We start from the raw sequence: 57,671 nt of genomic DNA, 5'->3' as shown, positions 1-57,671 counted from the left end.
GATGCTCGCTTCGACCTTGTTGGCTATCCCGTTCGTCCCCGTGTTTTACGTACTGACGCAGCGGTTGAGCGAATGGTATGCAACCCGGCGGTCGGAATGATCCGGTAGCTAGGGCAGCGCAAGTAGGTGCCGCGAAAGACACGTTCGCCGGCAAAGAATCTTCGGCCTACGGGTTTCCCGATGCCTGCCGCCGTGCCGATATACCGCGATGAAACACGCTCCAAGCGCCAGTCCGTCGGCGCATCGCGGATATTACCTATAGCTCGCAGGCTCTCCTTGATGCATTATTGTTAGGCTTCGGATGCAGGATCATCTCAAGAGATCGAAGAGCCGACGAGGGATTGTCGACCTACAGCTTTCTAGGCGCCGGTTTTCCAACCTCCGCGGCCATGCCGTGGCGAAGAATGTTCCGACCCGAAGTCTCGATTACCCTAGAAACGGCAGTTGGGCGTGCCCGAGTGTGCTGCGGGTGGGTCGGATGGCAAGCCTATCCTGAGCCCCGTCGAAGGGGCGCGACGAGGCCGCAGGGTAGTCTCCCGCAGCGAGGAGCAATGCCGCCAGGCGGCCCGCCCGCCGTGCAATCGGGTGCGTAGCGGTTTCACCCAACAGGTGAGGTCCATGCCAGGCAAGATGTTCAGGATTCATCGGGCTTTTCTGGCGCATCGAAGCGGTCAACTGTCGTTTCTAGGATTATGGACCGCCGCACAGGTTATTTAGCCGCAAACGGAGCTGCGCGCTGATGGGACAGATCTTCCGACCGAGAGCCAACAGCTTTGCGCGAATCGCGCTCTTGGGGTTGGCTCTTCTCATCGTTCTGCCTTTCTGCATCGGTTTCGCGCTGGTCCGCTCGCCCTATCTGACCGGCGTCGACGACGTCCCGCATCAACCGGTACCCTTCAGCCATCAGCATCACGTCAGCGGTCTCGGCATCGACTGCCGCTACTGCCATACCTCGGTCGAACATGCGGCGTTCGCCGGCATCCCGCCGACCGAAACCTGCATGACCTGCCATTCTCAGATCTGGACCGACGCCGCCGTGTTGGAACCGGTCAGGAAGAGCTGGCGGACCGGTCAGCCGCTCCGTTGGACGCGGGTCTACGACCTGCCCGACTTCGTCTATTTCAACCATGGCATCCATGTCAGCCACGGCATCGGCTGCACCACCTGCCATGGCCCCGTGGGCCGGATGCCGCTCACCCGGCAAGCCACGCCCCTGTTCATGTCCTGGTGTCTCGACTGCCACCGCGCGCCCGAGAAGTACGTCCGGCCGCGGGAACACGTATTCGATCCCGACTGGACGCCGCCTCAAAATCAATTCGCTCAAGGCCGGCAATTGGTGCATGAATACCAGATCCGGGTCGGACAGCTGATCCATTGCTCCGTGTGCCACCGATGAAAAGAAAAACGCCATATCGAGTCGTAGGTCGGCAATCCTTTGCCGACCAAAGTGTCGGGAAAGGATTGCCGACCTACAGCAGCCTTGAGCGTTACACCGCATCGGAACATGCCTTGCCGCCGTTGAAGCCGGACGACGGCTGCCCTTTGTGGCGCAGCCTGGAGGAATTGGCCGATACCGAAGTCTTTCGGGAATTCGCGGACCGGGAGTTTCCCGAATGGACGGATCTTTGGCTGACACCGGTGAAACGCCGCCGATGGCTCCAACTGATGGCGGCTTCGCTGGTGTTCGGCGGACTCGGCGGCTGCGGCAGGCCTCCGCGAGAAGAAATCGTGCCTTACGTTAGGGCGCCGGAACACATGGTGCCGGGGAAGCCGCTTTTTTTCGCGACGGCACTGACGCACGGCGGATATGCCCAGGGCGTGGTCGTCGAAAGCCATACGGGCCGCCCGACCAAGGTCGAGGGCAATCCGCGGCACCCGGCGAGCCTCGGCGCCACCGATATCTTCTCGCAGGCCGCGGTACTGAGCCTTTACGACCCCGACCGCTCGCAAACCGTGACCAACGGCGGGCAGCTCAGCCATTGGCAGGCGTTCGTCGAGCACCTATCAGCGCAAAGAGACCAATGGGCGGCCCGGCGCGGCGCCGGTTTCCATGTTCTTACTGAGACCTTCACGTCGCCGACGCTCAACCAGCAGTTGCACGATTTCCTCCAAATGTACCCGAACGCGCGCTGGCACCAATACGATCCGATCGACCGCACCAACCACCTGGAAGGAGCGCGGCTGGCCTTCGGCCAAAAAGTGGACACGGTGCACCGTTTTGACCGGGCGGCGGTGATTCTGTCCCTGGATGCGGATTTCCTCACCGATACCCCGGCACGCACCCGCTATGGACACGACTTCATCGAAGGGCGGCGCGTCCGGCGCGGCAACGCCACCATGAACCGCCTTTATGTTCTGGAATCCACGCCGACACCGACCGGCGCCATGGCGGACCATCGCTTGCCGGTCCAAGCCGGGCGCATGGAAGCCGTCGCGCGGTCATTGGCCGCCGGACTGGGCCTTGCGGATGCTCCGGATAGTGAAGATGTGCCGATACCCGAACGGCAGCTGGACATCATGGTCCGCGATCTTTCGGATCACCGCGGCAAGAGCATCGTGATCGCCGGAGAGCACCTGTCGCCGGCGGTACACGCCGTGGTTCAGACGATCAATCAGGAGCTCGGAAACTTCGGCCGCACCGTGACCCATATCGACCCGGTCGTTTCGGCCCCTGACGATAGCCGGGGTAGGCTCCCAGCCTTGCTCGACGACATTCTCACCGGCACCGTGCAAACCCTCGTCATCCTCGGCGGCAATCCGGCATACGCGGCCCCGACCGACCTCGAGGTCGAACGAATCTTGCGCCGGGTGCCGCTGCGCATCCATTGGGGCTTGTACGCGGACGAAACCGCCGAGCTCTGCCATTGGCATATCCCCGCACTGCACGAACTGGAGAGCTGGAGCGACGCCAGGGCCTATGACGGCACCGTCTCTCTGGTGCAGCCGTTGATCGCGCCGCTCTACGGCGGCCGCTCTGTCCACGAATTGATGGCGCTGCTGATGGGACAAACCGGACGGTCGGACCATGACCTGGTGCGGGCTTACTGGCGAAGCCGTCACCGCGGCTCCGATTTCGAGTTGTTCTGGAAGAAAGCGCTGCAAGACGGCATTGTCCCCGATACCGCCGCGACGCCGAAAACCGTCTCGGCCCGCGCCGATGTCGCCAAGTCGCTGCCGCCGCCACGCAAGACTTCCGATTCATCGCTCGAAATCCGGTTCCAGCCGGACCCGAGCATCGGCGACGGCCGCTACGCGAATAACGGCTGGCTTCAGGAGCTGCCGAAACCGCTCACCAAGCTCACCTGGGAAAACGCCGTGCTGCTCAGCCCGAATACGGCTAAGCGCCTGGATCTCGCGACCGGCGACCTGGCGGCACTGAATTACCGGGAGCGCCGATTGACCGCCCCGGTCTGGATTATGCCCGGACACGCCGACGATTCCGCCACGCTTTATCTCGGTTATGGTCGCAAGCGGGCCGGACATGTCGGCAATCATACGGGTTTCGATGCCTATCGGCTGCGGGCTTCCGATGCGCCCTGGTTCGATTACGGCCTAGTCCTCCGCAAAGCCGCACGGCCGCACGGCTGGCTGAACCGGTTGCCTTCGACCGGAAACGTCGCGTTGGCCACGACGCAGCGTCACCATACGCTGGACGGCCGCGAGCTGGTGAAGGTACTCACGCCGAAGACGCTTGCGTCGGCCGGTGCGGAACCCGCCAAGCCCAATCCGTCGCTCTATCCCGAATACCGATACGAAGGCTACGCCTGGGCCATGGTGATCGACCTGAACGCCTGCATCGGCTGCAATGCCTGCGTCGTCGCCTGCCAGGCCGAAAACAACGTCCCCATCGTCGGCCAGGAGGAAGTGCGGCGCGGGCGGGAAATGCACTGGCTCAGGGTCGACCGGTATTACGCCGGGGAGCCCGAGAATCCCGAGACCTATTTCCAGCCGGTCCCCTGCATGCATTGCGAGAAAGCCCCGTGCGAACCGGTCTGCCCGGTACAGGCGTCGATTCACGATTCGGAAGGGCTCAACAATCAGGTCTACAACCGCTGCGTCGGCACCCGGTTCTGCCAGTCCAACTGTCCCTACAAGGTCCGCCGCTTCAATTTCTTCGCCTATACGGAAGCGGCCGCCACGAATGAAGGCGCACTCAGTGTCCGGGCGGTGCGGAATCCGGATGTGACCGTGCGGAGCCGCGGCGTGATGGAAAAATGCACTTACTGCGTGCAGCGCATCAGCACGGCGCGGATAGCGGCGGAACTGGAACACCGCCGCATTCGCGAGGGCGAGATGCAGACGGCCTGTCAGGCGGCCTGCCCGACCCGGGCCATCATCTTCGGCGACCTGAACGCGCCCGGCGGCGAGGTCGCCGCGCTCAGAACCGAGCCCCACCATTATGCCCTGTTGTCGGAACTGAACACCCAGCCGCGCACTACCTATCTCGCGAGACTGCACAACCCGAATCCGGAGTTCGACCATGAGCCGGGACATTGAGCAGCGAACGGACCCGGAGCGAGCGACCGTTCTGCGCTCGGATCAGGACTATGCCTCGATCAGCCGAGCGATCAGCGACAGCGTGCTGCGCCCCACGAGCCGAGGATGGTGGCTGGGGTTTTGCCTGAGCGGCTTGGGCGTCCTGATCTTCATCGCCGCCGCCGGCTATCTCTTCTACGCCGGGGTGGGGATCTGGGGCGTCAACACCACCGTCGTCTGGGGCTTCGCCATCATCAATTACGTCTGGTGGATCGGCATCGGCAACGCCGGCACCCTGATCTCCGCCATGCTTTACCTCGCCCGCCAGCCCTGGCGCACCTCGATCAACCGGTTCGCCGAGGCCATGACCATCTTCGCGGCCTCCATCGCCGGTTTGTTTCCCATTCTGCACCTTGGCCGGCCGTACCTGTTCTACTGGCTGGCGCCCTATCCCAGCACCATGGGCGTGTGGCCCCAGTTCCGCAGTCCGCTGGTCTGGGACATGTTCGCCATCGCCACCTATATCATCGTGTCGGTCCTATTCTGGTACACCGGGCTGATCCCGGACTTGGCCACCCTGCGCGACCGTGCCCGGAGCCGCGCGGCGCAATTGGTTTACGGCGCCTTCGCTCTGGGCTGGCGCGGGTCGGCGGCGCACTGGAGGCATTACGAGAGGGCCTACCTCATCCTGGCGGCGCTCGCCGTGCCGCTGGTGGTCTCGGTGCACAGCGTGGTCGGCTACGACTTTGCGACCGCGCTCATGCCCGGCTGGCGCTCGACCCTTTTCGCGCCCTACTTCGTGGTCGGCGCGATGTTTTCCGGATTCGCCATGGTCATCGTCATCACCATCGCCCTGCGCGCGGCTTTCAGGCTGCACGCCTTCGTTACTCCGCGCCATCTGGACGCCATGGCGAAAATCCTGCTCGCGGCATCGCTGATCATGGGGTACGCCTACGGCATGGAAGCGTTCATGGCCTGGTACGGCACCGATGCGGACGAATGGCGCCAAACCGTCACGACCGCCACCGGGCCGTATGGGCCCGCCTATTGGGGCATGCTGTTCTGCAACGTCGCCGTACCGCAGCTGTGCTGGTCGGCGCGCATCCGGCGCAGCATCCCGGCGCTGCTCGTCGTGGCTATTCTGGTGAATATCGGGATGTGGCTGGAACGCTATGTCATCGTGGTGAACATCCTGAGCCAAGGTTTCATGCCTTCCCAATTCCGACTGTATTTCCCGACCGTCTGGGACTGGGCCACGATGCTCGGCAGCTTCGCGCTGTTTCTCTGGTTCTTTTTCCTGTTCGTCCGGTTCGTGCCCATGGTGCCCATGCACGAAGTCCGCAAACTCGCCCATGACCTGGGAGAGCGATCATGAGCCCGAACCCCTCCTTGCTGGCCGAATTTGGAACCGCGGGCCAGTTCCTGGACGCCATAGGCCGGACCCGCGCCGCGGGCTACCGCCGTATCGGCGCTTACGCGCCTTTCGCCGTGCCGGGGCTCGACGAGGCGCTGGACCTGCCGGCATCCCGCCTGCCCCAATGGATGCTGATATTCGGCATTTTCGGAGGCGCCTCGGCCTTTCTGCTGCAGGCCTACCTGGCCGCCGTCGACTTTCCCCTCAACGCGGGCGGACGGCCTTATTTCAGCTGGCCGTCCTTTACCCTGGTAACTTTCGAGTTCACGGTGCTCGGAGCTGCCCTAGCCGGCTTCTTTGGGATGTTGGCGCTCAACGGTCTGCCCCGGCCCTACCACCCGATCTTCGATGCGACAAATTTCGACCGGGCGAGTCAGGATCGATTTTTCCTGATGATCGATTCCGACGATCCCGAGTTCGATCCGTATTCCACTCGCCGGTTCTTGGATTCGTTGAACCCGATAGCCGTTACCGAGGTGAACCGTGAAGCCGGGTAAACGCGGTTTCCGCCGCCTCTCGATGCTTGCGGGAATGCTCGTTCCATTGCTCCTGAGCGGCTGCGAACGGGACATGGCCGATCAGCCCAAATACGAACCGCTGGAGGCGGCCCCCGGTTTTCCGAACGGCCAGTCCGCCCGTCCCCTCGTCGAAGGCACCGTGGCGCGCGACACCGTTATCGAACCCCGCCCGGAACGGTCCCGGTTGCCGATGACCGAAGCGGTGTTGAAACGGGGACGGGAGCGCTACGACATCTATTGCGCCCCTTGTCACGGCCGGGCCGGAGATGGCCAGGGCATGATTCCCGAACGGGGACTTACGCGGCCGCCTTCCTACCATAACGACCGCTTGCGGAATGCCCCCGACAGCCATTACTACGATGTCATCACCAAGGGCTTCGGGGTCATGTTTTCCTACGCCAACCGGGTCGCGCCAGAGGACCGCTGGGCCATCGCCGCCTACATCCGCGCCTTGCAACTCAGCCAGCATGCGACGCGCGAAGACGTTCGCGAGGCGGGATTGGAGGATAAACTCCGGGAGGCCAAATGACGGAAACCGCGCACCTACGGATTCGGCCTGTCCTGCTTCTGCCGATGGCAGGTGTTGCGTTCGGCGCTTGCCTGTTGAGGATGTGGTGGGCGCCGGAAGCTTTTTTCCGAGGTTATCTCCCGGCCTGCCTGTTCTGGATCGGGCTGCCGCTGGGCTCGCTGGCCCTACTGATGATCCACCGCTTGACGGGCGGCGGATGGGGGAGCTTCATCCGCCCCATCCTCGAAGCCAGCGCGGGAACCCTGCCCGTCAACGCGGTACTGTTCCTGCCGCTGACCTTCGGCTTGGCGCGCCTCTATGCCTGGGCCGGACCCGATTGGACGGCGCTCGCCATTTCCGGAGGACAGGCGAGCTATTTACGGCCGGGCTTCTTTTTGATCCGTGAAGCGACGGTTTTCGTGCTTTGGTTCTGTCTGGCGTCCGCCTTGGAGCTTTGGCGCAACAAATCCGCCGAAGCCCGTCTCGACCGCCGCAGCGCGCTCGGCCTGATCGTCTATGGTCTGACCGTGACCGTATTCGGCATCGATTGGGTCATGTCGCTGGAACCCCGCTGGACCTCGACCAACGTCGGATTTCTCTCGGCCGTCAATCCCATGGTCGCCGCTCTGGCGTTCGCTGTTCTGGCCCGGTGCCTTCTGACGCCGGCCGGCCGCAACACGGTCGGGACACTGGCGTCGCTGTTTCAGGACTTGGGCGGCTTGCTGCTGGCTTTCGTGCTGCTCTGGAGCTATCTGGCGTTTCAGGAGTATTTGACGATCTGGTCGGAAAACCTGCCCGACAAGGCGATGTGGTATGTCCAACGCTTCAACGCCGGCTGGCGATGGTGGACCTGGGTCATGGCCGCCGTCTGTGGTGGGCTGCCGTTTGCTTTGCTGCTGTTTCGTACGCACAAGCGCAACCCGAAGCGTCTGATCTGGGCCGCGGGGCTGGTGCTCGCGGGCAATGCACTCGATGTTTATTGGCTGGTGCTGCCGAGCTTTTACCGGAGCCCAGGCGAGCTCAGCCCTCTTGATGCCCTGCCCTTTATCGCGGTCGGCGGATTCTGGCTTTCGGCCTTTCTCTGGACCTTGCCGCGCGCCCTGGCCCAGTCCGAACCGGAGAGAACACCCCATGGCTGAACAAGACCGCGGCATCCCGCCTATCCTGACCCCCGAAGCAGGCGAAGCCGACATCAGCACCAAGGCGCTGATCGCCGCCGTGATCATCTTCCTGGTGGTGGTGATCGTCGCGAGCGCCGGCGCCTGGCTGTTGATCAAGCGCTGGGCGCATATCGAACCGACGCCTGCCCTCCCCCCCTCGCCGCAGCCCACCGTCCAGACCGAGCCGCCGCTTCAGATCGCGCCGGCGCTGGACCTTCAGACCTTACGGCAACGGGAGGATCGCCTGCTCCGGAGCACCGAGTGGATAGACCAGGGCGCCGGCATCGCCCGTATTCCGATCGAGGACGCAATGGCCTTGCTCGTCAAACGCGCCCGGCGGGACAACGAGCCGCGCCGGAACCGTCCGGGAGACTGACGCCATGGCCGGTGCGGACGCCGTTTCCGATACCCCGCTGCTGCCGGCGGCGTCCACCCTGGCCGAACGGGTGGATACGCTGTTCTTTACCCTGACCGGGCTGGATGCGCTCATGGTCCTGGTCCTGAGCGGCCTCATCATCGGCTTCGCAGTTTACTACCGGCGCAACGCCCGCGTGAACCGCACCACCGACGTCCCGGAAACCAAGACCGAGATCGTCTGGAGCCTCGGGCTTTTGGCGGTCTTTCTCGCCATTTTCGTCTGGGCCGCTCACCTTTACGTCGAGGAGGCCAGTCCCCTCAACAATGCTTTGGAGATTCACGCCATCGGCAAGCAATGGATGTGGAAATTCCAGCACCGGAACGGACGGCACGAAATCAACGAACTCCACGTTCCCCTGGGTGTGCCCGTGAAAGTCGTCCTGGCGACCCAGGACGTCATCCACAGCTTTTTCGTGCCGGCCTTCCGGGTCAAGCAGGATCTCGTGCCGGGGCGCTACCGGACGGTCTGGTTCACCCCCAGCCGGATCGGCCGCTATCACCTGTTCTGTGCCGAATATTGCGGTCTGGATCATTCCCGCATGCGCGGCCAGGTCATCGTGATGGAACCGGCCGAGTACGAAACCTGGCTGGCGGGCGGGGGCGGTGCGGAATCATTGCCGGTCCAGGGCGAAAAGCTGTTTTCCAGCCTCGGCTGCATCGTTTGTCACGGCGCCGGCAGCAGGGTCGCGGCGCCCTCGCTGGCCGGCATCTTCGGGAAACCGGTGCCGCTGAAGGGCGGTCAAACCGTGATCGCCGACGAAACCTATATCCGCAATTCGATCCTGACGTCGGAAAAACAGGTCGTCGCCGGCTACGAGCCGATCATGCCGAGTTTCGCCGGGCGCGTGACCGATTCCGATTTGACCCGGCTGATCGCCTACATCAAATCCCTTTCCGGGGAGGAAGGACGCCCATGACCACCGCCGCCGTCAGCCCGCCCAAAAATTACCTCAATCGCGACTACGGCATCGCTTCCTGGCTCACGACCATAGACCACAAGCGTATCGCCTGGCTTTATCTGGTCTCGATCACGGCTTTCTTTTTCTTCGGCGGCGCGGCGGCGACGCTGATCCGCCTGGAACTCGCGACGCCCGCAGCCGATGTGGTGGAAACGGAAACCTACAACCGGCTGTTCAGTCTCCACGGCATCGTGATGGTCTGGTTTTTCCTGGTTCCGTCGATTCCGGCGACGCTCGGCAATTTCTTGATTCCGCTGATGATTGGGGCGCGGGATGTGGCGTTTCCGCGGCTGAATCTCCTGAGCTGGTATTTGTACATCGTCGGCGGAGTCTTCACCCTCGCCATGGCGGTCGCGGGCGGCGTGGATACCGGCTGGACCTTCTACACGCCTTACAGCAGCCTGTTCGCCAACGGCCAGGTGGTGCTGGCCGTGGTCGGCGTGATCGTCACCGGTTTCTCGTCCATCCTGACCGGGCTCAATTTCATCGTCACCGTACACAAGATGCGGGCGCCGGGACTCCATTGGACGCGCCTGCCCCTGTTCGTCTGGGCCAACTACGCCACCGCCATCATCATGGTCCTGGCGACGCCGGTCCTGGCCATCACCCTGCTCCTGATCGCTCTGGAGCGGATCCTCGGCATCGGCATCTTCGATCCGAAAGTCGGCGGCGATCCGGTGCTGTTCCAGCATCTCTTCTGGTTCTATTCGCACCCGGCAGTCTACATCATGATCCTGCCGGGCATGGGCGTGGTGAGCGAAATCATCACCTGCTTCGCCCGAAAACGCATCTTCGGCTACGACGGCATGGCCTTCGCGCTCCTCGCCATCGCGCTGATCGGCTTCCTGGTGTGGGGCCATCATTTGTTCGTGGCCGGCGAGTCGGTCTATGCGGGCGTGATTTTTTCGCTGCTCAGCTTCATGGTCGCCGTGCCTTCGGGAATCAAGGTGTTCAACTGGGCCGCGACGCTGTACAAAGGCTCGGTCTCGTTCGAAACGCCCATGCTGTACGCCATGGGGTTCGTCGGACTTTTCACCGTCGGCGGGCTGACCGGGATCACCGTGGCCGCCACGGCGGTGGACGTGCATGTCCATGACACCTATTTCGTCATCGCCCATTTTCACTACATCATGGTAGGCGGCATGGTGATGGCCTATTTCGGAGGACTGCATTTCTGGTGGCCGAAGATGACCGGCCGGATGTATCCCGACGTGTGGGGGCGCGTCGCCGCGATCACCATCTTCGTCGGCTTCAATCTCACCTTTTTCCCGCAATTCGTCCTGGGTTATCTCGGAATGCCTCGCCGGTATCACACCTACCCGGACGAATTCCAGCTGCTCAACGTGCTTTCGTCGGCGGGTGCGCCGGTTTTGGCAATCGGTTATCTGCTGCCCTTGGTCTACCTTCTGTACTCCCTGAGATGGGGTCCCGTCGCCGGTTCCAATCCATGGGAAGCCAAGGGTCTGGAATGGCAAACCCCGTCGCCGCCACCGGAACACAATTTCGACCGGCTGCCGATCGTTACCGAGGAGCCTTACGCCTATGGCTTACCGAAGCGTGATTCCGACGCCGCCCGAGGCTGAGGCAAAGCCCGCCCCGCAGTTCGACAGCCTGCGCCAGCAGTACGAGGCGGACACGCTGGGGATATGGATTTTCCTGGCTTCGGAAATCCTCTTTTTCGGCGGCGTTTTCATGACCTATACCGTCTATCGGGCGGCCTATCCGGAGGCTTTCGAAGCCGCCAGTGGCCGTCTCGATCTTCTGCTGGGCGGGATCAATACCGCGATTCTGCTGACCAGCAGCCTGACCATGACCTTGGCCGACGACGCGGTTCTGCCGCGAAACCGGAAGGCCCTGATCGGCTGGCTGGCGGTAACCGCGGTTCTGGGCGCCGTTTTTTTGGCCATCAAAGGCGTCGAGTATTCCCTGGAATTCGGCGCGCATCTTGCGCCCATATTCGCCCGGCCTTTCGAATTTCCGGAGCCCCATACCGAGCAGGCACGGCTGTTCTTCAGCTTCTATTTCGCGCTGACCGGGCTCCACGCCGTTCATCTTTTCATCGGCATCGTGGTGGTTCTGATCATGCTGGTGCTGGCGATCCGCGGAGCTCCGCGGCTCGAAGCCAAGGTGACCATCGCCGGGCTCTATTGGCATCTGGTGGATTTGATCTGGGTGTTCGTGTTCCCGCTGCTGTATCTGGCCGCCCGCCATGGATGAGAGGACACGCCGAAATCACCTTCTGGTCTGGCTGCTCCTCTTGGGCCTCCTGGGACTGAACATCGCTTCGTCATTTCTCGACTTGGGGATTTTCAACCCGATCCTGACGATCGCCGTCGCGGCCCTCCAGGCGTTCATCATCGTCACTTTCTTCATGTATATGCGATCGGCCGCGCCGGTGCCGAGGATCGCCGCCGCGACCGGATTTTTCTGGCTGCTGCTGATGATCGGCTTGACCCTGACCGATTATCAAACCCGCTTCGAGGACATCGCTCTTGGCCGCTTATTGCCGGAACCCGGATGGGAGTCTCCAGCCGTCGGCCAGGTGCCGAATCCCCTGTCCGAATCGGGGTATTCGCCCGCGCATCGACCACCGACGCCCGACGCTGCCGCCCCCGATGCGGCTTCCGGCGAACGCATCTATGCATCGGTCTGCATCGCCTGCCACGGCGAAGGTCTCGGCGGCGCCCCGCGCACGGGAGACAAAGCCGCCTGGCTGAAACGCGCGGAGCAAGGCGTGGATAGCCTGGTTGCCCATGCGGTCAACGGCTTCAAAGGTATGCCGCCCAAAGGCGGACATCCGGAATTGAGTGAACAGGACGTCCGTAACGCCATCGGCTATATGCTGTACGCCTCCGGCATCGAATTGCCGAAGCGCTAAAGCAATCGCGGGAATCGCGGCAAGCCTTCCGGTATTGAGCAATCGGATAAGGAGCAACCGACGATGACGGATACTCAGCAAAGCGACGACCAGTGGTACATCGCGGCAACCACGCCCCGGACCCAGGAAGTCATCCGCACGCTCAAGCACGGCGACACCTTCGGCGTGTTCGACGGCCACGGCGACATTGGCCAGAGCGATACCGAGGAACAGGGGTTCTATCACAACGGAACCCGCTTTCTGTCTCAATGGGAGCTGCGTATCGACGGCGGACGGCCCATGCTGCTCAATTCCATCGCCAGGGAGGACAATAGCCTCCTGATCGTCGACCTGACCACGCCTGACATTTATCTCGGGGACGAACTGGTCGTTCCCAAGGGAAGCGTGCATCTCCTGCGCTCCTCGGCGCTGTGGAAAAAAGCTCTGTACGAAGACCTCCGCTTGGTCAATTACGGCAAACAACCCATCGACCTGTTATTCGAATTGCTCTTCGACGGAGATTACAGGGATATCTTCGAGGTACGCGGCGCCCATCGCGAAAAGCGCGGCGACTATTTGCCGACCGAGGTAAAAGAAAACATCGTACGGCTGGGCTATCGCGGCCTCGACGACCGTTCCCGCTACACGCATATCCGTTTCGAATGGCAGCCGGACCGACTCGACGCCTCCCGTTGCACCACCCGGCTACATCTGGAACCACGCCAGGCGCACGCGCTACGCCTGGTCATCGCCTGTACCCTCGACGGCGAGGCTCCGCCGGTGCTCGGCTACGACGGCGCCACGGCCGGCATCGGGCACAGTATCGCGGTCAAGCGGGCGCGCACCGCGCTGATCGAAAGCTCGAACGCGGAATTCGACGGTTGGCTGAACCGCTCCGCCTCCGATCTGGAAATGCTGACCACCGAGACGCCAGACGGCCCTTACCCTTATGCCGGAATTCCCTGGTACAACACGCCCTTCGGCCGCGACGGCCTTATTACCGCCTTGCAAACGCTTTGGGTCAATCCCGCGCGCGCCAAGGGCGTGCTCGCCTTTCTGGCCGCCCATCAGGCCAATCGTGAAAACCCGGATTCCGACGAGGAACCGGGCAAAATCGTCCATGAAATGCGCTCCAGCGAAATGGCGGTGCTGGGCGAAGTGCCTTTCGCCCGCTATTACGGCTCGGTGGATTCCACGCCGCTGTTCATCATGCTGGCCGGCCACTTTTACCGGCGTACCGGCGACCGCGCCTTCATCGAGTCGATCTGGCCCAACATCGAACGGGCGCTGGCCTGGATCGACCGCTACGGCGACACCGACGGCGACGGCTTCACCGATTACGCCAAGAAAAGCGCCGACGGACTGACTCAGCAAGGCTGGAAGGACTCCGGCGATTCCGTCTTCCATGCCGACGGCAGCGTCGCCCAGCCTCCCATCGCCCTATGCGAGGTGCAGGGCTATGTCTACGAAGCCAAACACCTCGCGGCCGAACTCGCCGAGATGCTGGGCCAACGGGAGCACGCCGGACGATTGCGCCGCGAGGCTGACGATCTGAAACGGCACTTCAACGAGACGTTCTGGATGAATGACCTCGGCACTTTCGCCATGGCGCTGGACGGACAAAGGCGCCCCTGCCGGGTGCGCGTGTCGAACGCAGGCCATGCCTTGTTCACCGGCATCGCCGAAGCCAGATACGCCGCTCGCGTCGCCGACACCCTGATGTCCGAAGCGTCGTTCAGCGGTTGGGGTATCCGCACGGTGGCGAAAACGGAGAACCGCTACAATCCGATGTCTTATCACAACGGCTCGGTCTGGCCTCACGATAACGCCATCATCGCCTCGGGGATGGCTCGCTATGGATTCAAGGATCAAGCTTTGAAGCTGCTGGCCAGCTTCTTCGACGCCGGCCACTTCCTCGATCTTCATCGTCTGCCCGAACTGTTCTGCGGTTTTTCGCGCCGGCCCCACCAGGGACCGACCCGCTATCCGGTGGCGTGCGCGCCGCAAGCTTGGGCCAGCGGCGCGGCTTTCCAGCTTCTACAAGCCTGCTTAGGCATTCAGTTCTCCGCCGAGAAACCGCAAATGGCTTTCTACCACCCGCTGCTGCCCGATTTTCTGGCTTGGCTGCGGATCAATCGGCTGCGATTCGGCAAGGGCGAAGTGGACCTGCTGTTGCAACGCCGGACTGGCAGTGTCGCGGTCGAGGTGGTACGCAAGCGGGGCGACATCGAGGTCGCGGTGTTCCTCTGAACCCCGATGGATCAATTTCGGGATGCCGGTCGGGATGATCCGACCGATTCCGCAGAAGACACCTGAATCGTGGATCTGCCCGTGAATACGACCCAACAATCAGTGAGTTACGCTTACTCGCCGAATACTCCCCAATCGGGGCTTGTACGGATTTCCAGCGGAAGCATGGCTCACTAATCTGATTCCGAAACCGAAAATAGATTCGGCTCGGCCGTCTCGAATACCGGATAGAGGACATCCGACCAGGAGGTGCGACATGAAATCGGTAAATTCTGCTTTAGTTCTGATCGTCGCGGGCTTGACTCTCGGCAATGCGGTTTATGCCGCCGAAGAAAAGAGCGGCGGCCAACCGGGTCCACGATCAGAAATGATGGAACCCAGGGGCGACAGGGATGAAATGATGTGCGGGCCCATGCACGGCGGCGCCAGGCGGGGCCACGAAGGCTATGCCGATATGGTTCTCGGCCATGCCGACAAGCTGAAACTCAGTGACGAGCAGATGGGAAAAATCCTCCGAATACACATGGAGAACAGAAAAAAACTGCGCGACCTTTTCGGAAAGTTGCGGGATAGCACGAAGTCCGCCTACAAATCATTTTTGAACCCGGCGGCCGATGAATCCACCATCCGCAAGGACGCCAAGGAGCATTCGACCGTCTTCGACCAAATCGTCGATGCCGCATTGCAAGATCGAAACGCGGTTAACGCGGTGCTCACGCCGGAACAGCTGAAGCAATTGAAATCGATCAAGAGCGAGTCTTGAACAGCACTCGACCCAAAAATATGTCAATCGATCATTCGACGGAGTGAGGCGACTGCACGGTAGGAACAGCCGCCCGGACGAACCCACCGGCATGTATGCTTAACGATGAGCAGCACGGATCGGCCCATAATCGCAGGCGCAGGCCCTGTCGGACTCGGAGCGGCATTGTTCCTGGCCCGGCAGGGATGTACGACGCGGCTGGTCGAAATACGCGACGAACCGGCTCGGCAATCGAGAGCTCTGGCCGTCAATCCCCGCACCTTGACCCTTCTACAACCGTCGGGCGTGACCGATCAGATGTTGGAACTGGGTTCCCCGATCCGCGGCGTCCAGTTCCACCGGTCGGGTCGAGTCGCGGCGGCGCTATCGTTCGCCGGCGTCCATCCCAAATACCCTTTCATGCTCGGCCTCTCGCAGGCGACCACGGAGCGGCTGCTGGCCCGAGCCTTGGAGGCGGCAGGAGGCATGGTCGAGCGCGGAGTGCGGATAGTGGCTTGCCGGAACGCGGTCGACGGGGTCGAGGTAGTGCTCGAGGCGGGCGGCGGACTCCGCGAGATCGCCAAAGGTCCGTGGTTGCTGGCTGCGGACGGCGCGCACAGCACCGCGCGGCAGCAACTCGGAATCGACTTCGTGGGCTCTTCGTTCAAGCAGGAATGGCATTTGGCCGACGCCCCGCTACGGACGACTCTTGCCGACGATCACGCTCACGTCTTCTTTCTCGACGAAGGTGCGTTTTTGTTCATGATCCGAGTGGTGGACGAGGCTCAAAAGGGTCGCGCGAATAACCCGGTCTGGCGGATCATGGGGAACCGCTCGGACCTTCTGTCCCGGCTGGTACAAGCCGAACAGACGGGCCCGCCCGTATGGACCTCGAGTTTTCGCATCTCCCACCGGATCAATGCGACGCTGTCGGCGGGTGCCGTCTACTTCGCGGGGGATGCGGCCCATGTCCACTCCCCGCTGGGCGCCCGAGGCATGAATCTCGGACTGGAGGACGCCTGGGTATTTTCGGAACTTGTGAGAAACGGCCGTTTGCCGGAGTACGACAGGCTCCGCCGCCCGGTCGATCGGAGTGTGGTGCGCAGGGTGAAGATCCTCTCGCGGATCGCCTCCGCCGAGTCGTGGTTCGACAGGTTCATCCGAACCTACGTGTTGCCGAAAGCGATCAATATCCCGTCCATCCGTGCGCTCATGGCCGCTACCGTCACCGGCCTCGACCACGCGTTACCTCGGTCCGTCGCCGATCGAACGGGTTGAACGAAGAAGCCGAACTTTCAGGTCTCCGCTCAAAGATGTATATCGGATGAGCCCCGAAGAACTGGCGGCGGAACTTCGGGGCGACCTTTGCGCCGGTCTTACCGGAGAAGAGGCGGCAACTGTACGGCCCGAACGAAATCGCCCGCGCCGGACTCCGCTCCCGCTGGAGCATTGCTCTCCAGCCGTTCCAATTCCTGAGATTTGTCCGACTCGGACTTTGCACGGCGATTTACGGTCTAAAAAGGAATCGCTCGAGTTTCCGATGTCGTCACCAAGATCAATGACAGTCTTTTTGTAGGAGGAATGTCATGTCGCCCGGTCGAAGCGTCGTGAGTGTCTACGACAGCATGTCAAAGATCGAGGAAGCCATACAAAAGCTGAATCAGGAAGGCTTTCCGATCAATCAAGTCTCCATGGTCGCGCGAAGTCTCGAAAGCGAACGGGAAGTCCACGGGATCGCGACGATCGGGGATATGGCCAAGCACGGCGCCGGCATCGGCGCCTGGACCGGAGGTTTGTTCGGAGTGTTGGTCGGAGCGTTGCTGGTCTGGGTTCCCGGGGGCGGGTCGATATTGATTCTCGGGCCGCTGACAGTGGCCTTGATCACAAGCATCGAAGGTGCCTTGGTCGGTGCTGCCGGCGGCGGGCTATTGGGCGCTCTGGTGGGCTTTGGGGTATCGACCGAGCACATCATTCGCTATGAACGGCACGTCAAAGGAGGCAAGTATCTCCTGATCGCCCACGGCAGCGCCGAGGAACTCGAGTGGGCGCGGGACCTCCTGGCCGACACGGGTGCCGAAGAAATCACCGTGCATGAGTCCGAAAGCACGGCGCGTTGACCCGAATGCTTCCCTGTCAGGTTTGGTACGGATTTCAAGCGGAAGCGCGACCGGCTAGTCTTGAACGGAACCCGCCGGCGTCCGGTCGCGGCAACAAGCCGCGTGAGCCCGGGCCGGGCGTGTACCGGCACGGGCGGTGGCCCGTGATACCAGGCGAGTATCGACGGGCGTGATTATAGGATCAGGACTTACGCATTTCGCCCCTTCTCCCTCAGGGAGAAGGTCGGGATGAGGGGATCGAAAAGGAAGTTCCTTCATTTCATCCCCCTAACCCTCTCCCTGAGGGAGAGAGAACCGAAAGCGCTTCTGCGTAAGTCCTGTAGGATCAAAGGCGAAGTGCCGAACCGCTTTGCCGGTTAGGCACCGAGCTAATCGGAGGGCTCACCGGGGATTGGCCTAGCGCAGGACTCCATGCTCGATTCCATTTACGAGTTTCTCGCCCGGCTGGGCTACGCTCACCCGATCCATCCGACCGAGGTCCACATGCCGATCGGGCTGGTGGTGGGTGCGTTCATATTTGCCTGGATCGCTTTGCTGTTCCAACGGCCAAAACTGGCGCAAACCGCATATCATTGCATCGTTCTCGCTTTTATATGGCTGTTTCCGACCGTACTGTTCGGGGTGATGGATTGGCAGCATTATTACGCCGGAGCCATGCCGTTTCCGATCAAGATAAAACTGATTCTTGCTCCGGTTCTTTTGGTTCTACTGGCTGGCGCGGTGCTCCTCGGGCGCGGGAGGGGCGCCGAATCCAAGGCGGTTTTGACCAGCTACGGCCTGTGTTTTCTGGTGGTCGTCGTCCTGGGCTACTTCGGCGGCCAATTGGTTTATGGCATCCAAGGTCCGTCTCTTCCCGACGAGCTGAAAGCCGGCGCCCGGTTATTTTCCGCCCATTGCAGCAGTTGCCATCCTCAAGGCGGCAACGTCATCAACCCCGATTTGCCCCTGAAAGGCTCTCCGCAGCTAGTGGATCCCAATGTCTTCGTGGCCTTCATCCGCAATCCGAAAATGCCGGACGGCTCCGCAGGCTCCATGCCGGCGTTTCCTTCCGCGCAGATATCCGATCGAGAAGCCGAGTCGCTTTACGAATATATCGTTCAAACCATGGGATATCCGACACGGAAATGACCGGGCATGATCCAAACCGACCGTTGCCTGCCTGACGAATCGCCGCCGATCACGGGAAGAACCGAGCGATGAACGGCGAGTCGTACGACAACAGCGGCGCACACCGAGAACACCGGATCGAAACCGTCGACAAGAAGACCTTGCTTTTCGAGGTTTCCGTTTTCCTATCGCTGATCGTTCCGTCCATGGTGCTGTCCTTCTTCGCGGTGAGGCAAGGCGCCCTGACGTTTACCGTTACGGCCTGGGCCACCATGCTGCGGGATTTGGCCCTGGTCGGCCTGATCGCGTACTTCCTCCGGCGAAACGGAGAACCGACCTGTCGTCTCGGCTGGACGTTCACCAACGCACGAACCGAGGTCGGAATCGGCCTGGCCCTGTTCATACCTTTTTTCGTAGGTATGGGCGTGCTGGAGAACAGCTTGCGTGCGGCCGGCTTTTCGATGCCGTCCACGCCCCTGCCGACGTACCTGAGGCCGGAAAGTCTGCCGCAAAGCGTGCTGGCGACGCTTTTGGTCGCAGTGGTGGCCATCGCGGAGGAGACCATCTTTCGCGGATATCTGATCCTCCGTTTTAAAGGCTTGGGCGCAAGCTCGGCAGGCGCCGTGGCGCTCTCGGCATTCATTTTTTCCCTCGGCCACGGGTACGAGGGATCGGCCGGAGTGATCACGGTCGGAGCGGCGGGTCTCATCTTCGGGATGATTTATCTTTGGCGCCGGAGCCTGGTGGGTCCCGTCGTTTTGCATTTTCTGCTGGATTTCATCGGCATCGTTCTGGCACCGATGCTTCGTCCGTAAGAAGGCGCCAATGGCGGCTGACAAACAGCAAAACTTCCGACGCCTTTGGCGATCAAAAAACTTTATCCGCCGGTACGGCGAGGATCTGCCCGAGATCCGCGACTGGACGTGGACCGAGCCCATCGGACGGCAAACTTGAGGCAGACGGAGCGTCCTCGAGGAAGGAGCCATAGGATGCAGAACTTTCCTCTGATTTACCTCGTTCGGCACGGTGAAACGCCTTGGTCCGTTTCGGGCCGGCATACCGGATCGACCGATCTTCCGCTGACCGCGAGGGGGGAGCGTAACGCTCGCCGTCTGGGCGAAAAGCTCGAAGGCTTGTTATTCGCCCAGGTATTCACCAGTCCTCTGCAACGGGCCTCGCGAACCTGCGATCTGGCCGGCTTCGGCACGGTCGCGAGCGCGGACGGCGATCTCGTCGAATGGAATTACGGCGTCTACGAAGGGAAGACAATCGTCGAGATTCGCGAACAACGGCCCGCTTGGGAGATTTTCCGAGACGGGTGTCCCGGCGGCGAATCGGCCACGGACGTGGCTGCGCGGGCGGACCGTGCCGTCGCTCGCCTTCGCGCCGTCGACGGCGATGTTCTGCTCTTTTCCCATGGGCATTTTCTCCGCGTCCTCGCCGCCCGCTGGCTCGGGCTCGATCCTGCGGCAGGCCGGTATTTCTTTCTGGGCACGGCGGCGTTGAGCATTCTCGGCTATCACCATGGTCGGGACGAACCGGTCATCCGTCTTTGGAACGATCGCAGCCATGTAGCCGATTGAATGGAAACCAGGACAAAGCCTTTGCGGGGCGATCCGGTGGCACCACGGGGCTTGACCGACATCTCAGCTGGGAGCACTTGCGTATGCATACGAGAGCATGCTTCGGGACCTGCGGCGGTAAACGCGAGAGGTTGCCCGGGAGTTGCCGATGATTCATTTTCCGAACCCCGCAGAAACAAAGTCGTCGGGGCGCATGCCTAACCAGCACATCGAGCACGCCGTCAGCCGCCATCCGGCCGGCGTGCCTGCCTGCGGCTGGCACGAAGGGAACGGAGAGTGATCCGACGCGAGCCCGTACTGCCGCCGGAGTTCATCTATCCCGTCGAGGACTGGCGGATGGTGGAGCGGGAATTCGTCCCGGCGCTCCTGTCCCAGACGGAGAGCATCTTTGCCACCGCCAACGGCTACTTCGGCATGCGCGGCGGTTTCGAGGAGGGAACGCCAGCCTACGAGCACGGGACCTTCGTAAACGGGTTCCACGAGATTTGGCCGATCCCCTACGGCGAGCGCGCGCACGGCTTCGCCACAACCGGACAGACGATCATCAACGTGCCGGATGGGAAGGTGATCCGGCTGTACGTGGACGACGAGCTGTTCGACCTCGCCCGGGCGCCCGTGCTCCGGTACGAACGGGCGCTGGACCTCAGGGCCGGGACCTTGGACCGCGAAGTGCTCTGGGAAACGCCGACAGGCAAGCAGGTCCTGGTCCGGTCGCGCCGGCTGGTCTCGTTTGCAGAACGCCACCTCGCAGCCATCTTCTACGAGGTGACCGTGCTCAATGCCCAGGCTCCGATCGTCCTCTCCTCTGAACTGGTACAGCACCCGCAACCCCGAATGCTCGGGGAAGACGATCCCCGCCTCGCCCGCCGGCTCGACCGGTCCGTGCTGATCCCCGAGGCACGGCAAGCGGACAAGTACCGGCTCCTGCTCAGCTTCACGACCCGCAGCAGCCGCATGACGCTCGCTTGCGGCTTCGACCACATTCTGGAGACGGAATGTGAATGCTCGGTCGAACAGGAAAAATCCGAAGAGGCAAACCGCGTCGTCTTTTCGGCCCAGGCCACGCCGGGTAAGCCGATCCGTTTGACCAAATTCTTGACCTATCACACATCCCGGACGGTGTCGGTCGGCGAGCAACTGGACCGGACCAGGCGCGTGCTCGACCGCGCTCTCCGCCAGGGATTCGAACGATTGCTACTGAATCAACGGCAGTACCTGGACGACTTCTGGCACCGGGCCGACGTCGAGGTGAGCGGGGCGCACTCGAGGGCGCAGCAATGCATGCGGTGGGACCTGTTCCAGTTGCTCCAGGCCACCGCCCGGGCCGACGGGGCCGGCGTCCCGGCGAAAGGCCTGACCGGACAGGCCTATGAGGGCCATTACTTCTGGGACATGGAAATGTACATGAACCCATTCCTGGTCTACACCGACCCGCGCGCGGCTCGAAACCTGCTGCTATTCCGCTACCGCTTGCTGGATGCCGCCCGGCAACGGGCCCGGGAGGTAAGCCAGAAAGGTGCCCTGTTCCCGTGGCGGACGATCAACGGCCAGGAGGCATCGGCCTACTACGCCGCCGGGACCGCCCAATACCACATCAACGCGGCGGTCGCCTACGCCATCCGCAAGTATGTCGAGGTGACCGGGGACGAGGACTTTCTCCGCCGCTATGGGGTCGAGATTCTGATTGAGACGGCCCGGCTTTGGTACGATCTGGGGTTCTTCTCGGAGCGGCGCGGAAACCGGTTTTGCATCAACTCGGTCACCGGCCCGGACGAGTACACCACCGTCGTCGACAACAACACCTACACCAACCTGATGGCCCGGGAGAACCTGCGGTATGCGGCCGATTCGGTCGAGATGCTGCGGTCGGCGCATCCGCTGGCGTACAGCGAACTCGTCTACCGGACGGGCCTCTCGCCCGAGGAACCCAAAGACTGGCGGCGAGCGGCGGATGCCATGTACATCGCGTTCGACGAGGAACTGGGCATCCATCCTCAGGACGACGGCTTCCTGAATCGCGAGGTATGGGATTTCGCCGGAACGCCGGCGGACCACTATCCGCTGCTGCTGCACTACCACCCGCTGGTCATCTACCGCTATCAGGTCCTCAAGCAGACCGACGTCGTTTTCGCCCTGTTCCTGCTCGGCGAGGATTTCACCACGGAGCAGAAACGGCGAGACTTCGACTACTACGATCCGCTGACGACCGGCGACTCGTCGCTGTCGGCCTGCATTCAGAGCATCGTGGCCGCGGAACTGGGCTATCGGGCCCACGCGCTGGAGTACTGGATGTACGCCCTGCTCATGGACCTGGCGGATGTCGGCGGGAACGTCAAGGACGGGTGCCACATCGCCGCGCTCGGCGGAAGCTGGATGGCGGCGGTCTACGGGCTGGCTGGGATGCGCGACCGGGGCGGGAGACTGTCGTTCGATCCACGCCCTTACGTCGCGCGATTGCGATTCGCGCTGGCGATCCGCGGCCAGCGGCTGGAGGTCCAAATCGAGAACGGGTCCGTCACCTATCGGCTTCGCGGAACGGCCGGGCTGACGATAACCCACCGCGGCGAAAGTCTCGTCCTCCGCGACGGGGAGGCGGTGACACGAAACCTTGCCGAAAGGGCCGAGGCGACGGACGGTTCCTATGATCGCAATCCGAGCGTAACGCCTCCCCGCATTCCCGCCGACGGTCCCGGCGATCCAGCACGCCCCGCGGCGAAAAGCCCCGCGAAACACCGCGGCCGGCCTCCCGGCGAAGGGACACGATGAGCAGCCGGTAGCGCATGGGGACGGCCTATGTGAAGCCGGAATGAGAAGCTCTTTAGGCTATCCGGCAGCCCGGCACACACAGCCCACCGCAACGCAAATGGAACTGGGCGCTCATCTGGATCGGCATATTCACGAACGGGAGCGGGTGATCGTCGTCTCCCGGGACGAGCTACTGATCAGTGCCGCAGAGTACGCCCAATCACGCGGATGCGCGGTCTTCATCGCCTACGCCGCCAGCGAGATCCCGACAGCACGAAGCACCTGGTTGACCACACTCCTGTTACCCGCAATCGCGAAGCCCCCACCGCGTCCACTGCCCACCGCGGATCCGAAGTCCACCGGCTCTTCGCCAACGCCGCAAATCTCCTCTAGCGCAAAACTCTCGGTTTCCTCAGTTCTCGCGAAGCTTCGGGAGATGTGCACGCCGCAACCGAGCGGAGGGTAACTGGCTAGCGAGGTCGGCCAGGCACTTCTCAAGCTCGGTTATGACACCAAGGCCGCTCGGAGTGAATTCCTGACTTCCATACCGGGAGTTGAGGCACGTGGAACCGGTCCCCGAAAAATCTGGGTGTTCTGATTGAGTGATCGTTTGCACCCTGCCCCGAAGTCTCGACTTCGAGGCTTGCGGGCAACGGAATAGAAAATCTTTTCAAGAACCGAATCCTTGAATTGGCAAAAATTCTGAGGGTATGCCATCAGCAAAAGATACGACGAAAAAATCGACTATTGCAGCTAAGCTTTGTAGAAACTGGACGCTTTTCGCAACCGGGGTCATCCGTAGTCATTTCGCACGGACAGCACGCTATTGCCTACTCTCCATCCATAGTATTCGCTACTTCGGAATTGTTCCCCGTGTTCCGTATCAATCGCCTCATCCTCATCGACTCATACAAACCGGGTACCTTACAGGAATTGCGCCTGGATGGCCCGACCAATCTCAATGGCGTTAACGGCGCTGGTAAAACCACTCTACTGCGGTTGATCCCGCTGTTTTTTGGGGAAAGCCCGAGCCGCTTGGTACCCAAAAGCCGGGTAAACGAAAGCTTCGTTCAGCATTACCTGCCGCACGAGTCCTCCTACCTCATTTTCGAGTACCGCCGTTCCAAGCAAACCTGCCTAGCGGTGATGTATGCCGCCACAAATGGGGGTGGGCTGTGTTACCGCTTCGTCGACAAGGCATTTACACTGGACGATTTCCTCGTCACCGACGGCGAGGGTGGAGACATGCCGATTTCCTGTCGTGATCTCGCTCGTCATCTCGGTAAAAAGGGCGTCTATTGCAGCCCCCAACTAACCTCCCGCAACGACTATCGCACTGTCATTCAAAATCTGCCCCATACCAAGGGGTCGGAGCTACGCCAGTTGATTGCCCGCTTTAGCTTTTGCGAATACGCCAGCGGTCGGCGGCTCCAACACGTCGAGAAAATCGTCACCGGCATGTTCATGCGCGCCACCGATTTCCGCGACCTGCGGGAAATGCTCGTGAGCTGTATCGAAGAAGAGCGTGAAACGATCGCGCTGGACATCAAGACCGATACGCTGGAAGTGTGGTGCCGTGAATATCGGGCTTTTCAGCACATGGAGACCCAACGTGAGACCATGATCGCCTTGGAAGCCTCTGAGCAAGAGGCGAACACGGTACGCCAGGAACTCGCCGAGCTCGCGGCGCGCATGCGCCGTTTGGCCAGCCGCTTCGAGGAAGAGCATCAGCGTAAAAAGCAAGAACTGGAACAACTGGAGCACTCGCGAGACCAAGCGAAGACAGCATGGGAGACTCAGGAGCTGACACTCAAACAGGAGCAGGCGGAAACCCAGGCACAGCTTAAAGTTAACGAGCGAAGCCTGCACCAGCTTGAGCAGGAAAAAATCAGCTGGGAAAAGGAAGATATCGAGCTCAAACAACGTCTGCACGCAGCGCGGGCACAGATACGGAACGCGCTTGAACAGGCACGCGAACACCACAGACGGCTGCTGGAAAAGGTCCAGGATATCGATGCTGAATTTAGAAGCCTCAAAGCCGAACAAGAAAAGGAGTTTCTACAACGGCGGCACGCGCGGAAAGAACACCTAAAAGAGCTGGCACTCCAGGCGGAACGCGAAAAGAACCGGCTACGGGAGGAATATCACGCCAAGGAAGCTGCCCTGAGACAAACGGCAGTTTCGAAGGAAGCCGAGCTGAATGAGTTGCAATTGAGGCTGCGCGAAGAGAAGGGCCAATTTGCCAGCCAGGTTCGTGACGTTCAGGCTGATCCCGACTTGCTGTTGGCCCTCGAGTCCAAGCGGGAAGCGCTTGAACTAGGACGTGCGGAGCTGGAACAGAGTCGCGAGCAGCAGCGCGCGATGGAAGAGAAGTTAGCGGCCCACCGCGCCAACGCCGAACAGCTCGATCGAAATCGCCGCCAACTGAGTGAGCGGCGCCGGCAGATCCAGGATGAAACCATGCGCCTCCACTGTGAACTGGAGGCCGACGCCCACACACTGCTGGGTTTTCTTCGGGAACACCATCCGACGTGGACGAACCATATCGCCAAGGTGATCAAACCCGAATTGCTGCTGCGGGATGATCTTTCGCCGGCTTTGGCTCCAAATTCGGAGAGCTTCTACGGCATAAGCCTAGGACTGGACGTGCTCGAAGCTGATCGGGCTGCGAGCGAATCTGCCTTACGCGAAGCGATCGCGAACTGCCAACGCGAGCTGGATCGTCTAGACATGGAAGCCCAGACACTGGATACCGCCGTGGAGTCTCACCGCAAGACAGGCCAAGTCCTCGCCAAGGAGCACCGCGCGGCGGAACTGTCCTTTAGTCAGGCCAAAACGGCGATCGAACGCCTGGCCAACGAACTCTCCTCGCTAGAAGCCCAAATTCGTGTCAGCAAGACTGAACGGCAGAAAGCTCTACAGGCACAGTTGGACACTATTAATCAGGCGATCTTGGACAACGAAACCCGAATCCAACAAAGCCGTAAGGAATTGGCCAATCAAATCAAAGACTTGAAAGAGGCCTTATCCTACAATTTGACTGTCCTCGATCAAGACCTGGCCGCGCAAGAAACGGTCCTGAAAAAAGAATTGGACGTCATGGCCGATAAACACGCCAAAAAACTCGAGGAGCTTGAGCGTCAGCGGATAGTAAGCCTCGCGAAAGGCGGGGTGGACACAGCCACCTTAAACGATCTCGAGAAGAAGATCCGCCAGCTTGCCACACAGCTAGAACAAGCGGAACAAGCCGCCGAACAAGTGGAGAAATACCAGCGCTGGCGTCAGCATGAATGGCCCCGGCACGAAACGTTGCGGGACGAAATCCGTAAACTCAACCTCATACGCCACGAACAAGATAGACGCTATCAAAAGGCTCTGGAGCAGTTCCAAGTCGCGCAGCAGGAATTCAAGGCCCGCATCGCCGAGCTAAACAGTGCGTTAAAACAGATCGAAGGCCAGCAGCGGCTTTTGTCGGACATGCTGAGCGAGTTGGAGCGTTTTCCCCGACTGCCGGAAGGCAGCGTAGTTCTGGACGCGTCTCATTCCGTATCGTTCCTGCAAAAGCGCAAGCACGAACTCTTGAAGCGGGAGCGAACGCTGGCCGAACGCATCAGCCATTCCGTCACGCACATCAGACGCGCTCTGAATCAGTTTCCCGGTACGCGCCCGGCCAGCTACGCGGAAACCGTGGTCCAGGAGCTCGGTTTGGATGCCTCGGAGCGGGCTTGGCTCCCGTACCTTCGGAATTGGTTTGACCATCACGCGGATGAATTCCGCCGCGTGCTGGTCATGGAGGCCAACACCTTCGGCAGCGCGGTGCGCAATTACCATCAGGCGTTGTGTCGTTTCGACCGTGGCATCGACGCCCTGTCCCGCCGCTTGACTGCCAGCATCGATCGCAACATCGGCTTCGAAAAAATCGAGGCGATCCAGGCGCGTCTCTTGTCGCAGGTCGAACAACTCGGGTATTGGCAGCACATCAAGGCGTTCACCGAACATTATGACAGTTGGCAGCGCGCCGAGGACTTGCTGTTGCCGACCCAGGCATTTGCCGACGCCGTCCAACAGGTGGCGAGCCAATTGAGTGGGCGTGAGGGACGGGTGGAAACCCGTCTGGTCAATCTGCTCACCTTGGAAATTGCCGTAACTGAGAACGGCAAGGTCAAGCGCGCCACGCACGAAGAGGAACTGCGGCAGATTTCCAGTCACGGCCTCTCCTATCTCATCCTTTGCGTGTTCTTCGTGGCTCTGATCAACATGATCCGGAAAGACCAGCCCGTGACCATCATCTGGCCCATGGACGAGTTGAAAGACCTACACCAGATGAATATCGAGCGGCTGCTGGAAATCCTCAATAGCAACAACATCACCCTGCTGTCCGCTTTTCCCGATCCCGATCCGGAAGTTCTCAAGTCTTTCAAGAACCGCTACGAGATCTACGGCTATCGGGAGCTGGTGGAGATGGTCGTCGACGAAGACGACATGCCCCTACCGGAAAACACGGCCGAGGCGTTTACCCTCAATGTTTGAAGATACCGTCAAACGCTTATTGCAGGGCGAATTCATCTGCGAAGTCTCAGCCGACGAGTGTTTTCGGTATCTAAAAAATCCCGAGCATCGCCGCGAGGTGGAGGCTTTTCTCGATCGGCTGGGCTATGCCCTGGCCAGCACCGGGAACCAACTTGCGTACTATGCTGCCTACCGTCAAATCGACGATGAAGCGCGTTCGGAGATTCGCAAGCTCTTCCAGACCTTTCGAACGGAGCTTCATCCCGTAGTGGAATGGTTGGACATGATGATGCAATGCCAACAACAGGATGCCGCGCTGAATCCCGGGGATACCCTCTCCTTTTCGAGTCTTTTAAAAATCATCGAAAACAACCAGGCCTTGGCCGATCGCTTACAAGGTTTCGCCCGCTTCAGGGATTTTCTCAGCACCGATGATTCCACCAAGGGACGCCTGGAAAAACTGCTCAAGACCCTCTGTCACTGGGGCTATCTGCACCTGGCAAGCCGCGACACGCTGGTATATCAGGTGACCGGCAAGCTGGACTATTTCTACCAGGCGCTCCAATTCATTCAAGAGAACGAGGCACTGCCTCTCGAGCAGAAAGAAGACGACACCCAGCAGGATGATCTATTTTGAGCGGAGATAAGACATCGCTGCACCGGTTGTTACAGGCCATGGCCCAACATGGCGATCTGATCGCCGAAGCCTATTTCAACGGCAGCGTGCAAAGCTGCGGGGACAACCAACGGGCACTAAACCAGCTGAAGCAGCTCAAGATCCTATCCTATCGCGGCCAGGACGGGTATCGCCTGTCGACACGGCTCAGCCAGTTCATCGATGGCGCACTCAGCAGCGACCGCATGCGACGGCTGGATACCGACCTGGGCAGCTGGGTCGATTTACTGGAACAGCAAATCGGACTTTACCAGGACGCTCATGCCGAGGATCGTATCGAGGACAGCGACCGTTTTCTCGGCGAAATCGAGCGCCTTGTGTTTGATCTCGCGGATACCCTCGACGAAAACACCACTTACCTGCTGATGCTGGTGAACAGCCGCTTCGCCAATGTTCGCGCCTTGTCGGAAAAAAAACGGCAAAATGCCTTTTACATCGCCCGCCTGGAAAAGCTGGTCAGCGCAATCAGTCTGTTACAGCCGGCGCACCTGATGGATCTAGCCGAGCCGCACGAAAGCATCCAAGGGCTGATCGATCGTCATCTCATCCGCACTTTGCCGTGTCATCGCCAACGTCTGCAGGACATCCTCGACACCCTCAAGACTTTCCTGTTCCAACTGCGTCAGATCGAGGCGCGGGCTCGCCTGGTTAGGGGCTTGGCGTTTTTCCTCAGGCAGAATCCCGATTACAGCCCGCAGGACTGGTGCGAACGAGAACAGGTCCCCGACCACTGGAATCGCATTTCAGGGATCAAGCTGCAGGCTCATCCAGACCCGCTGAACCGGAGCCTGGAGACGGAACTCATCGCCATCGCGCAAAAGATCAAAATCGAAAGCGAGGCTTTGCTGGCCAAAAGAGCGGAACGTGGCCTTAACCGGGTAAGCCTCGCCAGGCCTCCGGCCCGCCGGGTAGAATCTCCGCTGTATCGCCAGCGTATCCGACAAATGTTCGAGCAGGCGCGTAAGACGCCGGGGCAAGCCGTGTCTGCCCTAGCCTATCGTTATCATTCTGACATCGCGATCGACCCGCCCATCTGGTTGAGCTGCGTCCTCAGCGAGAGCCTTCGACGCAAGGGACTGAAGCAGGGTTTCGATTTCGAGTTCGTCCAGCACGCCCGCGCCGACGGCTTTACCGGCAATCTTCGTGTCAAGGACATCCACATCGTCTATCGAGGGTCGTCTCGTGGATAAACGACTGGTCTGCCTGATTGAACGTGCCGTCCATTCGGATCGGACGCAATTTCCGCTGAATGAAGGTTGGCAACATCTCCACGACGAGTACAACATCGGTGTCACTCTCGGCAACAAAATCCGGGTCTCCGAACGGGACAAGGCCGAACTGATCAGTTTGGTCAAACAGATTGCCGGGCTGGACTTGAAGAGCGGCTCAGTCGAGAAGCTCAAAAGCGCCACGCGGTCCGAAGCGCTGGAAAGCACCCGCAATGAAAAATGGGCCGGACGGGCGGTATCGGCCCATCGGCTGGCGGTGAAAGCGTTGCCGGGCCAGCCGCTATGTCTCAACGGAAAGGTCCTCGACCTTCCAAGCCGCAGCCATCTGAATCTGGCGGTCGAGTCGGTGGAAAGCCTCGAACATGAAACAATCGTGGTAATCGAAAATTTCGAATGCTTCGACCGGTTGGACCAGATGCGATGGGCGTTGGAAGAACAGTACACGCATGCCTTGGTACTCTACCGAGGCGATCCACGTCACAGTAGCGGCCAGGCAGTAAACGAATGTCTCCGCGCCTGGAAGCGGCCGGTGCTGGCATTGGTTGATCTCGATCCTGCGGGACTCTTGATCGCACAAGCGCTGCCCTTCGCAGTGGGGCTGATAGCACCTAACGTTGAGAACTTGGAGTCTTTACTCGAGCAAGGTAACCCGAAGCTCTATCACCAGCAGCGACCCATGGCCGAACAGACTGTACGGAACAGTCCACAGGCCATCATCCGGCAACTCTGGTCGATGATCGAGCGCCATCAAAAAGGCGTAGTCCAAGAACGCTGGCTCCACGGCGATGTGGAACTCGTCGTCCATACATTCAGGGAAACACACACCGAACTACAGTAAATTCCGCTATCCAAACCGGTTGGGGATGTTTCAAAACTCAGATTGCGCAGTACGCTAAAGCGAAAGGACACGGCGAACAGCCGGTAGCGCGTGGAGACGGCCCGTGTGGAGCCGGAACGCGGAGCTTTTTAGAACGTTTTCACCGCTGATGTACGCTCGAAAAAGAGCACATATAGGCCGGGATAAGGGGCAGCGTTTCATACGGCGTGCCAATCGGCTTTCCTGCGGTCCGGTGCTCATAAAAAGCCCGTGCGCCGGGAACGGGCTTCGCTCCTTCGACGTAGCTCAGGACAGGCTTCTCCGGGTCGACCATTAGATATCGTCTGGTTGTTCGATAAATGGAATTAGGCAATCCGGCAGTCCTGCACACAGCCCACCGCAACGCAACGGAATCCGACATTTCCTCTTGATAGGAGAACCTTCCCGGTTCCGATGGCGAGGTTTTCCCTCTCAGACTCCGCCGGGTAAAAACGCCGTCAGCCAGCTGTGTCCGTCGACGGCGGTGAGAATGTTGGCGGACTCCGGACCTCCGGAGCCGGCGGCATAGTTGGGAAAATCGGTCGGCTTGGTGTCGCTCCAGGTGTCCAACACCGGCATCAGCAAGCGCCAGGAGGCTTCCACCTGGTCGGCCCGCATGAACAAGCTCGCGTCTCCTGCCATGACATCCCGCAACAGGGTCTCGTAGGCGGTAGGCGTTGCGACCTTGAAGGCGTCCAGATAATTGAAATCCATCCGCACCCGCCTGAGATGCGCGCGGGACCCCGGCTCCTTGACGAAGAAGTGCAGGACGATGGCTTCCTCGGGCTGGATGCGCAGCACCAAGGCGACCGGGTGGGCGTCCTCGCTGCCGGAGGTCGGGAAGGCACGGTGCGGAACCGGCCTGAAACGGATGGAAATCTCCGAGACATCCGCCGCCATGCGCTTGCCGGTGCGGAGATAAAACGGTACGTCCTGCCAGCGCCAATTGTCCACGTGGAGCTTGAGGGCGGCATAGGTCTCGGTGTCGGAATCCGGGGCGACGCCCGGCTCTTCCCGATAGGCGGGCACCCGGCAGCCCTTGATCCAGCCCGCGCCATACTGCCCCCGCACCGCGCGCTGCGCGACCTGCTCAGGTGGAATGGGGCGGAGAGCGTGCATCACGTCCATCTTGCGGTTGCGGATATCGTCGGCGTCGTACACCGCCGGTGGTTCCATGGCCACCAGACAGAGCAGCTGCATGAGATGATTCTGCACCATGTCCCGCAAGGCTCCCGCGTGGTCGTAGTAGCTGCCGCGGTGCTCCACTCCTAGAGTCTCTGCCACGGTGATCGCCACGTGATCCACGTAACGCCGGTCCCAGATCGGCTCGAAGATGGGATTGGCGAAACGCAGAGCAAGAATGTTCTGCACCGTTTCCTTGCCCAGGAAATGATCGATGCGGTAGATCTGGTTCTCGTGAAAGTACCCGGTCAACGCCCGATTGATCGCCTGATAGGAAGCCAGGTCCCGTCCCAAAGGCTTCTCCACCACGATGCGCGCCCGCTCCCGGTCCTTGTGCAATTGTGCCCGTCCCAGGTTGCAGGCAATGTCGGCGAACAGAAACGGCGGCGTTGCCATGTAATAGACCTGCTGGCAAGGCTCCTTCCACTCCTGTTCGCGTGCCTGCATCAGCGTGCGCAGCTGCCGGTACACCGCCGGGTCCTTGAGGTCGCCGCTGATGTAGCCCAAGCTTCGACAAAACCCGGCCCAGCGTTCGTCTTTTTCAATGTCCTCGCCGGATTCGGCCAGCTTTTCGGCGTAATGGCGGGCCAGTTCCTCGGGCCCGAGCGGCATCCGGTCAACGCCGATCAGGTGGAAGCGATCCGGCAGGTGCTTGTCGATATAAAGCCGGTACAACGCCGGAACGATCAACCGCCAGGACAGATCGCCGGCCGCGCCAAAGAGGACGAACAAAGTGCTTTGTGGATGGGTACGCCGTTCCATGAAATGTTCTCGTCGGATGGAGGATTTCAGTACTTGGACTTCGAGTCCGATGCATTAGTCGTCGGTCATTCTGAACCGGGCGGATAACGTCGCGCTGATTCGCATCGTGCATCATGGTTCGTGAACCACCATCAAGCTTGATGGTCTTGCCGAACTCACGCAGGGTCCGTTGGGGCACACCCCTGTTTGGTGTTGCGGGCCGGTTTCCAGGCTCCGCCTGGAGCGGCTAGCTCGTAGGATGCGGTGACGAAGGAAGGGTTGCGATTAAAGCAACCGTTTGCGATTGAAACCGCATCGTTCGCGATTGATGCCTGTCCTGAGCTCAGTCGAAGGGCCTGTCCTGAGCCTGGTCGAAAGGCGGTTCGTACCTCACCGCATTCTACGATACCGTCGGCGCTTTCGTCGAAACCGATCCGCCGGACGGGCCTCATCGCCCGGTATCAGGCCTCCGGGCAGGCTACCAGATCACGGTGAGCTAGACCGACTGGCTACACCGCCGGTCAGCGTTTGGGATGTCAGGCGCATCGCCGTGCTGCGCCTTGGGGACGGTTACCGCCATCCTCCGCCGAGCGATCGATAAAGATCCACAACGGTATTGACCTGCTTCAGTTTCGTTTCAATGAGTTCCTTTTTTGCATCCAAGGCATCCCTTTGCGTTAACAACACCTCCAGATAGTCGGCACGAGCGGATTTGAACAGCTGGCCGGCCACATCGATCGATTGAGCGAGCGAGTCAACCTGCTCTTTCTTGAGCCGATAAGCCTTATCCAGATTATCTATTTTCGAAAGCTGGTTGGAGACTTCAGTATAAGCATTCAGTATGGTTTGCTCGTATTCATATGCTGCCCGAATCTGCTTGGCATTGGCGTTTTTGTATTCCGCTATGATGGCATTCTTGTTAACCAAGGGAGCCACTAATTCTCCGGCGACCATTGCTGCCAACGACTCCGGTGTGTTGATCAAGTGCTTAAGAGCAAAAGCCTCAAAACCTATTCCGGCTTTTATACCAAAGGATGGATAGAAATTAGCTCTGGCCACGTCTATATTCAGCTCCGCAGCCGCAAGTTCAAACTCTGCTTTTCTGATATCGGGCCGGTTTTGCAGCAATTGCGACGGAATGCCCGCGTTGAGTATTTTGGGCTTGATATCCATAAAACCGCGCGAGGCCCGCTGGATAGGCTGCGGCGCTCTCCCCAACAAAAAGTTGATGCGATTTTCGACCTCCGTGATCTGCTGCATTAACCCAGACTTTTTGCTTTGGTTTTTTGCCACTTCCGCTTGGTAACGCTTGACCGCAAGCGTAGTGGTTCTGGCATAAATCTGGAGCTGCTTCACCACCTCCAAACCGTTTTGCTGAATTGCGATATTTTGCTCCAGATTCTCGAGCTGATTGTCCAATGCCATGAGCTCATAGTACGCATGGGCAATCTCGCTGACCAAATTCGTTACCAAAAAGTTTTTTCCTTCCTGACTGGCCATGTATTCCAGCACGGCCACCTGCTTCGCGTTCCTCAGCTTTTTCCAAATGTCGATCTCCCAGGTCGAAAACAGCCCGAATTGATAATTACCTAGAAATGCTGGGAATGGCTGGCCATTAGCTAGCTTCAGATTCTCCTCGACAGCGCCATTACGCGTATACTTGCCGACTTTTTCTCCATCTGCGCCAATACCTATATTCACGGAAGGTAAATAGGCCCCTCGACGTGCTTGAATCTCATTTTCCGCAGTGCTAATACGCTGCAGCATCATATTGACTTCCTTGTTATTGGCGATAGCGATATCGATCAGGCTCAATAAATTCGGGTCTTCGAAAAAGTCCTTCCATTTCACGGTGCCCGAGTTAGCCTTTTCCGCGAGGCCGGGCTTGAATCTATCAGGAAGCTGCGTATCTGCTTTCTTGATTGTTATTTCTGGAATTCCGCAGGCATGTAACATTAATCCGATTACGCCCAATGTCATAAGACGAAACGTTTTACTCTTCGACATCGTTCGTGCCGTACTGATAAGTTTCCGTTAGAGGGTTAATGTCTTCGTCTCTAATTAATCGCTTACCTTCCGTCATCTTGGCGAAAACGTAATAGAGCCCTGGGATAAGCAGAACGCCGAATAGGGTTCCGAAAAGCATCCCGCCCAAGGCGGAGGTGCCAATCGTCCGGTTGCCGACCGCTCCCGCCCCGGTGGCGACCGCTAACGGTACCAACCCGGCGATAAAGGCGAAGGACGTCATCAAAATCGGCCGGAAACGCGCTTTCGCGCCCTCAATCGCCGCATCCCTGACGGACATACCCTGGGCTTGTTTTTGAACGGCGTATTCCACGATCAAAACGGCGTTCTTGCCGAGCAAACCAATCAACATCACCAAACCCACCTGGGAATAAACATCGTTGGCAAGCCCCGTGGCTTTCAGCAGGAGGAACGAACCGAAAATACCGGCGGGCAGAGAGAACAACACCGTCAGCGGGAGAATGAAGCTTTCGTACTGCGCCGCCAGCACCAAATAGACAAACACGATCACGACCGCGAAGATCACCAACGCTTCGTTGCCGCGAACAGCTTCGTCGAACGACAGGCCTTCCCAGGCAATGTCATAACCGCGGGGCAGGGTGGCGGCGGCGACTTCCTGAACGGCTTTGATGGCGTCGCCGGTGGTATAGCCGGGGGCGGGCTCGGCACGGATAGCTGCCGAGTTGTAGAGGTTGTAGCGGGTAATTTCGTTGGGACCTTGCCGCTTTTTCATGGTCATAAAGGCGGAGTACGGCACCATTTCGCCCTTTTCGTTTTTCACGTAGTAATTCAATACATCCGTGGGAAAACGCCGGAATTCGGGCAGGGCCTGGGCATAGACCTTGAAAAAGTTATTGAAGCGGATAAAGCCTTGCTCGTAAGTACTGCCGATCATGATGTCCAAGTTCTCCATCGCTTTATCGATGGAGACGCCTTTTTGCATGGCGAGCTTGTTATCGATGATCAGTTCATACTGCGGATAATTGGCTGCGTAAAAGGTAAATAAACCGGTTAATTCTTTGCGCTTGCGCAAAGCTGCCATGAATTCCTGGTTGATTTTGTCAAACTCATAGTAATCCGTATCCGAAGTCTTATCCAATAACCGCAATGCCAAGCCGGAAGCTGCGCCGTAGCCGGGGACTGCCGGCGGTTGGAAGAACTCGATGACGGCGCCGAAATCGCGGGTTTTTTCCTCCAATTCTCGGATTACATCTTGTACGGATACCTTACGCTCAGACCAATCTTTCAGGTTGATGATACAAGTACCCGCATTGGAACCGCGTCCTTCGGTCAGTACCTCGTAGCCCGCCAAGGAAGAAACCGATTGCACGCCTTCAATTTGTCTGGCTACGCTTTCGAGCTGTCGTGCTACTTCGTAGGTGACTTCGAGCGTCGAACCGGGGGGTGTTTGAATAATCGCATAGATCATCCCTTGGTCTTCGCCGGGAATAAAGCCGGCGGGCAGGGTTTGATTCACCGCAAAAATACCGAAAGAAAACCCAGCCAAGGCCAAAAACGTAACGATCCGCCGAGTGACGACGGCATTCAGCAGCTTAACGTACCGTCCCGTGGCTTTCTCGAAGATATAGTTGAAGCCATCGATGAATAAATTAATCGGAGTTTTTCTTTTGGGTCTGCCATGGGGGTTTTTCAGAATCATCGCGCACAGAACCGGGGCGAGCGATAAGGCCACGATTGCCGAGATGATAATCGACGATGCCATGGCTATCGAAAACTGCCGATAAAACACGCCGACCGGACCGGTCATAAAGGCGATGGGGACGAAAACCGAGGTCATGACCAGGGTAATCGCGATAATGGCGCCGCCGATTTCCCCAAGGACTTTTTGCGCAGCAACATAAGGGGAAATATGTTCGGCCTCCATTTTGGCATGCACGGCTTCGACTACCACGATGGCGTCGTCGACCACGATACCGATCGCCAAAACCAAGGCAAACAGGGTAATCAGGTTGATGGAAAGTCCGAATGCCGACATCACGGCGAAGGAGCCGATCAACGAAACAGGGACCGCCAAAATGGGAATCAGGGTGGAGCGCCAATCGCCCAAGAAAACAAATACCACCAGCGTTACCAGAACGAATGCTTCCGCTAGGGTATGCAGGACTTTGTCAATCGAGGCATCGACGAATCTCGACACGTCGTAGTTGATTTCATAGTCCATACCCTCAGGGAACGAGTCTTTCAATTCTTTCAATTTCTCCTTCACGTCCTCGATGACTTTGCTGGCGTTACTCCCATAGTTTTGTTTAAGCACGATCGAAGCCGAAGGAAAGGAATCCTTGTCGGAGTAGATATCGTAAAACTCGCTGCTTAGACTGACTTTGGCGATATCTTTAATGCGCAGCATCTTTCCTTCGGGCGTGGCGCGTATGATGATGTCTTCATACTGTTCCGGCTTGTTGTACCGCCCTTGGTAAACCAGTACATACTCTTTGGATTGGGCGGTAATACCCGTACTTTGCCCGATTCGTCCCGGCCGGCCGATAACACTTTGCTTGGCGATGGCATCCATCACTTCATCGATCGAGACGTTATAAGCCCTCATCCGGTCCGGATTCAGCCAAATCCGCATCGCATATTGGCGGCTGCCCAATATCTTGGCTTGGGCAATGCCATACACGCGCTGGACTTCCGGGATTACATGGACGTTGGCATAGTTGAATAGAAATTTCTGGTCCGCGTTTTTGTCCGTGCTGTACAGGTTGATGTACATGAGCATACTGGGCTGTACGCGTTCGACGACCACCCCTTCCAGCTGAACCAGCTTCGGCAGTCGGTTCATGACTTGGTCCAGGCGCGTCTTCACGTTGACCATCGCTACGTTAGGATCGACGCTCAGGTCGAACAGCACTTGAATGGTCGCTTCACCGGCGCTGGTTGCATCCGAGATGATGTATTTCATGCCGGGAACGCCGTTGATGGCACGTTCGATCGTGATTAACGACGATTTCACCAGCACATCCGCGCTTGCACCGGGAAACGCCAAGGAAACGATCACGCGGGGCGGTGCGATATCCGGAAATTGGGAAATGGGCAAGGACCGAACCGCCAATCCGCCCATGAACAGAAAAAGCAGCGATAACACGATCGCCATGACAGGTCGTTTGATAAAAACATTGAACATGGCCAAATCATTTCCGACACGGTTACTCGGTATACAGATCCAGCTCTGCGAGGACTTTCTCCGCTGACATCAAGTCGATCTCTACGGCTTGCCCTGGATGTACCTTGCGCAAGCCTTCCAGCAAGACCCTGTCATCGTCTTTCAAGCCGTCCTTGACGATAAACAGATGCGGCAAGGTGGCTTCGATATTGATGAGCCGTTGCTCTAGTTTTCCTTCCGGGTTGATGACGTAAACATAGGTTTTGTCCAAAATTTCGAAAGTCGCTTTTTGCGGGATCAACATGGCGTTTGGGTAGGGTTTCTCCATCAGAATCGTGCCGGTCTCGCCGTGTCGGAGCAGCTTGTCCGGATTGGGGAAAGTGGCTCGGAACTCGATGGTACCGGTGGTATTGTCAAAATCCGCTTCTATGGTCTCCACTATTCCGGTTTGGTTGAAAATCTGACCATTGGCCATCCGCAGTTTTACTTTGGTCGGTTCGTTGCCCCGCTTGTGGATTTTGTAATCCAGATATTCGGCTTCCGGAACATTGAAATACACCCACGTTTTGCTAATGTCGGATAAAGTGGTTAACAAGGTGCCCTCTTCTACCAAGCTGCCGCTTCTCACTTCCAAGTGATCCATAATGCCGTCGAAAGGCGCGTTGATATCGGTGAAACTCAAGTGTGCTTCCGTCAATTTCACCTCTGCGTTGGCCTTGTCCAATCTGGCTTTTGCCAAAGCCAACTCATTGGGTGAAACGATATTTCTGTCAGCCAGTGCCTTGGTATTGAGATATTCAACATTCGCAGTATTGGCTTCGGCCTTTGCTTTTAACAGCTTCGCCTGATAGACGGTAGGCATGATTTTGAACATGGGGCGGCCTTGATTCACCAATTGCCCCTCGTCGACAAAAATATTCTGTATATAGCCTCTTTCCAGTGCCCGGATTTCAATATGCCTTATTGCGTGAATCTGACAAACATATTCCCTGGTGACAGTAGTATCCTGGCGAAGCGGTGTAGTCGCCTCCAGCCTTGCGTTTTCTTCCTGCTTTTCGGTTCCTCCTTGGTGGCAACCAGTTAATAAAACGGCACTTAACCAGATAGCTAAATATGTCTTTAGATTCATTTGCTAGATCGTTAAATCTGGATGACAAAAGATGTTCTGTATTAAATACTCGTTTGCGGGATTAAACAGTGCGCCCAATAAATCCCATTTACTTTTGGCGGCACCTCGAAAATTCGCGAGCCTCAGCAAGCTCAGTACGAATGGTTCTAATCAGATCAATCGGTTCCGTTCGTGCCGAGCCTGTCGAAGCATGAGCGTGACAGGCCGGTGAGCAGGCCGGAGGAATCTCACCTCCAGACTCGCTCAGAACGGTGCGTTAACCTCTCGACTCACACCGCTCCCATCAAGCAAACGTACCCTTCATCCCCAATTGGCAGTGCACGAATAGCCAAGGTTGCTTCCCAGCCATACCTCAATAGGAATCGCTTCGTACACCCGCCATTGGTCGATGGCGAACGCTTTCGTTGCCTCATCGGTTTCCTCCTATTTTCAGTTGAACGCCGAATGCTACGGCTTGACTCGGACCCTTTGCTCCAGCCGCATTACCAGCCATCATCGGCTCTTACGGTCCTATCCGTCCCAGGGCTCCGCCTCGGTACTCTCGCCTCGTGGTTGCCGCCACTTGTGCTTCTCCCTTGTCATCGGAACGACTGGTTCCTGCAGTTCCACACCAAAGCCAGAGTCGGCTTCACGCCCCCTGTACGCCGGTCGCCGCTTGCCCGGTAACCCGGTATCCGGCAAGTTCGTCCCGGAAACTCGGAACTCTTCCGGTTTTGACGACAACTCAGGGATTACGACGCGTCATCGAGAGTTCACTTGCGTTCGTCTCTACGGGCCTTACCTGCCGAGGATATCCCCTGAACTTTGACCCCCACGCTCACCACCATCGGCTCTTAACCGCAGCAGCTTGGTGTGGTTTGAAGTCTGCTCCTGAAAACCGACTCCGAGGGACCTATCCTCATCTCTCGTGTAGCATCTACACAGTTTGTTCGTTCAGCCCTGAACCAAGTTTCCGTGTGCCTGCGGCACACTTTCGAGGTGCCCTTTGCGGTCGGCCGATGAGGATTTCGCGGCTTTTCGGCTTGGCCTTGAGCATCACATGGATTTGCTTACCATGATGATGGTGCCGATGGAGGCCAGCATGCCGTGCACCACCGAGGCGGGAAAATAGGCGTTGAGCTTTCCCGCTTTAAAGACTCCCATCGGGATTTTCAGCACGCTCGCCACCGCGATGGCGGCCAAGGTATAGCGGTAACCCGAGATGGCGCTCCCCTGCCCCAGGGACTGCACCGCCGAGAGAATCACGACGATCAATCCGGCCACTGGGCCTTTGATCGTGACATGAGAGCCGTTGATGCTGGATACGATGACCCCGCCGATCATGGCACTGACGATCCCGGCCATGGGCGGAAAACCCGAGGCCATGGCGATGCCGAGACACAGCGGCAGTGCGATCAGAAACACCGGAAAGCCGGATACGAGGTCCGATCGCCAATGGTCTTTAAGTCCAGGCAGACCGGTTCGAGGCACCCGGCGCAATGTTTGTACTGAAGCCATAGTCGTCCTCGTAGAGTTGTACCGGCTCTGCCAAAGCGACTTCCGTGCCAAACCTACTATTTTTCTAGGTTATTGATTGCGAAAACGGTTTTTTACTTTGAAAAGTCCGCCAGACTCGCACCGGTTCAAGATCACCGGTGAAACTGGCTTATTCAAACCATCTATGGATGATATTTCCGATCATCGGAGATCAAGCCGATGCACGGCAGAGGAGTACTATCAAGGACAATCAATCGGCTAGGAATCGACGCAAGTTCCGGTTCTTGCATGATCCCGATGCTCAGCACACGTCAGCGCCGCGAGCGGGACACGCTGGCGCCAAAGCCCCATGCCGGAGGCCGCCAGCCTCGCTTGGCCGAGTACGATGCGGCGCTACGCGCTGCGGAAGGCGAAGCCGACACGACCCTGGCGGAACTCCGCGAGGCCTTGGGGTTGAAGGTCCAACTCTCGACGCTCTGGTACCGCCTCAACCATCTGGGCCTGACCTTCAAAAAAACGCTCCGAGCCGCCGAGCAGGCCCGCGAAGACGTCCGCCTGGCCCGTGACGCATGGCACGCGGAACCACCCACACTGGCACCTGCCAAACTGGTCTTCGTTGACGAGACCTTCGCCACCACGGCGATGAACCGGCTGTATGGCTGGGGACCTAACGGCGAACGGGTGATCGGAACGATCCCGCAGGGGCATTGGCAGACCACGACCTTTGTGGCGGCCTAGCGGCAGGAGGGACTGATGGCGCCCAGGGTCACCGAAGGTCCGATGAACGGCGATCGCTTCCTCGGTTATGTGCGGGAATTTCTGTGTCCGACCTTGTCACCGGGGAACGTGGTCATTGGGGATAACCTCTCGTCACACCAGGTGAGCGGAGTCCGGGAGGCCATTGAAGCCCGCAGGGCCATTCTCAAGCCCCTGCCGCCCTATCGCCCGGACCTCAATCCGATCGAGCAGGTCTTCGCCAAGCTCAAGGCACGGCTCCGCAAGGCGGGGCAACGCGCCGTCGAGGCGATTGGGGACGCCATCGGCAAACTGTTGGATCAGGTGACTTCGGCCGAATGTCGGCATGATTTCCGTCACTGCGGCTATGTCGCCACACGCCAGCCTTGAAAAGGCTCAAGTCGAGAGCTTAACTCGATTCTTTCAACCCGTACTTCCGGATGCGGTAGCGCAGCGTCTCGCGGGTCGTGCCGAGGGCACGGGCGGTGGCGGTGACGTTGCCGGCGTGCCGCTCCAGCGTGGTTCGAATGATGTAGCAGTCCATATCGTCCAGCGCCATGCTCCCGTCGAGCGGAATGAATAGCCCATCCTCGGTAGCAGAAGCGTGTCCCGGCATCCCTTTCAAGTCTTGCCGGCGCAGCTGCAGCCATTCGACCGGCAACAGCGGTCCCTCGGCAAATAGCACGCAGCGCTCGATGACGTTCCGCAATTCCCGTACATTGCCGGGCCAGTCGTGCGCCCGCAATTCCGCCCAGGCCGCTTCCGGAACCACCTTGACGTGCTTGCCGGCCTTGGCGTTGAACTCGGCCACGAAAAGCTCCACCAAATCCTCCAAATCCTCCTTGATGTCCCTGAGGGGCGGCAGGGTGAGCTTGAACACGCTCAAGCGATGGTAAAGATCGCCGCGGAATTCGCCGCGCTTGACCATGTCCTCCAGATCCCTATGGCTTGCCGCGAGGATTTGCACATCGACCGAGATTTCCTTCTCCGAGCCCAGCCGGCGGATTTTCCGGTCCTCGATCGCCTTGAGGAGCTTGGACTGAAGATCCGGAGCCATCTCGCCAATCTCGTCGAGAAACAAGGTGCCGCCTTCGGCCTGTTCGATCAATCCCCGGTGCCGTGACAGGGCGCCCGTGAACGCACCGGCCTCGTGCCCGAACAATTCGGATTCCAGGAGCTCGCGCGGCAGCGCCGCGCAATTGAGTTCGATCAACGGGTTTTCCGCCCGTTTCCCGCCATAATGCAGGATGCGGGCCGCAAGGCCCTTGCCGGTGCCGGTTTCGCCGCCGATGATCAAGGCGCTGAAAGGCACTTGGGTCAAGCGCGTCAACATCTCGCGCACCCGCTGCGCCGCCCGGCTCTTGCCGACATAGGCTTCCGGCGAATAACGGCGATAGCGCTGGCGGACTTGCTGCGCCAGGCGCTTTTGGGCCTGGGCGCTGCGGGCGGCGGCGGCGATCACCAAGTCGAGCCGCGACATCTCGCACGGTTTTTCGAGGAAGTCGTACGCACCCAGGCGCAAAGCCCGCACCGAATCCGGCACGCTCCCGTACCCGGTGAGCAACAGCCATTCGGTATTGGCGATCTGCCCTTGAAGCGATTCCATGAAATCCAAAGCGTTGCCGTCCGGCAGATTCATGTCGGACAGGATCAAGATGGGCTCGAATCCCTGTTCCAGCAGCAACTCTTTCGCATCCTTGAGGTCTTTGGCCCATTCCACTTCCCAACCCGCCTTGCGATAGTGGCGCGTCAGTTCGGAACCGAACAAGGCTTCGTCTTCGATGATCAGCAAGGTATTCAGCACGGCAAACTCAGACCCATTGACAAGGAAGCGTTAAACTCACCCGAGCTCCACGGGGCTCGACATTCGAAATATCCAGCTGCCCGCCCAGGTCGCGCGTGAACCGCTGAACCATGGCCAGACCGAGGCCAGTACCGCCAAGAGCCTCTTGCTCGAGGTGGCGCTTGACCGCAAATATTTGTTCATCGATTCAGAGAATGGCAGGGACAGGTTGAATATCGGCGATGCTGCTTACTCGTATTTAACTGAATGAACCGTCATTTGCTTCCTGGAATCGTCACTCAGACCCTGGGCAATATCGACGTCAGTCACTACGATGGATAGAACAGCGAGCACGATGCTGTAAACGAACTGGTTCATAAACCGCATCAGAATACTCCACGAAACACGGGAATGTTTTTGCCGAAAAACAGATACCCAAATGGGATTTAACGATGTCGGCAATAAACACAAAGCAAATAAAGTGCCACAAAGAAATGTTTACTTATCAATTACATGTCGCTCCATGACAGTGCTCGACTGGTGTAATTGCACGCGGAATCGGTGATTTTGAACTGGTCGAATGGGCGGCTATTGGCGCTCGCCGAAAGCTGTCTCCTCGGCACACACATTGAAGCTTGGGCGCTAGAGTAATCCAGCGCAGAATTTATTATCCGGACCGCTGACGCGCTGGACATAGGCCTTATAGGCTTATGCTCGGGTCTTTCCCATAATCATGAACCGAAGGCTCGGTCATGGACGATAAAAATCCTCAGGCACCGCTCATGACAACAGAAGAGAGGGCTCTTCGCAAGTGGCCATCCTCGTGGGGATCAGTCTGTTAGCCGGCGCTATGGGAGGTGCGGCGGCAACAGCGATGGCCACCTACCTCAAAGATCAAGTCACCCACGCGCGAGCGCCGATCATAGAACACAGGTAAACCATGGAGAAAAAGCCAAGGATGAACAGGGAGAACGTTGTCCCGTTTCGGCCTGGAACGGCGGGCCGCACACGGCCGCCGTTTAAGGGTCCACGCCTGGTCTGGCCCACGCGCACCGATGTGATCGCGGCGGTCGCGCCGGTCGCTCGGGCGGGGCGGATGACCTTAACCGGCGCTCGCGCGGTCGTTTGGATCCTCTCTCTGCCGTATCACGCCGTCATGCGCTTGTACGTCGGCATCCTCCGGGTGATCGAGTTCTTCGGCGCGATGGTCTTCGTTACGGTGTTCTTGATGCTCGGCTGGCTGTTGATCCAAATGGTCCGCGATTACCTGGCCGGCACATAAAGTGTCCTTCGGACAGTTTTTTGATCCCCCTCCCATCCCCAAGGGTAGTGGATCTCTAGGCCGAAATGATCGGCTTGAATCGGCCGTTTTGTCCAGGTAGTCTGGTGACCCGCTACAGCTAGACGAGACCATCGGTTCATGAATTGGTGGCGACTCTCGATTTTTCGGCTTATGAACTGATTTTGCACCTTATGAACCGATCACACACCAGGCTAACATCAGAACCAACATGCCTTTATGAACCATTCGGAAAATTCCATAGCCTGATGAATTTGGCGATATCATTCTGATTATAAAAGGCAATGTTGATTTATTGCGACACATTGTTAAGCGACTGATTCTAGATTGATTCATATCGGCTCTTAAAATTCGCTCAACATCATTGTTTGAGCGAGGTTTCCTATGCCGAAAAATGTCGATGCCGTCTTTGATTTTATGGCCGCTCTCCCGCCGGATCGGTGGCTTCTGGTGATTGTTCTCGTGGCTTTGGGCGTAGTGGTCTACGCCCTTCATGTCCACTGCAGGGTGGTCGAGACCCTGACCAAGAAGGGGGGAAATTGAGATGCGCGAATTCGCAAAACTGCCAACCTCCTGGATCACCGATAAGGAAAGGCCAGGGTTAAAGCGGCTTAAGTGGGATGGCACCGACAATGCGGGCAACGTGGCGGCGCTGATGATCTACATTGCGATTGCCCACCACGTGAACGAGAAGCCCAACGAGGCGTTTTCGAAACCCGGCTTCGCTCGCCTGTCTTATAGCGATTTTCAGAAGATTGTCGGTTTGAGCCGCGCCAAGATCGCGGCAGGCCTGAAAATCCTGGAAGACTTGGGAATCGTGGTAGTCAATAAGGAGGAAAAGACCAGCGTCTATCAGCTCGTGGGTTACCCGGCTGAAAGATGGGGGAAGCTACCCTGCGGGTATCTGTACCAGGATGGCCGGATCAGGGTTTTCGGGGATTTTCACTTGCGCCTGAAGAACGAACTGAACGCCCTGAAGATGTACCTCTTGATGGTTGCTTTTCGGGACAACGCAAGCAATTACACGATCATCGCCTACGAAAACATACACAGATACACCGGCATTCCCGAAAACGACATTCGGAGTGCGATTTCCCTCCTGGTAAACCTGAGACTGATTCAAGTCGATCGCTCCTCTGAGCCGATGGACGACGGGGAGTCCTGGACGATTAAGAACAAGAACCTCTATCGTCTTTTAGGATTGCGCGGCCGGCACCTTGGCAATACCAGTAAGGACGATCTACACCAGCACATCGAGACGGCTAACCTGCCGGATTAGTGGCGTGATCCAAGATGGGAGAGTTATTCTGCTGCAATATATGCAGCACTTTTGAGCTAGACTTTGTCGATAGCCCCGGCTAAGAGAATCCATGGCAAACCGCAAGAAAGAGAAAACGCTCACCCGGATCACGATCAGCGTCGACCCGGATGACTATGCCAGCATGGAGCTGCTTGCCGAGAACAGCCGGGTTTCCACGTCATGGCTGATCCGTCAGGCCATGCGTGAATTTCTGGAGCGCCTGGAGGGCGGTGAGACGATCAATATTTCCCTAGGGGACGCCGGATCGGGGAGAAAGTGACGGTGGCGGGACGGATGTAGAGACCTGGCAATTGGTCCTTGCCGAGATTCCTCACATCGTGCCTTATCAGTAAACGCTCATCAGAGCAAAATCCGGGCTGTTTTCCATGACCTCTTGGAAATGGCCAGGAGATATTTAAGAACAATAACAATTGGATGTTGGATCAATGTCGACTTTCGATTCCACCAAAACACGGCTTGCCGACCTGCTCAAAGACATCGTGGCGGGAAAGGTGCAGCTACCCGACTTTCAGCGCGGATGGGTATGGGATGACGAGCATATTCGTTCCCTTCTGACCAGCATCGCCAGGGCCTTCCCGGTTGGAGCCGTCATGCTGTTGGAAAGTGGTGGGGAGACACGCTTCAAAGTGCACCCTGTCGAGGGCATTGATGCGGCCAAGGCAACACCGGACAAGGTGGAGAAGCTCATCCTCGACGGCCAGCAGCGGTTAACCTCCCTCACTCAGGTGCTTATGCTCACCAGAGCCGTGGAGACGCGTGATCACAAGGGGCGCGAGCTCAAGCGCCACTACTACATCGATATCGAAAAAGCGCTCGAAGGTCCGGAACTCTACGAAGAGGCGATTTTCGGAGTCGATGAAGACCGGACTATCAGGGAAAACTTTGGACGGGATATCAAGCTGGATTTGAGTGACCCCGATAAGGAGTATCAGAACTTCTGTTTTCCCTGTAACCAGATTCTCAACTCGGATAGCTGGGAAGAAGGGCTGAATGCCTATGATTCGGCCAAATTTACCCGGTATATGCGATTCCGGAAGACCCTGCTGGCTGAGTTTCGTAACTATGACATCCCGGTTATCGAGCTCAAGAAGGACAACAAGAAGGAAGCCGTTTGCCTGGTGTTCGAGAAGGTCAACACGGGCGGTGTCCCGCTCTCCGTTTTTGAGCTGATCACGGCCACCTATGCGGCCGACGGGGTCAATCTCCGTGACGAGTGGTTTGGCAACCCAAAAGAGAAGATCGAAGGAATCCGACAGCATTTTGCCAAGCAGCGCATGCTCCACGGAGTCATGCCGACGGAGTTCTTTCAGGGGTTGACCCTGCTCCATACCTTCGAGCGGCGTAAGGACGACATTGCTGCCGGCAAAACTGGAAAGCAGATAACCGGTGTCAGTGCAAAACGCGAAGCTGTTTTGGCTCTTCCACTCGCGGCTTACGAGAAATGGAAGCAGCCCCTGAAGGAGGGTTTCTGGCGTGCCGCGAAGTTTCTCCGAAAGGAGTCCTTTTTCTCGACCACCGACCTACCCTATCGAACCCAGCTTGTCCCTCTGGCGGCCGTGTTAACCCTGCTCGGGGAACGCTGGCTCGAACAAAAGACCTACGAAAAACTTGCCCGCTGGTACTGGTGTGGTGTTCTGGGAGAGTTCTACGGCGGAGCCGTGGAGACGCGCTTTGCACTGGATTTGCAGGAGCTGATGGCGTGGGTGGAAGGCGTGAACCAAGAGCCTGCGACGGTCCGCGATGCGAACTTCCAGCCGGCGCGGCTGGAAACCCTTCGGTCACGCAACAGCGCAGCCTATAAGGGCATCAATGTGCTGATCCAGCGGAACGGCGCTCAGGACTTTTTCTGGAAGAGCACGATCCGCGAACTAGACGAGACCGACTGGGAAGACTGCAAGCTGGACATCCACCACATCTTCCCCAAGGCCTGGTGTGAGGCCAATAACATCCCCGAAAAGCGCTACAACTCGGTGCTCAACAAGACACCGATTTCCTACAAGGCCAACAGGATGATCGGCGGCAAAGCGCCGAGCGATTACCTGAAGCAGCTTCAACAACACGCGAGCGTCGGGCTCGACGATCCGCAGATGGATGCCATCCTGGCAACGCACTGCTTGGCCCCCTCCCCCTTCGTAGTAATGACTTTGATGGGTTCATCGAAGCGCGTATGCAGCTTCTGATTGACCGGATTTCGGCTGTGATGGGGAAGCCTGTAACCGCGACTGGCGAGATTGTTGCCGATGATGAGATCGATGAAAACGACTGATTCCTGGTCAAGCTGGGGAAGGTATCTGCGCCTGCGATACCTGAAAGGTCTCCAGCCGCTCAATGTGACGATGAGGTCCACGGCCTTCGTCATGGGCTGGACGGAGTAGAGGGAAAGGACACAAATGGACCAATCGCAACTCAAGTGGATTGCCGACTTTATCTGGAACATCGCCGACGATCGGCTTCGCGATGTCTATGTGCGCGGCAAATACCGGGATGTCATTCTGCCCTTCACTGTTCTGCGTCGCCTTGATGCGGTGCTGGAAGCGACTAAAGATACGGTTCTGGAGCGCAAGAAGTTCCTGGATCAGAACAAAGTAGTCGATCAGGACGGCGCGTTGCGCATGGCCGCCGGCCAGGCCTTCTACAATACTTCGGAATTCACGCTGGCAAGGCTGAAAGCCAGTGCGTCGGGCCAGCGCCTACGCGACAACTTCATTGATTATCTGGACGGATTTTCGCCCAACGTCCAGGAAATCCTGACCAAGTTCAAATTTCGCGACCAGATTCAAACGATGGTCGATGCCGACATTCTCGGCCATCTCATCAGTGACTTCCTTGACCCCGAGGTTAATCTTTCGCCGCTCCCGGTAAAGGACGTTGATGGACGCATCAAGCTGCCAGCACTGGATAACCATGGCATGGGCACAGTCTTCGAGGAGCTGATCCGGCGTTTCAACGAAGAAAACAACGAGGAAGCCGGCGAACACTTCACCCCACGCGATGTGGTGAAGCTCATGGCGAAGCTCTTATTCCTGCCTATTACCGATGCAATCGAGTCAAGTACGTACTCGCTGTACGACGGTGCCTGCGGTACTGGTGGCATGCTCACCGTTGCCGAAGAGACCCTGCAGAACCTAGCCGAGAGCCACGGCAAGGAAGTCTCAATCCACCTGTTCGGTCAGGAGATCAACCCGGAAACCTATGCCATTTGCAAGGCCGATCTGCTGCTAAAGGGTGAAGGCGACGAGGCCGAGAAAATCGTCGGTGGGGCGGACAAGTCCACGCTGTCGGCCGATCAGTTCCCTTCGCGCGAGTTCGATTTCATGCTCTCCAACCCGCCTTATGGCAAGAGCTGGAAGACCGATCTGGAGCGCATGGGCGGCAAGGCAAACTTCAGTGATCCGCGCTTCATCGTCAGCCACGGTGGCGACCATGAATTCAAGCTCATCACCCGTTCCAGCGATGGGCAGCTGATGTTCTTGGTGAACAAGCTGCAGAAGATGAAGCACAAGACCCCGCTGGGCAGCCGTATTGCGTTGGTCCATAACGGCTCGGCTCTGTTTACCGGTGACGCCGGGCAGGGAGAAAGCAATATTCGGCGCTGGGTGATCGAGAACGACTGGCTGGAAGCCATCATCGCGCTGCCGCTCAACATGTTCTACAACACTGGCATAGCTACCTACATCTGGGTGCTCACCAATCGTAAGGCCGAGCACCGGCGTGGCAAGGTGCAGTTGATCGACGCCACCCAGTGGTTCCAGCCGTTACGCCGTAACCTTGGTAAAAAGAATTGCGAGCTGTCCGATGCTGATATCGGCCGCATCCTAGAGCAGTATCTCGCCCAGCCGCCCATCAATGCCGAGGCGGCGAAGGCCATGCCGGAATGCAAGTGGTTCGACAACACCGATTTCGGGTACTGGAAGATAACCGTCGAACGCCCACTACGGCTGAAAAGCCAGTTTTCGCACCTCGCCATCGCAAGCCTGCGGTTCGCTTCAGGCGATGAGGCTTTACGCAGCGAAATTTACAGCCGGTGGAGCGACAAACTGTATGACGAGTTCGCACGAGTGCGGCCTGAGATCGAGGCCTGGCTCAAGGGAGACGAAGGCGAGGAGGAGACCGATACCGACTCGGACGACGAAGACGCTAAGCCGGTCAAGAGAACCATCCCGGAAAAGCGCCGTAAGAAGCTCCTCGATCCTGTTACCTGGCTGCGTGACAAGAACCTCGTCGAACTGGCGCGTCTGGCCCGGAAGGAAATGGGCGATGACGTGTTTGATGATCACAACGAATTCCGTGCCCGCTTCGAGGCCGTGATGAAACAGCACGGCAAGAAGCTAAGTGCTTCGGACAAGAAGGCTATCTACAAGGCCGTGAGCTGGCGCGACGAGAATGCGCCACCGGTTATCGCCAAGCGCAGCAGACTTCGGGCGGATGATTTCTTCGAACCCGGCTACGACGGCGCGTATCTGGAACAAATCGGCAAGGATCGCTTCATGCTTGAATACGAGCCGGACACAGACCTGCGCGACACCGAGCAGGTACCGCTCAAAGAGCCCGGCGGTATCGAGGCCTTTTTTGCGCGCGAAGTGCTGCCACACGCACCCGATGCCTGGATCGCAATGGACGCGACCAAGATCGGCTATGAGATTTCGTTTGCTCGCTACTTCTACAAACCCACGCCGTTGCGGACGCTGGATCAGATTCGCGCTGACATCCTGAAGCTGGAGCAGCAAACCGAGGGCCTGCTGCACAAGATCGTAGGGGCTGCATGATGGCAACCGCAAGTGCCTACCCGAACTACAGTGAGTCCGGTTTACCTTGGGCGCCCAAACTGCCCGACGGCTGGAAGGTGCTGCGAAATGGTCGCTTGTTCGTCCATCGTGTGGAGACCGGCTTCCCCGACCTGCCTATTTTGGAAGTGTCGCTGCGTACCGGCGTACGTGTGCGCGACATGGAGAACCTGAAGCGTAAGCAAGTGATGAACCAGAAGGAGAAGTACAAACGAGCGGTCAAGGGCGATATCGCCTACAACATGATGCGGATGTGGCAAGGCGCGGTTGGTCCTGTGCCTGTGGATGGGTTGGTGAGCCCCGCTTATGTTGTGGTCAAGCCTTTCCCGGAGGCCAACAGCACCTATTACAGCTATCTGTTCCGCACAAATGCCTATATGCGCGAGGTCAATAAGTTCTCGCGCGGCATCGTAGCTGACCGCAACCGGCTTTATTGGGACGAATTCAAGCAGATGCCGTCCTTAGTGCCTCCTCGTCCGGAGCAAGACCAGATCGCCGCCTACCTCCGGGCGCAGGATGCTCATGTTGCCCGCTTCATCAAGGCCAAGCGTGACCTCATCGGGCTGCTAACGGAGCAAAGGCAGACCGTTGTTGAAGGCGCAGTTACACGAGGCTTGAATACGTCGGCGGCACTACGGGACTCCGGGATTGATTGGATAGCACATGTGCCGGCCCATTGGGAAACGTGCAAGATCAAGCACGTAGCGCAATTCAACCCCTCGCGTTCGGAGAGCGCTGCGCGTCGCCGCAATGAAGAGTCAGTATCGTTCCTCCCGATGGAGTGCATCACCACAGACGGGAAGCTCCAGAACGTCGAAAGCCGGAATATTTCGGATGTTTGGGAGGGTTATACCTACTTCCGGCGTCACGACGTGGTCATGGCGAAGATCACCCCCTGTTTCGAGAACGGCAAGGGCGGTCTGCTCGACACTCTGCCAACGGATATTGGTTTTGGAACGACTGAATTCATCGTTCTACGCCCGGTCGCGCGTCGCGTCAGACCTGCATTCCTATCCAAGTTGCTGTCGCTGAAGACCTTCAGAACCTTAGGTGCTGACGCTATGACCGGGGCGGCTGGTCAGCAACGGGTTCCGTTGGATTTCGTCAAAAACTTCAAGATCGTATTGCCTCCTCTGGAAGAGCAAGACAGCATCCTTCAATTTCTCCAGACAGCAACAGAGGAACAGGATTCGGCTATCGAGAAGATCAAGAGCGAGATTGCTTTGATCCGCGAATACCGCGACCGCCTGATCGCCGATGTCGTCACCGGACAGGTGGATGTGCGCAGCTGGGTGCCCGGTCCCGACGACGGGGTGACCGAAGACGACCTGGCCGCGCTGGGTGATGACGAAGAAACCAATGCCGATGGGGAAAACAACGATGGCGACGACTGACACCAGCGAAAAGGGCCTGGAGGCTCTGATCGTGCGTGATCTCTGCACCGGCGGCGGCTATGTGCAGGGACAGCCCACCGACTACAACCGCGATGTCGCTTTGGACGTGGCGAAACTGTTGGCCTTCCTGCAGGCCACCCAGCCCAAGATCATCGAGATGCTTGAGTTAGGACATGAAGGCATTAAGCGCACACAGTTTCTACACCGACTGCAAGGCGAGATTGCCAAGCGTGGCGTTGTCGACGTGCTCCGAAAGGGGGTAAGCCATGGCCCGGCACACGTCGATCTGTATAAATTCCTGCCGACGCCGGGTAATGCCAGCTCGGGCGAAAACTTCGACAAAAACATTTTCAGCGTGACCCGTCAGCTCCGCTACAGCAACGACGAGACGCAACGTGCGCTGGACTTGGCAATTTTTATCAATGGCCTGCCGGTCGCAACCTTCGAGTTGAAAAACTCGCTGACCAAGCAGACGGTCGCGGACGCCATCGTTCAATATCAGACTGATCGTGACCCGCGCGAGCTGCTGTTTCAACTGGGCCGCTGCATGGTGCACTTTGCGATAGACGATGCCGAGGTGCGCTTCTGTACGCATCTGACTGGCAAGAGCTCCTGGTTCCTGCCCTTTAACCAAGGGCAGAACAGCGGGGCTGGCAACCCGCCAAATCCGCACGGTTTGAAGACTGACTACCTGTGGAAGCAAGTGCTGGCCATGGAGTCCCTAGCCAACATCATCGAGACCTTTGCCCAAATCGTCGAGGAAGAAGACGAACGGGGTAAGAAGAAGCGTAAACAGGTCTTCCCGCGTTTCCATCAGCTGCGCACCGTGCGTGCGTTGTTGCGGCGTAGCCGTGAAGACGGTGTTGGACGGCGCTATTTGATCCAGCACTCCGCGGGCAGCGGCAAGAGCAATACCATCGCCTGGCTGGCACACCAGTTGGTCGAGCTAAAATCGGCTGCCGATCTTAGTCTTGCGCAGTTCGATTCGGTCATTGTCATCACTGATCGGCGCGCATTGGATACGCAGATTGCCCGAACAATCAAAGGCTACGATCATGTCGCCTCGATCTTCGGTCATTCGGACAGCGCCGAGGAGCTGCGCGGCTTTCTGAGGAAGGGTAAGAAGATCATTGTTACCACGGTCCAGAAATTCCCTTTCATCCTTGATGAGCTGGGTGATCTGGGTTCGAAGAAGTTTGCCCTCCTGATCGATGAGGCGCATTCCAGCCAGGGCGGCAAGACCACGGCCAAAATGCACATGGCCTTGTCCTCCGCGCCAGGCGATGACGAGGACGACGAGGAATCCGTCGAAGATGCAGTGAACCGGCTGATCGAGTCCCGAAAGATGCTGCCGAACGCCAGCTACTTTGCCTTCACCGCTACACCCAAGAACAAGACGCTGGAGTTATTCGGCGAGCGTTACGAGGAAGGCGGCGAGGTGCATTTCCGTTCGCCGCCGGAGCTGACCTACACAACCAAGCAGGCCATACAGGAAGGTTTCATCCTCGACGTAATTCAGAACTACACGCCTGTAGACAGCTTCTACCGTGTGGCCAAGACCGTGGAAGACGACCCGGATTTCGACAAGGTCAAGGCTCTCAAAAAAATCCGCCACTATGTCGAGTCCCACGACAAGGCTATCCGGAGGAAGGCGGAAATCATGGTCGACCACTTCGTGGCGAATGTGGCAGGTAAGCGTAAGATCGGCGGGCAAGCGCGGGCGATGATCGTATGCAACGGCATTGCGCGAGCCATCGACTACTTCCGCGAAGTGTCTGATTACCTGGCCGAGATCAAGAGCCCATATAAGGCCATCGTGGCCTATTCCGGTGAGTTCGAAATCGGCGGGGTGAAGAAGACCGAGGCGGACCTGAACAGCTTCCCAAGCAAAGATATCCCAACCAAGTTGAAGCAGGACCCCTATCGGTTCTTGATCGTCGCCAATAAATTCGTGACCGGCTTCGACGAGCCGCTGCTTCATACGATGTATGTGGATAAGCCGCTGGCTGGTGTGCTGGCTGTCCAGACCCTGTCTCGATTAAACCGAGCCCACCCGCAAAAGCACGATACCTTTGTGCTCGATTTTGCCGATAACGCTGAGGCCGTGAAGGCCGCGTTTCAGGAGTACTACCGCGCCACGGTGCAGGTGGGCGAAACCGACCCCAATAAGCTGCACGACCTGAAGAATGATCTCGATGCACAACAGGTTTATGCCTGGCCACAGGTCGAGGAACTGGTTGCCCTGTATGTGAAGGGGGCGGATAGGGACAAGCTTGATCCGATTCTGGATGCCTGCGTCGAGGTCTATAAGGACAACCTGAACGAGGATCAGCAGGTCGAATTCAAGGGCAAAGCCAAGGCTTTCGTGCGCAGCTATGGGTTCTTGGGCGCGATCCTGACCTACGGTCACCCGGCCTGGGAGAAACTGGCGATCTTCCTCAACTTTTTGATCCCAAAACTGCCGGCACCGAAGGAAGAAGATTTATCCAAGGGCGTGCTCGAAGCCATCGACATGGACAGCTACCGGCCAGAGGTCAAGGCCTCTCTGAGTATGGCTATGGACGATGCCGACGGGACTGTGGAGCCGGCGCCACCGGGTGGAGGCGGTGGAGGTGGAGAGCCTGAGATCGACAAGCTCTCCAATATCATCAAGACCTTCAATGATCTTTTCGGCAACATCGATTGGAAGGACGCCGACAAGATTCGCAAGGTGATTGCGGAAGAGATTCCCGACCGTGTTGCGAAGGACAAGGCTTACCAGAATGCAATTCAGCATTCCGACAAGCAAAACGCCAGGATGGAACATGACAGGGCGCTCAATCGGGTGATCCTGGAACTGCTGGCCGACCACACGGAGCTATTCAAGCAGTTCAGCGACAACCCCAATTTCAAACGGTGGCTGACAGACACGGTGTTTGATGTAACCTACCAGCCGGGTATTCCGCCCTCTGGCGGACAGAGTATCTCAAGTCCTATGGCCTGATTTTCCCCAGAAGCCGGTTACTCAAGCATCGTCCGGAAGCGTTTTATGAATGCCCGCAGCTCCCGCGCTGGAAGACGAACCGTCGGATCGCTCTCGAACATCTCCAGAGCTGAAAGCAGTTGAACAACGGGACTTGTTCCCGCTTTTTGGATTTCATCAATCGCCCACAGCACCCCGTGAACTTCGATACCATTTCCATCAGCCACTGAGCGAAGCAGGCCATCCCCTGTCAACAGGATACAGCCCGGATTCTGTTCCGCGAGGGTAAAAGCAAAGCAGTCATGAATGGACAGGGCGGAGAACTGGGACGCCACTTCTTGCGCCCGCAAGACACCTTCTCCAGGAAGTCCGACGACTTTCATCCCGCTGTCCAGCAGCAGCGACTTCTCCGCCGCGCTGAACTTGAGGAGTTCTTCCTCGAAGAGTGTGTCGGGGATGACGATTTCGTAAGGCAACCCGAGGAAGGCTTCCAACAAAGAAGCCTTCCTCAGATCAATTAGACAACTGCTGTCACTGACGATGATCCGCATGCGGCTATGCCGGCCCCTTCAATTCTGCCTCAACCTCCTCGATCGGCTGGCGGAGCAGTTCCGCCGCTTTGGTGAGAGAAATCAGTCCTTCGGCAAGAGCCCGATAGCACAGCCGCTCAAACCGGCGCGGTCGTTCCCAAGATCCCCTTTCAGTTTCCAGTTCCTCTGGTTCTGAAGTCCGCCAGCCCCTGGCAATACTTTGGAAGGCATAAGTCAGCGTCGATTCGCTGATAATGCCGATGTTTTTAAGGCGGACCAAAAGAGCGGCCCCACTCACCCGGTATAGGCGCTTGAGGTGGATGATCTCCCTGTAGCTCAAGTGGTCTCGGCGTTTGCCAACTTCGCGCATCAGATGGTCACGCGGCATCAGGAAAGCACCTGCGAAGTAAGTGGCGGCTTTCTCTTCCTCCTGTTCGGTCAGCCCTTCAGGGTCGATGACACGGTGCGCGAGTTCATGCGCCAAAGTCAGGCGCCGTCGTTCCAGGGGGAAACGCTGGTTAACCACTATTACCGGCAGTTCCGGGAGGTTACCGCGCCGTCTCACCATGCAGGTGAAACCGGAGACCCTCTCCGGTAGCTCCTGGATGAGCACTTTCAGTCCTTTCTCTTCCAGGAGCTCGGTCATGTTCGGAATTTGGTCTCTCCCCAGATTCCACTGCTCCCGAACATCGTCCGCAAGCGCCTCAGCCTCTTCAACCACACTCAGTCTCCGAGGTGGATCGATAGGGGTTTCCCACTCAGCGCTGTTGAGTTCTAGGATGTGTTCGATTTGTAGATAGCGCTCGATCCATTCGATGACTTCAGTTTCAACATGAGCGCGATCCTTTCCGGTGGTATTGGCCTTGGTTCGGAAGTCGACACTGGTGAGTTCAATGCCCTGGGTATCCATCAGATAGGCCAGAGACACGCCCAGAGCCTTGCTTAAGGCCAGCAATACACCCGAGCTTGGCGTCATCTCATCGCGTTCATATTTGCCGATCGCTTGTGCAGTCACCTTCCCTTCGAGGGCCTCGGCAAGCCCTCGCAAAGATAGCCCGGCCTTTTTCCGGGCGAGCTTGATGCGGGTACCGATCATAACTTGACTCCTCGCCCTAGTGGGTTTACATTTTTATTATTATGTACGAATTGTAAACCTAGGCCGGCGGTCAGTCAACCTGAAGCTGGGTGGTGGTCGAACTAAATCATGAAGGAGAAATGCGATTATGAGCAAGAAGAATCAACATGTTACGCCGCATGAGCGGGGCTGGGCAGTCAAATCTGAAGGCGCCCAGAGAGCATCCTCAGTTCACCGTACCCAGAAAGAGGCCATAGAAAAGGCGCGCGAGATCGCGCGTAACAATCACAGTGAGCTGCTCATCCATAATCGCGAGGGACAAATTCGGGACCGTGACTCCTTCGGTCACGATCCGTATCCACCGAAAGGTTGAGCGAGGCCCATGGTAGTAGTCCCGCGATCGAAGAAAATCAGCGCTCAGCAAGTTGTGGGTGAACAGGGAGCTGCCCATGTAGATGCGCGCGCCCACTCTATCGGCTTTCTCTTCAAACGTTACGGCGCGCCCGAGGCAGGCATCGATGGGCTTATCGAGCTCCGTGATCCTGAGACGGGCGAGGTCGGTGGCCGGTTGATCGCGGTTCAGATCAAGACCCGGCAGGATCGTCCATACACTGGCGAAACGGATGATGGCTTCGAGTATCTTTGCGAACCCGAAGATGTGGCTTACTGGCAGCAAGCCAATTTGCCGGTGATTGTGGTCCTTGTTCGTATCTCCGACCAAAGCCTCTACTGGAAAGCAGCGCCGACAGGCTCGATTTCCGACCCTGAAACCCGCCGGCTGCGAATCAACAAAGCAACAGACAAATTTGATGAACAGGCAGCCAGTGCGATTGCTATGTTGGCCGTTGACCAGGCACAGCCAGGTGTCTGGCTACCGCCATCGCGCCAGCCAGATGACCTCCTGTTGAACGTCGTCAGAGTCGTGCTTCCTAAGACCATCCAGGTCGCGGCAACGACCTACAGGCATGGCAAGGATGCCTTAAAGGCCTTATTGGATATCACCGATCATCCGCCTACCGAATGGGTGGCGAAGGGGGGACGGTTGGTGTCGTTCCTGGACCTGGAGAGTTCTGAGCTGCGTCACGTCGTTGATGTTGGTTCGATCGAGCCCCTTTCGATCGAAGATTTCTCGCTTCATGAGGATGAAGACGAGCAGCGCCTCTTTGTTGAGTTGCTGAACCGGACACTCCGCGCCCAGCTCGATCCACTCCTTGTATGGAACAAGTTTCTGAAGCTTTATTACTTTGCGCCTGAGCAAGGCAAAATCGACCGCTCGCTTCGCTATATGTCATCAAAGAATGAGGCCACCCGTGCTGTGGTGAAAGCCAAGCACCGACCTGATGGCTCGATATCCTACGTCCGGCATAGTGCCTTTTCCGGCCGGTTTTGCCGCCAGTTCGATGACTGGTATTTGTCCATTGAACCGACCTATGTCTTTACCCGCGACGGCATACGTCCCGATCGTTTTGCTGGCGAGCGGATTTCCAAGCTCAAGCGCCTTGAGAACAATGCCGCCGTTCGCGGCCAATTTGTCATGTGGCGCTCGTTATTGACAGGGCTAGGTCAAAGCCCGCGGCAGACCGATCTTCTCGATCCGCCGGTGCCTTCGATTCCGCAATTCTTGCACTTCGAGGCTCTGGATATGATCGAGCTGCCTCTTTCGGTTCCCGATGATCTGTGGCGTGTGCGCGATACTCATCCACCAGAAGTGAATGAAGAGGAGTTGCCGCTGCTATGAGTTTTCGTCCAGGCTTCATCGAAGAGCCCTTGCTGGAGTTCGGGAACAATGGCCGTGAGATCGACATCCGTCTTGGCTTAATGCGCCACGGCCCACTTGAGCCTGAACGTGCGACAAGAGTCAGGCTCGGGATCATCGGGACTGCGGAAACAATGTAAGCGTCCGCCGAGGACCGTCTCGACGGGTTGAAAGGCTCAGGCGACACTGGTGCGAGCGGACGCATGGGGTGTCCGCGCACTCTTGAGGTGG

The 57,671-nt window shown here is 58.3% G+C and carries 47 protein-coding genes and 1 pseudogene (1 of these 48 running past the window's edge); 37 read left to right on the top strand and 11 right to left on the bottom strand.

Features of this window, described 5'->3' with window-relative positions; all coding sequences use genetic code 11:
• Window positions 1–100 carry the end of an efflux RND transporter permease subunit gene (locus JOD69_RS18000; protein WP_210024130.1) on the top strand. 1,091 nt of this gene lie to the left of the window's left edge, so only the last 100 of its 1,191 coding nucleotides appear in the window; its start codon lies off the left edge, out of view; it ends in the stop codon at window positions 98–100.
• Window positions 101–426: 326 nt separating this feature from the next.
• Here JOD69_RS18000 and JOD69_RS17995 read toward each other — a convergent pair whose 3' ends face one another.
• Window positions 427–645 (bottom strand): hypothetical protein, encoded by a 219-nt coding sequence (locus tag JOD69_RS17995; RefSeq protein ID WP_156881375.1) that lies wholly within the window; start codon window positions 643–645, stop codon window positions 427–429.
• 94 nt (window positions 646–739) lie between these two features.
• On the opposite strand from JOD69_RS17995, the gene JOD69_RS17990 reads away from it, so the two are divergent.
• The 24 genes from JOD69_RS17990 to JOD69_RS17875 all read left to right on the top strand — a co-directional run bounded on the left by JOD69_RS17990 (window position 740) and on the right by JOD69_RS17875 (window position 30,105).
• Window positions 740–1,396 (top strand): cytochrome c3 family protein, encoded by a 657-nt coding sequence (locus tag JOD69_RS17990; protein WP_210024129.1) that lies wholly within the window; start codon window positions 740–742, stop codon window positions 1,394–1,396.
• Entirely contained in the window at window positions 1,393–4,497 is a 3,105-nt protein-coding gene (locus JOD69_RS17985) for a TAT-variant-translocated molybdopterin oxidoreductase (RefSeq protein WP_210024128.1), read from the top strand. The genes JOD69_RS17990 and JOD69_RS17985 overlap by 4 nt, the downstream gene beginning before the upstream one ends.
• Window positions 4,481–5,851, top strand: a complete 1,371-nt coding sequence (gene nrfD, locus JOD69_RS17980) for an NrfD/PsrC family molybdoenzyme membrane anchor subunit (protein ID WP_210024127.1) — start codon at window positions 4,481–4,483, stop codon at window positions 5,849–5,851. The genes JOD69_RS17985 and nrfD overlap by 17 nt, the downstream gene beginning before the upstream one ends.
• A complete protein-coding gene (locus tag JOD69_RS17975) occupies window positions 5,848–6,387 on the top strand; it encodes a DUF3341 domain-containing protein (RefSeq protein WP_156881371.1) in 540 nt (179 codons plus the stop codon). The genes nrfD and JOD69_RS17975 overlap by 4 nt, the downstream gene beginning before the upstream one ends.
• Window positions 6,374–6,937, top strand: a complete 564-nt coding sequence (locus JOD69_RS25275; RefSeq protein WP_210024126.1) for a cytochrome c — start codon at window positions 6,374–6,376, stop codon at window positions 6,935–6,937. The genes JOD69_RS17975 and JOD69_RS25275 overlap by 14 nt, the downstream gene beginning before the upstream one ends.
• Window positions 6,934–8,055, top strand: coding sequence for a hypothetical protein (locus JOD69_RS17965; protein WP_210024125.1), 1,122 nt, complete (start codon window positions 6,934–6,936; stop codon window positions 8,053–8,055). Before JOD69_RS25275 ends, JOD69_RS17965 begins: the two co-directional genes overlap by 4 nt.
• Window positions 8,048–8,452 (top strand): hypothetical protein, encoded by a 405-nt coding sequence (locus JOD69_RS17960; protein WP_156881369.1) that lies wholly within the window; start codon window positions 8,048–8,050, stop codon window positions 8,450–8,452. Before JOD69_RS17965 ends, JOD69_RS17960 begins: the two co-directional genes overlap by 8 nt.
• A gap of 4 nt (window positions 8,453–8,456) precedes the next feature.
• The gene (gene coxB / locus JOD69_RS17955; protein WP_156881368.1) at window positions 8,457–9,410 is read left to right on the top strand and encodes a cytochrome c oxidase subunit II; all 954 of its coding nucleotides are present in this window, start codon (window positions 8,457–8,459) and stop codon (window positions 9,408–9,410) included.
• A complete protein-coding gene (gene ctaD, locus JOD69_RS17950; protein WP_156881367.1) occupies window positions 9,407–11,035 on the top strand; it encodes a cytochrome c oxidase subunit I in 1,629 nt (542 codons plus the stop codon). The genes coxB and ctaD overlap by 4 nt, the downstream gene beginning before the upstream one ends.
• Window positions 10,995–11,669: a cytochrome c oxidase subunit 3 family protein gene (locus JOD69_RS17945; protein WP_210024124.1), complete on the top strand. Its 675-nt coding sequence runs from the start codon at window positions 10,995–10,997 to the stop codon at window positions 11,667–11,669. The genes ctaD and JOD69_RS17945 overlap by 41 nt, the downstream gene beginning before the upstream one ends.
• Window positions 11,662–12,330: a c-type cytochrome gene (locus tag JOD69_RS17940; protein ID WP_156881365.1), complete on the top strand. Its 669-nt coding sequence runs from the start codon at window positions 11,662–11,664 to the stop codon at window positions 12,328–12,330. The genes JOD69_RS17945 and JOD69_RS17940 overlap by 8 nt, the downstream gene beginning before the upstream one ends.
• Window positions 12,331–12,393: 63 nt before the next feature.
• A complete protein-coding gene (locus tag JOD69_RS17935; protein WP_210024123.1) occupies window positions 12,394–14,559 on the top strand; it encodes an amylo-alpha-1,6-glucosidase in 2,166 nt (721 codons plus the stop codon).
• Window positions 14,560–14,815: 256 nt separating this feature from the next.
• Window positions 14,816–15,322 (top strand): Spy/CpxP family protein refolding chaperone, encoded by a 507-nt coding sequence (locus JOD69_RS17930; protein WP_156881363.1) that lies wholly within the window; start codon window positions 14,816–14,818, stop codon window positions 15,320–15,322.
• Window positions 15,323–15,427: 105 nt separating this feature from the next.
• Entirely contained in the window at window positions 15,428–16,579 is a 1,152-nt protein-coding gene (locus JOD69_RS17925; protein WP_210024122.1) for an FAD-dependent monooxygenase, read from the top strand.
• Between the two features lie 308 nt (window positions 16,580–16,887).
• Entirely contained in the window at window positions 16,888–17,418 is a 531-nt protein-coding gene (locus tag JOD69_RS17920) for a general stress protein (protein WP_210024121.1), read from the top strand.
• A gap of 411 nt (window positions 17,419–17,829) precedes the next feature.
• Window positions 17,830–18,546 (top strand): DUF2231 domain-containing protein, encoded by a 717-nt coding sequence (locus JOD69_RS17915; RefSeq protein ID WP_210024120.1) that lies wholly within the window; start codon window positions 17,830–17,832, stop codon window positions 18,544–18,546.
• A gap of 68 nt (window positions 18,547–18,614) precedes the next feature.
• Entirely contained in the window at window positions 18,615–19,340 is a 726-nt protein-coding gene (locus JOD69_RS17910) for a type II CAAX endopeptidase family protein (protein ID WP_210024119.1), read from the top strand.
• 174 nt (window positions 19,341–19,514) lie between these two features.
• A complete protein-coding gene (locus JOD69_RS17905; protein WP_210024118.1) occupies window positions 19,515–20,108 on the top strand; it encodes a histidine phosphatase family protein in 594 nt (197 codons plus the stop codon).
• Window positions 20,109–20,384: 276 nt separating this feature from the next.
• Window positions 20,385–22,874: a glycoside hydrolase family 65 protein gene (locus JOD69_RS17900; RefSeq protein ID WP_210024117.1), complete on the top strand. Its 2,490-nt coding sequence runs from the start codon at window positions 20,385–20,387 to the stop codon at window positions 22,872–22,874.
• A 40-nt stretch (window positions 22,875–22,914) separates the two neighbouring features.
• Window positions 22,915–23,319 carry a hypothetical protein gene (locus JOD69_RS17895; protein WP_210024116.1) on the top strand — a complete coding sequence of 135 codons (405 nt, stop codon included), beginning with the start codon at window positions 22,915–22,917 and terminating at the stop codon, window positions 23,317–23,319.
• Window positions 23,320–23,726: 407 nt separating this feature from the next.
• On the top strand, window positions 23,727–27,383 hold the full coding sequence (locus JOD69_RS17890) for an ATP-binding protein (protein WP_210024115.1): 3,657 nt from the start codon (window positions 23,727–23,729) through the stop codon (window positions 27,381–27,383).
• The gene (locus JOD69_RS17885; protein ID WP_210024114.1) at window positions 27,376–27,999 is read left to right on the top strand and encodes a hypothetical protein; all 624 of its coding nucleotides are present in this window, start codon (window positions 27,376–27,378) and stop codon (window positions 27,997–27,999) included. The genes JOD69_RS17890 and JOD69_RS17885 overlap by 8 nt, the downstream gene beginning before the upstream one ends.
• Window positions 27,996–29,228 carry a hypothetical protein gene (locus JOD69_RS17880; protein ID WP_245245660.1) on the top strand — a complete coding sequence of 411 codons (1,233 nt, stop codon included), beginning with the start codon at window positions 27,996–27,998 and terminating at the stop codon, window positions 29,226–29,228. The genes JOD69_RS17885 and JOD69_RS17880 overlap by 4 nt, the downstream gene beginning before the upstream one ends.
• On the top strand, window positions 29,221–30,105 hold the full coding sequence (locus tag JOD69_RS17875; protein WP_210024113.1) for a hypothetical protein: 885 nt from the start codon (window positions 29,221–29,223) through the stop codon (window positions 30,103–30,105). The genes JOD69_RS17880 and JOD69_RS17875 overlap by 8 nt, the downstream gene beginning before the upstream one ends.
• A 450-nt stretch (window positions 30,106–30,555) precedes the next feature.
• On the opposite strand, the gene zwf is transcribed toward JOD69_RS17875, so the two are convergent.
• From zwf to JOD69_RS17850, 5 genes and pseudogenes are all read right to left on the bottom strand, one after another.
• Window positions 30,556–32,067, bottom strand: coding sequence for a glucose-6-phosphate dehydrogenase (gene zwf, locus JOD69_RS17870; RefSeq protein WP_210024112.1), 1,512 nt, complete (start codon window positions 32,065–32,067; stop codon window positions 30,556–30,558).
• Window positions 32,068–32,616: 549 nt separating this feature from the next.
• A complete protein-coding gene (locus tag JOD69_RS17865; protein WP_210024111.1) occupies window positions 32,617–34,053 on the bottom strand; it encodes a TolC family protein in 1,437 nt (478 codons plus the stop codon).
• Window positions 34,040–37,216, bottom strand: a complete 3,177-nt coding sequence (locus JOD69_RS17860) for an efflux RND transporter permease subunit (protein ID WP_210024110.1) — start codon at window positions 37,214–37,216, stop codon at window positions 34,040–34,042. Before JOD69_RS17860 ends, JOD69_RS17865 begins: the two co-directional genes overlap by 14 nt.
• A 22-nt stretch (window positions 37,217–37,238) precedes the next feature.
• Window positions 37,239–38,324 carry an efflux RND transporter periplasmic adaptor subunit gene (locus JOD69_RS17855; protein WP_210024109.1) on the bottom strand — a complete coding sequence of 362 codons (1,086 nt, stop codon included), beginning with the start codon at window positions 38,322–38,324 and terminating at the stop codon, window positions 37,239–37,241.
• A 1,030-nt stretch (window positions 38,325–39,354) separates the two neighbouring features.
• Window positions 39,355–39,821: pseudogene (locus tag JOD69_RS17850) on the bottom strand (SulP family inorganic anion transporter); the annotation flags it as partial.
• Between the two features lie 276 nt (window positions 39,822–40,097).
• Between JOD69_RS17850 and JOD69_RS17845 the strand changes: the two are divergent.
• Window positions 40,098–40,538 carry a hypothetical protein gene (locus tag JOD69_RS17845; RefSeq protein WP_210024108.1) on the top strand — a complete coding sequence of 147 codons (441 nt, stop codon included), beginning with the start codon at window positions 40,098–40,100 and terminating at the stop codon, window positions 40,536–40,538.
• Between the two features lie 15 nt (window positions 40,539–40,553).
• Entirely contained in the window at window positions 40,554–40,925 is a 372-nt protein-coding gene (locus tag JOD69_RS17840) for a transposase (protein ID WP_210024107.1), read from the top strand.
• A 19-nt stretch (window positions 40,926–40,944) separates the two neighbouring features.
• Here JOD69_RS17840 and JOD69_RS17835 read toward each other — a convergent pair whose 3' ends face one another.
• Genes JOD69_RS17835 through JOD69_RS17825 form a run of 3 tightly spaced genes read right to left on the bottom strand, consistent with a single transcriptional unit; the run spans window position 40,945 to window position 42,705 of the window.
• Window positions 40,945–42,339, bottom strand: coding sequence for a sigma-54 dependent transcriptional regulator (locus tag JOD69_RS17835; RefSeq protein ID WP_210024106.1), 1,395 nt, complete (start codon window positions 42,337–42,339; stop codon window positions 40,945–40,947).
• 7 nt (window positions 42,340–42,346) lie between these two features.
• On the bottom strand, window positions 42,347–42,514 hold the full coding sequence (locus JOD69_RS17830) for an ATP-binding protein (protein ID WP_348529969.1): 168 nt from the start codon (window positions 42,512–42,514) through the stop codon (window positions 42,347–42,349).
• Between the two features lie 53 nt (window positions 42,515–42,567).
• Entirely contained in the window at window positions 42,568–42,705 is a 138-nt protein-coding gene (locus JOD69_RS17825; protein WP_156881922.1) for a hypothetical protein, read from the bottom strand.
• 553 nt (window positions 42,706–43,258) lie between these two features.
• Between JOD69_RS17825 and JOD69_RS17820 the strand changes: the two genes are divergently transcribed.
• The 8 genes from JOD69_RS17820 to JOD69_RS17785 all read left to right on the top strand — a co-directional run bounded on the left by JOD69_RS17820 (window position 43,259) and on the right by JOD69_RS17785 (window position 54,100).
• Window positions 43,259–43,600 carry a hypothetical protein gene (locus JOD69_RS17820; protein ID WP_210024105.1) on the top strand — a complete coding sequence of 114 codons (342 nt, stop codon included), beginning with the start codon at window positions 43,259–43,261 and terminating at the stop codon, window positions 43,598–43,600.
• A 402-nt stretch (window positions 43,601–44,002) separates the two neighbouring features.
• On the top strand, window positions 44,003–44,161 hold the full coding sequence (locus JOD69_RS17815) for a hypothetical protein (RefSeq protein WP_210024104.1): 159 nt from the start codon (window positions 44,003–44,005) through the stop codon (window positions 44,159–44,161).
• A 1-nt stretch (window position 44,162) separates the two neighbouring features.
• The gene (locus JOD69_RS17810; RefSeq protein ID WP_210024103.1) at window positions 44,163–44,897 is read left to right on the top strand and encodes a helix-turn-helix domain-containing protein; all 735 of its coding nucleotides are present in this window, start codon (window positions 44,163–44,165) and stop codon (window positions 44,895–44,897) included.
• Between the two features lie 91 nt (window positions 44,898–44,988).
• Window positions 44,989–45,198 (top strand): ribbon-helix-helix domain-containing protein, encoded by a 210-nt coding sequence (locus JOD69_RS17805; protein WP_210024102.1) that lies wholly within the window; start codon window positions 44,989–44,991, stop codon window positions 45,196–45,198.
• A 166-nt stretch (window positions 45,199–45,364) separates the two neighbouring features.
• The gene (locus JOD69_RS17800; protein ID WP_210024101.1) at window positions 45,365–47,119 is read left to right on the top strand and encodes a DUF262 domain-containing protein; all 1,755 of its coding nucleotides are present in this window, start codon (window positions 45,365–45,367) and stop codon (window positions 47,117–47,119) included.
• Window positions 47,120–47,329: 210 nt separating this feature from the next.
• Window positions 47,330–49,705 (top strand): class I SAM-dependent DNA methyltransferase, encoded by a 2,376-nt coding sequence (locus tag JOD69_RS17795; RefSeq protein WP_210024100.1) that lies wholly within the window; start codon window positions 47,330–47,332, stop codon window positions 49,703–49,705.
• Window positions 49,705–51,117, top strand: a complete 1,413-nt coding sequence (locus JOD69_RS17790; protein ID WP_210024099.1) for a restriction endonuclease subunit S — start codon at window positions 49,705–49,707, stop codon at window positions 51,115–51,117. Before JOD69_RS17795 ends, JOD69_RS17790 begins: the two co-directional genes overlap by 1 nt.
• Window positions 51,104–54,100, top strand: a complete 2,997-nt coding sequence (locus JOD69_RS17785) for a type I restriction endonuclease subunit R (protein ID WP_210024098.1) — start codon at window positions 51,104–51,106, stop codon at window positions 54,098–54,100. The genes JOD69_RS17790 and JOD69_RS17785 overlap by 14 nt, the downstream gene beginning before the upstream one ends.
• Window positions 54,101–54,117: 17 nt before the next feature.
• On the opposite strand, the gene JOD69_RS17780 is transcribed toward JOD69_RS17785, so the two are convergent.
• Window positions 54,118–54,630, bottom strand: a complete 513-nt coding sequence (locus tag JOD69_RS17780; RefSeq protein ID WP_210024097.1) for a hypothetical protein — start codon at window positions 54,628–54,630, stop codon at window positions 54,118–54,120.
• A gap of 4 nt (window positions 54,631–54,634) precedes the next feature.
• Entirely contained in the window at window positions 54,635–55,705 is a 1,071-nt protein-coding gene (locus JOD69_RS17775) for an XRE family transcriptional regulator (RefSeq protein WP_210024096.1), read from the bottom strand.
• A gap of 127 nt (window positions 55,706–55,832) precedes the next feature.
• Between JOD69_RS17775 and JOD69_RS17770 the strand changes: the two genes are divergently transcribed.
• Both JOD69_RS17770 and JOD69_RS17765 read left to right on the top strand, forming a co-directional pair.
• On the top strand, window positions 55,833–56,057 hold the full coding sequence (locus JOD69_RS17770) for a DUF2188 domain-containing protein (RefSeq protein WP_210024095.1): 225 nt from the start codon (window positions 55,833–55,835) through the stop codon (window positions 56,055–56,057).
• Window positions 56,058–56,066: 9 nt separating this feature from the next.
• Window positions 56,067–57,422, top strand: a complete 1,356-nt coding sequence (locus tag JOD69_RS17765; RefSeq protein WP_210024094.1) for a DUF4365 domain-containing protein — start codon at window positions 56,067–56,069, stop codon at window positions 57,420–57,422.
• The last annotated feature ends 249 nt before the right edge of the window (window positions 57,423–57,671 follow it).

Origin of the sequence: Methylocaldum sp. RMAD-M (genome assembly GCF_017832375.1) — a bacterium.
Taxonomy (GTDB): Bacteria; Pseudomonadota; Gammaproteobacteria; order Methylococcales; family Methylococcaceae; genus Methylocaldum.
Note: the sequence above shows the minus strand (reverse complement) of the source record. Positions and strands in the feature narration are given on the sequence as shown.

Excerpts from the sequence above, each read along its gene's own strand:
- coxB (WP_156881368.1), top strand. The coding sequence starts at position 8,457 with ATGGCCGGTGCGGACGCCGTTTCCGATACCCCGCTGCTGCCGGCGGCG.
- JOD69_RS17825 (WP_156881922.1), bottom strand. The coding sequence starts at position 42,705 with ATGCGGTTTATGAACCAGTTCGTTTACAGCATCGTGCTCGCTGTTCTA.
- JOD69_RS17845 (WP_210024108.1), top strand. The coding sequence starts at position 40,098 with ATGCTCAGCACACGTCAGCGCCGCGAGCGGGACACGCTGGCGCCAAAG.
- JOD69_RS17905 (WP_210024118.1), top strand. The coding sequence starts at position 19,515 with ATGCAGAACTTTCCTCTGATTTACCTCGTTCGGCACGGTGAAACGCCT.
- JOD69_RS17860 (WP_210024110.1), bottom strand. The coding sequence starts at position 37,216 with ATGTTCAATGTTTTTATCAAACGACCTGTCATGGCGATCGTGTTATCG.
- JOD69_RS17895 (WP_210024116.1), top strand. The coding sequence starts at position 22,915 with ATGAGAAGCTCTTTAGGCTATCCGGCAGCCCGGCACACACAGCCCACC.
- JOD69_RS17990 (WP_210024129.1), top strand. The coding sequence starts at position 740 with ATGGGACAGATCTTCCGACCGAGAGCCAACAGCTTTGCGCGAATCGCG.
- JOD69_RS17800 (WP_210024101.1), top strand. The coding sequence starts at position 45,365 with ATGTCGACTTTCGATTCCACCAAAACACGGCTTGCCGACCTGCTCAAA.
- JOD69_RS17785 (WP_210024098.1), top strand. The coding sequence starts at position 51,104 with ATGGCGACGACTGACACCAGCGAAAAGGGCCTGGAGGCTCTGATCGTG.
- JOD69_RS17770 (WP_210024095.1), top strand. The coding sequence starts at position 55,833 with ATGAGCAAGAAGAATCAACATGTTACGCCGCATGAGCGGGGCTGGGCA.
- JOD69_RS17935 (WP_210024123.1), top strand. The coding sequence starts at position 12,394 with ATGACGGATACTCAGCAAAGCGACGACCAGTGGTACATCGCGGCAACC.
- JOD69_RS17985 (WP_210024128.1), top strand. The coding sequence starts at position 1,393 with ATGAAAAGAAAAACGCCATATCGAGTCGTAGGTCGGCAATCCTTTGCC.
- JOD69_RS17815 (WP_210024104.1), top strand. The coding sequence starts at position 44,003 with ATGCCGAAAAATGTCGATGCCGTCTTTGATTTTATGGCCGCTCTCCCG.
- JOD69_RS17820 (WP_210024105.1), top strand. The coding sequence starts at position 43,259 with ATGGAGAAAAAGCCAAGGATGAACAGGGAGAACGTTGTCCCGTTTCGG.
- JOD69_RS17995 (WP_156881375.1), bottom strand. The coding sequence starts at position 645 with ATGAATCCTGAACATCTTGCCTGGCATGGACCTCACCTGTTGGGTGAA.
- JOD69_RS17975 (WP_156881371.1), top strand. The coding sequence starts at position 5,848 with ATGAGCCCGAACCCCTCCTTGCTGGCCGAATTTGGAACCGCGGGCCAG.
- JOD69_RS17810 (WP_210024103.1), top strand. The coding sequence starts at position 44,163 with ATGCGCGAATTCGCAAAACTGCCAACCTCCTGGATCACCGATAAGGAA.
- nrfD (WP_210024127.1), top strand. The coding sequence starts at position 4,481 with ATGAGCCGGGACATTGAGCAGCGAACGGACCCGGAGCGAGCGACCGTT.
- JOD69_RS17910 (WP_210024119.1), top strand. The coding sequence starts at position 18,615 with ATGAACGGCGAGTCGTACGACAACAGCGGCGCACACCGAGAACACCGG.
- JOD69_RS17790 (WP_210024099.1), top strand. The coding sequence starts at position 49,705 with ATGGCAACCGCAAGTGCCTACCCGAACTACAGTGAGTCCGGTTTACCT.
- JOD69_RS17945 (WP_210024124.1), top strand. The coding sequence starts at position 10,995 with ATGGCTTACCGAAGCGTGATTCCGACGCCGCCCGAGGCTGAGGCAAAG.
- JOD69_RS17840 (WP_210024107.1), top strand. The coding sequence starts at position 40,554 with ATGGCGCCCAGGGTCACCGAAGGTCCGATGAACGGCGATCGCTTCCTC.
- JOD69_RS17965 (WP_210024125.1), top strand. The coding sequence starts at position 6,934 with ATGACGGAAACCGCGCACCTACGGATTCGGCCTGTCCTGCTTCTGCCG.
- JOD69_RS17920 (WP_210024121.1), top strand. The coding sequence starts at position 16,888 with ATGTCGCCCGGTCGAAGCGTCGTGAGTGTCTACGACAGCATGTCAAAG.
- JOD69_RS17855 (WP_210024109.1), bottom strand. The coding sequence starts at position 38,324 with ATGAATCTAAAGACATATTTAGCTATCTGGTTAAGTGCCGTTTTATTA.
- JOD69_RS17885 (WP_210024114.1), top strand. The coding sequence starts at position 27,376 with ATGTTTGAAGATACCGTCAAACGCTTATTGCAGGGCGAATTCATCTGC.
- JOD69_RS17930 (WP_156881363.1), top strand. The coding sequence starts at position 14,816 with ATGAAATCGGTAAATTCTGCTTTAGTTCTGATCGTCGCGGGCTTGACT.
- JOD69_RS17765 (WP_210024094.1), top strand. The coding sequence starts at position 56,067 with ATGGTAGTAGTCCCGCGATCGAAGAAAATCAGCGCTCAGCAAGTTGTG.
- JOD69_RS17915 (WP_210024120.1), top strand. The coding sequence starts at position 17,830 with ATGCTCGATTCCATTTACGAGTTTCTCGCCCGGCTGGGCTACGCTCAC.
- JOD69_RS17805 (WP_210024102.1), top strand. The coding sequence starts at position 44,989 with ATGGCAAACCGCAAGAAAGAGAAAACGCTCACCCGGATCACGATCAGC.
- zwf (WP_210024112.1), bottom strand. The coding sequence starts at position 32,067 with ATGGAACGGCGTACCCATCCACAAAGCACTTTGTTCGTCCTCTTTGGC.
- JOD69_RS17925 (WP_210024122.1), top strand. The coding sequence starts at position 15,428 with ATGAGCAGCACGGATCGGCCCATAATCGCAGGCGCAGGCCCTGTCGGA.
- JOD69_RS17795 (WP_210024100.1), top strand. The coding sequence starts at position 47,330 with ATGGACCAATCGCAACTCAAGTGGATTGCCGACTTTATCTGGAACATC.
- ctaD (WP_156881367.1), top strand. The coding sequence starts at position 9,407 with ATGACCACCGCCGCCGTCAGCCCGCCCAAAAATTACCTCAATCGCGAC.
- JOD69_RS17960 (WP_156881369.1), top strand. The coding sequence starts at position 8,048 with ATGGCTGAACAAGACCGCGGCATCCCGCCTATCCTGACCCCCGAAGCA.
- JOD69_RS17865 (WP_210024111.1), bottom strand. The coding sequence starts at position 34,053 with ATGTCGAAGAGTAAAACGTTTCGTCTTATGACATTGGGCGTAATCGGA.
- JOD69_RS17780 (WP_210024097.1), bottom strand. The coding sequence starts at position 54,630 with ATGCGGATCATCGTCAGTGACAGCAGTTGTCTAATTGATCTGAGGAAG.
- JOD69_RS17775 (WP_210024096.1), bottom strand. The coding sequence starts at position 55,705 with ATGATCGGTACCCGCATCAAGCTCGCCCGGAAAAAGGCCGGGCTATCT.
- JOD69_RS17940 (WP_156881365.1), top strand. The coding sequence starts at position 11,662 with ATGGATGAGAGGACACGCCGAAATCACCTTCTGGTCTGGCTGCTCCTC.